The following is a 57,072-nucleotide window of genomic DNA, read 5'->3' on the forward strand; positions in this document are numbered from 1 at the left end:
ACGATACATTGAAGCTGGTGCTGGTGAAGGGGCTTGCGTCGTCGGTGTCCTGGCCCTTGATCAGCAGCGAGGCCGCGTCGGTCTTCACCTCGTTGGCCTGGAACTGGATGTAGGCGCTGGTGATGATCGCGCCTTGCGGGATGTCAATACCGGTGAAGCGGAGGCCGACCGTCTGGCGGGTGCTGCTTTCAAAACCCAACTCCAGATCGTTGATGTTGGTCGAAATCGTACCGGAGCCTTTCTCCTCGACGTCGTCGCCGGCGCTCGCCAGCCTCGTTTTGAACACCGGGTCGGCCCCGAGGGCACTGGTGACGGTAAACTCGGACGCCGTCGCGGTGCCGGCGTTGGATGCGATACCGGCACTGGTCGCTTCCTCGGTGGTGTCTGGTAGGCCCGCACGGTGCCAGAAGCCCGAGGTATAGCCTGTTACGCTGTCAGGAAGAGTGCCGTCGAGATGAATGCCAATTCTGGCTGCAGCTTCGGTAAGGCCGTTCAGGCCGGCATTGATCCCGCCTGTCGAGGTGTGGCCGGCAATGAGGGTATCGATCGCGGTCGCGCCTTGATGCGTGCCATCGCTGTTAACGCTTTTGTCGCTTCCGGCAGCAAGACTGCCGGAGCCGGGAGCTTCCCCAATCGCCGAGGCCCTTGACGTGCTGTCATGGTTCTGCTTGCCCGCATTCGGAGCGCCAGTACTAGCTGTTGGGACGGGCCCGTCATCGATCGTTTGAAGGCCTTCGAGGGAGGACCAGGAGCCGAACCACGTCATGCAGGCGCCAAGGCTCCCGCTAATCCCAGGTGTCCAGAGTCGTTCCGACAAACCATGTCTTCCTCGCCGTCCATGATAAGGCGCCCAGCCTCGGCCTGGATCGCTGCAGCCTCGAACCGGTCGCATTCACCCGCGCGCTGGCGCTATTTACGATGATCCAAACAGAATGGTGCGGAAGCTAATTTGTAGTATTATTTCAGGCAATTCTGCTACCTCACAACGGCCATCTTGTCAGACGAATGACTTAGAATTGCGCTCATAGTCTAGACAACAAACCGGTGGTTCGGCGCGAGGAGTTTCCGACTTAGGCGCGTGCAGAACTATCCGCGGGGACACTGCTCTTTCGGGGTAGAATCGTCGTCTCAAAGTTTGCGATCTTGAGAAAAACCATCGAGAACACGTCAGCCGTCGTGTCGCTCGCCAAGTCGAAGCTGGATGTTTTGCGCACGAACGGCTCCGGCCTCCATATGAAACGGTAATTGGAAAGAGGCAGCTCAGTGGCGCCCCGTGTGGGTAGTCACTGGGGATCAACAAGGTTGAACGCGCGAACATGATCGTCCGTTCAATCGGCACAATGTCTGCACGTACGACCACCGGGAGTTACGCCGCGGGACGCACATCTGAGTCACGGCGAAAGGAACCAGTTCGGCTGCTGTGCGCCGCATCTCGGCCGCAACGATGTTGACTGCAGTTGCCTATAAGCCGACATCTGATTGGGGGTCGCGCTAGACAATCCACGGTGGCGCCATTACGTGCAAGGATCATGAGACCATACTCGGTAGGCCTGCGACTTGGACGATATCTGCCGCAGCCCGATTAAGGCAGGCGCTCGCCATTTCGCGACGCGGCGAAGCTTCTGGTCCGCGATACCCTCCGATCCAGCTATTCGTACCGACCGTTTTCGCCGGAACAACGTTGTTCGAAACATATGCGGAAATCACGTCTGCCATGAGTTCCAAAATTGCATCTTTCGAGGCGTCGTCGGTCATTTCTCTCTGCTCTGATTGACCGTGCATCTTGTTCACTGCGCCACGGCTCTTGACGCGAAGCGTGGCCCAGTCGTGACATCGATGATCTCTGGTGTCGTGCTGTCGACGACGCCGTCCCAGCCGCCGCCGAGCGCCTTGTTCAATGCTATATAGTCGGTGGCGATCGACACTCGGCTTTGGAGCAGAGTGTCGTCGGCTGAGTAGGCCGATCGCTCGGCATCCAGCACATCGAGAAGGCTCGTCTCGCCCGCCTTGTAGAGCGTCCTTTCCAGCCTCGCGGCTTCGCCATAGGATTTCGCGGAAGAGGCGAGCCTGCCGTTTCTGATGCGCTCCTGCGATAGTGAAACCGTTGAGTTCTCCACGTCTTCCAGCGCGGTCAGCACGGCGGCCTTGTATGCAATGAAGTACTGGTCGCGCTGGGCTTTGGCGACGTCGACGGCCGCCCGCAACTGGCCGCCGTTAAACAGCGGCACGCTGAGCGCCGGACCGAACGACCAGCCGATGGTGGAGTTCCTGCCGAGATCGCCGAGCTTGAGGGATGTGGTGCTGATGTCGCCGGTCAGGCTGACGCTCGGATAGCGCGCCGCCTCGGCCTGGCCGATCTTGGCGGTGGACTGCGCATACTGCCGCTCAGCCATGCGCACGTCCGGACGGGTGAGCAGGATGTCGGCCGGGATGCCGGTCGGGATCGGCAGGCGGGGCGCTGGGATCGGCTTGGTGCGCTTCAGCCGCTCGGTAAGGGCCGCCGGCGGCCGGCCAGTCAGCACCGAAAGCCGGTGCACGGCTTCGGCGTAGCTTGCTTCCAGCGTCGGAATCTCCGCTTCCGTGCTGCTTGCCTGTCCCATGGCCTTGGCGACATCTGCCGCCGTCGCGGTGCCGGCCAGGGCCATCGTGCTGGTAAGCTCGGCGGTCTGCCTTTGTGACGCAGCCGAGCGCCGGGCCAGCGCGACGCGGGTCTGATAGCCGCGCGCCTGGATATAGTTGGAGGCGACATCACCGACCAAGGTCAGAAGGGTCGATCGCAGGTGTTCCTCGGAAGCGTCGACGCCATAGCTGGCGGCCTCGACGCCGCGGCGGTTCGCGCCAAAGAGGTCGAGTTCCCAGCTGGCATCGAAGCCTGCCTGGTACTGGTCATAGGTTGTGCTGGTTGCCGTGCCCGAGTTGGTTGCTGCGGTCCTATTGCGGGTAGCCGAGGCCGAACCCTCGGCGGATGGTAGCAACTTGCCCACCGACTGGCGGTAGCTTGCCCGCGCCTCGCGGATTTTGGCCTTGGCGCTCGCGACATCGAGATTGCCGGCGACCGCTTCCTCCACGAGCGCGTTCAACTCGGGATCGCGCAGGCGCTGCCACCATTGCGACAGCTGCACCGGCTTAGCCGGCTTCACCGCCTTCTGCCCGCTCCAACTCGCTGGCATTGCCAGAAGAGACTTCTGGTAATCCGGACCGACGACGCATCCCGAGAGCAGGGCAGCGGCAAACGCGGGCAAAAGAAGCCCCTTCGCGGTCGCGAGACCGCGTTCAAAACCTGGCATGGAAAGAAACCTCTATTCTTGAGTGGCTGTGGCTGGGGTCCCGTCCGTATCCTGCTTGGTCGCCTTGCCCTTGAAGATGCGGCGCACCCTGACGAAGAGAAGCGGCACCAGGAAGACGCCGATCACGGTCGCCGCGATCATGCCGCCCATCACGCCGAGGCCGACCGAGTTCTGCGCGCCCGAGCCCGCGCCGCTGGCGATCGCCAGAGGTGTGACGCCGAGAATGAAGGCCAGCGACGTCATCAGGATGGGCCTCAGGCGCTGTCGCGCCGCTTCGAGCGTTGCTTCGACCAGGCCCATGCCTGCCGCCTGCCGCTCGATGGCGAACTCGACGATGAGGATGGCGTTCTTCGAGGCAAGGCCGATCGTGGTGAGCAGGCCGACCTTGAAATAGACGTCGTTGGTCTGGCCAAAGAGGGTGGCCGCCGCCAGCGCACCGAAGATGCCGATCGGCACCGACAGCATCACCGCGAAGGGGATCGACCAGCTTTCGTAAAGCGCGGCAAGGCACAGGAACACGACCAGCGCCGAAATCGCGTAGAGCGACATCGCCTGGTTGCCGGAAAGCTTCTCCTGATGCGACAGGCCGGTCCATTCATGCGAATATCCGGCGGGCAGTTGCGCGGCCAGCCTGTCGATCTCGTCCATCGCCGCGCCTGAGCTTTGGCCGGCGGCCGCGGCGCCCTGGATCTCGACCGCCGCCGAGCCGTTGTAGCGTTCGAGGCGGGGCGATCCGTAGGTCCAGTGGCTGGAGGCGAAGGCCGAGAACGGCACCATGGCGCCGCTGGAGTTGCGGACCTGCCATTTGTCGAGATCTTCCGGTTGCATACGGAAATCCGCGTCCGACTGCAGATAGACCGGCTTGACCCGTCCCCGATCGATAAAGTCGTTGACGTAGTCGCTGCCCCAGGCGCTCGACAGCGTGTTGTTGATGTCGGCGAGGCTGATGCCCAGCGCGCTGGCCTTTTCCTGGTCGATATCGACCGAAAATTGCGGCTGGTCCTCCTGGCCGTTGGGGCGTGTGTTGGCGAGCAGCGTGCTCTTCCCGGCCAAGCCGAGCAGCTGGTTGCGCGTCTGGATCAACGCCTCATGGCCGGCGCCATTGACATCCTGGAGGTAGAACTCGAAGCCGTTGGTGTTGCCGAAACCCTGGATTGCCGGTGGGGCGAGGGCGAAGACTTGGGCATCCCTGATCTTGGAGAAGGCGGCCATGGCGCGGCCGGCGACCGCAGACACGGAAAGAGCCTTGGTCTTGCGCTGGTCGAAATCCTTCATCCGCACGAAGGCGATGCCGACATTCTGCCCGGAGCCGCCGAAGCCGAAGCCGGAAGCCGTGAACACGCCTTCGACCGCGTCCTTCTCCTCGTTGAGATAGTGGTCGGTCACCTGAGCCAGCACGCGCTGGGTGCGGTCCTGCGTCGCGCCGGCCGGCAGTGAAGCGCTGGTGATCAGGATGCCCTGATCCTCATCCGGCAGGAACGAGCTCGGCAGACGGGCGAACATCCAGCCCATGGCAACGACGATGACGAGGAACACGGCAAGGAAGCGCCAGGAACGGTTGATGATGCCGTGCGAGCCGTCGCGGTAGGCGATGGTGCTGCGATCGAACATGCGGTTGAACCAGCCGAACGGACCCCTTTGCGTCGCATGGTCCTTGGCCGGGCGCAGGATGGTGGCGCAGAGCGCCGGCGTCAGCACCAGTGCCACCAGCACCGAGAGCACCATCGCCGAGACGATGGTGACCGAGAACTGCCGGTAGATGATGCCGGTGGATCCGCCGAAGAAGGCCATCGGCACGAACACGGCCGACAGCACGGTGGCGATGCCGATCAGCGCGCCGGTGATCTCGTTCATCGATTTGCGCGTAGCCTCCTTCGGCGGCAGGCCTTCCTCGTGCATGACGCGCTCGACATTCTCGACCACGACGATGGCGTCGTCGACGAGCAGGCCGATGGCCAAAACCATGGCGAACATGGTGAGCGTGTTGATCGAATAGCCGAAGAAGGAGAGCACGCCGAATGTGCCGAGCAGCACCACCGGCACGGCGATCGTCGGAATGATGGTAGCGCGCAGGTTCTGCAGGAAAAGCAACATCACCAGGAACACCAGCACGATCGCTTCGGCGAGCGTCTTCACCACTTCCTCGATCGAAAGCCGCACGAAGGGTGAAGTGTCATACGGGTAGACGACCTCGACGCCTTGCGGGAAGGTCGAGCTCAGGCGATTGATCGTCGTGCGTACAGCTTCCGCCGTGCTGATCGCGTTCGCGCCGGTCGCCAGGCTGATGGCGACGCCGGCGGCCGGCTTGCCGTTGTAATGGGCTTGGGTGGTGTAGCTTTCGGCGCCGATCTCGACCTTGGCAACATCGTTCAGCCGCACCAGCGAGCCGTCGGTATTGCTCTTCAGGATGATGTTGCGGAACTGCTCGGCGGTCTGCAGCCGGCTCTTCGCCGTCACCGTGGCGTTGAGCTGTTGGCCCTTGCGCGCCGGGAGCCCGCCGAGCTGGCCGGCCGAGACCTGCGTGTTCTGCGCCTCGACGGCCGTGGCGACATCGCTCGGCATCAGCGCGTATTGCGCTAGTTTGTCCGGGTCGAGCCAGATGCGCATGGCATAGCCGGAGCCGAAAAGCTGCGTCGAGCCGACGCCTTCGACACGCTTCAGCGTGTCGTTGACGGTTGAGTCGACATAGTCCGCGAGGTCGGTCGAGTTCATCTTGCCGTCGCTGGAGACGAAGCCGATGACCATCAGGAAGCCGGTCGAGGATTTGGAGACGGTGATGCCGTTGTTCTGGACGACCTGCGGCAGCTGCGACTGTACCAGCTGCAGCTTGTTCTGCGTCTGCACCTGGGCGGTGTCCGCGTTGGCGCCGCTGGTGAAGGTCAGCGTGATCGAGGCCTGTCCGGTCGAGGTCGACGTCGCCGTCATATAGTCGAGATTGTCGATACCGGTCATGCTCTGTTCGATGACCTTGGTCACCGAGTTCTCGACGGTCTGGGCGTCGGCGCCGGGGTAGGTGGCGCTGATGTTGACGGTGGTGGGAGCGATCTGCGGGTATTGCGAGATCGGCAGCGACTGCAGCGCCAAGAGGCCGCCCAGCATGATCACGATGGCGATCACCCAGGCGAAGATCGGCCGGTTGATGAAGAATCCCGACATCGCTTCAGTTCCCGGTTGCGCCAGAGGCCGGCTGCTTGGCGGCACCGGCGGCATTGCCGCCGGTGGCGGTCGCCGAGGCGGAGCTCTGCTGGCGGTCCTTGATCTCGCCGGTCGTTTCGTCGATCGTCACTTCGACCGCTGTCGCGTCGCCTCCGGCGCGCACCAGCTGCAGGCCCTCGACGATGACGCGGTCGCCGTCGCCGACGCCCGAATCCACCAGCCAGTTGTTGCCGACGCCGTTGCGCACGCTGAGCACGCGCTGCTCGACCTTGCCCTGGGCATTGACGACCATGGCCGTCGCCTGGCCCTTGGGGTCGCGGGTGACGCCCCGCTGCGGCACCAGGAAGCTGTTTTGGGCGACGCCTTCCTCAACGATGGCGCGCACATACATGCCAGGCAGCAGCAGGCGGTCGGGATTGGGGAACTGGGCTCTGAGCGCAAAGGTGCCGGTCGACTGGTCGACATTGGCGCCGGCGAACTCCAGCTTGCCGTTCTGCGCGTAGATGGTGCCGTTGTCGAGCTTCAGCTTGACGCTGACATTGGTCCCGCTGAATTTCAGCCGGCCTTCGTTGATCGCCTGGCGCAGATTGAGCAGGTTGGTGCTGGACTGCGTGACGTCGACATTGATCGGATCGAGCGAGCGAATGGTGGTCAGCACCGTTTCCTGGTTGGCGGTGACCAGCGCGCCCGGCGTCAGCGAGGATTTGTCGATGCGCCCGGCGATCGGCGCGGTGATCGAGGTGCGATCGAGGCTGATCTTTGCGGTTTCGACGCTGGCCTTGGCGGCTGCGACGTCGGCCTGCGCCTGCGCCAGCGTCGCGGCGGCATCATCGTAATCCTGCTTCGAGACGACGTTCTGCTTCAGCAGCCCGGCATAGCGGTCGAACTTGGCCTGGGCGGTGGGCACCGCGGCTTCAGCCTTCTGCTGCGTAGCGACGGCGCTGTCATAGGCGGCCTGATAGCTCGCCGGGTCGATGAGGTAGAGCGGCTGCCCCGCCACCACCTCGGCGCCTTCCTGGAACAGCCGCTGCCGGATGATGCCGTCGACCTGCGGGCGTACCTCGGCCACGAGCGAGGCAGCGGTCCGGCCCGGCAGCTCGGCGGTGATCGCGACCGATTGCGGATGCAGGGTGACGACGCCGACCTCAGGCCTGCCGGCGCCTCCCATGCCGGCGGGCACCTGGCTCTTCTCCTGCGAGCAGGCTGCAAGCAACAGCGCGGCACAAAGCGTGCCTGCCCAGGCAGACAGGCGGCGCGGCCGCGCCAGCGAAAGAGAACGATTAGGCTGGATATGCATTGACAGTTTCTTTCACTGGGGTTGCGGCGCTTGCCTGATCGGTAGCGCCGGGCGCTTCGACCAACAGCTTGCGGAGGTGACGGGCGAGGAAACGCTGGATGTCACCCATCAAGGTGTAGACCACCGGCACGTAGACGAGGCTGAGCACGGTCGAGGAGATGAGCCCGCCGATCACGGCGATCGCCATCGGCGCACGCGTCTCGGCGTCGGCGCCGATGCCGAGCGCGATCGGCAGCATGCCGGCGCCCATGGCGATCGATGTCATGACGATGGGCCGGGCCCGCTTGCGGGCAGCATCGAGCAGTGCCTCGAAGCGGCTCATGCCGTGCTCCTTCTCGGCGACCAGAACATATTCGACGAGCAGGATCGAGTTCTTGGCCGCGATGCCCATCAGCATCAGTATGCCGATCAAGGGCGAGACGCCAAGCGCCTTGCCGGTGATGAGGAGGAAACCAAGCGCGCCGCCGACCGAGAGCGGCAAGGCGACCAGGATGGTCACCGGTTGCACGAAGCTGCGGAAGAGCAGCACCAGCGTCAGGTACATCAGGATAATGCCGGCGGCGATTGCCGTCGCGAAACCAGAAAACAGCTCCTGCATGCGTTGGGCATCGCCGCGCGCCAGCTCATGCACGCCCTGCGGCAGGCTTTTCATCGCGGGCAGGGCGCGGATGGCTTCGGCCGCCTGACCGAGCGTCAGGCCGGAAAGATCCGCCTCGACCGTGGCGCTGCGGCTTCTGTCGACACGCGTGATGCTGTTCGGGCCGGCGTTGAAGCCGATATCGGCGACGGCGCCAAGCGGCACCGTGCCCATGCTGCCGATCAGCGGCAGCATGGCGAGCTTTGCCGGATCGTCGATGGCACCGTCGGGCAAGGTGACGACGATCGACACTTGGCGGTCGCCGAGATTGTATTTCGCCAGGCTGGTGTCGGCGTCGCCGATGGTGGCGATCTTCACCGTCGCGGCGATCTCGGTCGGCGTGACGCCAAGCTCGGCCGCCTTGGCGCTGTCGGGCCGCACGATCAGCTCAGGCTTGGTGGTGGCCGCGGTCGAGGTCGGATTGATTAGCCCGCGAACCGATTTCATGCCGTCGACCAGCGCGTTGCTCGCCCTCTCGAGGGCCGCGCCATCGTCGCCGACCAGCGTGATCGATACCTTGGCGCCGGCGAAGCCGTCGGCGCCGAACTGGACGCGGGCGCCGGGAATGCCGTTTAGCTTCGGCGAGGCCTCGGCCTCGAATTGCTGCTGGCTCATCGTCCGCTCGGCGCGCGGCTTCAGGTTGACCGTGACGGTCGCCGTCCGCACTTCGGCTGAGCTCGAGCTTTGGTTGGGTCCGCCGCCCGAAGACGCAGCCGTGCCAATGGTGGCAAATATGCTGTTGACGGCCGGCTCCTTCTGCAGCCGTCTGGTGATGTCCTGCACCACCGCCGTGGTCTGCTCGATGGTCGAGCCGGGCTGCAACTCGACCGAGATCATCGAGCGGCCGCGGTCGGCCGCCGCCATGAACTCGGTCGGCAGCCGGGTCGCCAGCAGCATCGAACCGGCGAAGAAGGCAATACCGGCCAGCAATGTGATCCAGCGGTAATCGAGCGCGTTGCGCAGCAGCCACAGATACGTCGGCACCCAGGCAGGCAAATCATCCTCGTCATGGCCGCCGGCGCGCACCAGATAGGCGCCCATCAGCGGGGTGAGCATGCGCGCCACCAAGAGCGAAAACAGCACCGAAACGCAGACGGCGACGGCGAAGGAGAAGAAGAACTTGCCGGGAATGCCGGGCATGAAGGCAACGGGCAGGAACACGGCGACGATGGTCGCGGTGGTCGCCACAACGGCGAGGCCGATCTCGTCGGCCGCTTCGATTGCCGCCTGGTAGGCGCTGATGCCAGTCTGGCGCATATGGCGCACGATGTTCTCGATCTCGACTATGGCATCATCGACAAGGATGCCGACGACCAGCGAAAGCGCCAGCAGCGTGATGTTGTTGAGCGAGATGTCGAAGGCCGCCATCACCGCGAAGGTCGGGATCAGCGACAGAGGCATCGCCACCGCCGAGACCAGCGTTGCCCTGATGTCGCGCAGGAACAGCCAGACCACGCCGACAGCGAGCAGCGCGCCCAGCCATAGAGCTTCGAAGGCGGCGTCGTAGCTTTCCTGGACGAAGCCGGACGAGGAGGTGACTTCGGTGAACTTCGCGACGCTGGTCTTGGCGGCCATTTCGGCGATCGCGGCGCGGGCGGCCTTGACCACGTCGATCTCGCTCGAGCCGACCGATCTGTAGACATTGAAGGCGACGACCTGCCTGCCGTCGAGATAGGCGGCCTGGCGCGGCTTTTCCCAGCTGTCGACGACAGTGCCGAGGTCGGAGAGCTTGACATCGCCGGCGCCGCTCAGCGCGATGCGTGTGTCGGCCAGCGCCTCCACGGTCGTTGCGCTGGCGAGCGTGCGCACCGACTGCTCCTGGCCGCCGATATTGGCGCGGCCGCCCGGCTGGTTGACGTTGTTGGAGGCGAGCGTCTGGCTGACATCGCCGGCGCTGATGCCGAGAGCCGCAAGCCGGTCGGGATCGAGCTCGACGCGGATGACGCGATCGACGCCGCCGGAACGGGTGATCTTGGAGACGCCGTCGACGCCGAGCAGGACCTTGGCGACGTCATTGTCGATGTACCAGCTCAGCGCGTCGGGCGACATGGTCGGCGCCTCGACGACGAAGGTGAGCACCGAATTGCCGGTTGCGTTGACCTTCGCCACGACCGGCGTCTGGGCCGCGGCCGGCAGGCTGGACTGCACGCCGGAGACGGCGTTGCGGACATCGTTGGTCGCGGTCTCGGGGTCGGTGCCGAGGGTGAATTCGATGGTGGTGACGGAAGAGCCCTCGCTGATCGAGGTCGAGACATCGTCGACTGCTTCGAGAGTCGCGACCGCGTTCTCGATGACACGCGCGACCTGGACTTCCATTTCGCTCGGCGCTGCGCCCGGCTGCGCCACCGTGACGGTGACGGTCGGCAGGTCGATGTCGGGCATATTGTTGGTGCGCAGCTGCATGAAGCCGTAAACGCCGGCAACGCTGAGCGACAGGAACAGCACGATGGTCGGAACCGGATTGCGGATCGACCAGGAGGAGATGGCGTTCATTGCGCGGGCTCCGCCGTGCTCGCAGCATCGGCCGCTTTCGTCTCGTCGGCGGCGACACGCACGAGGTTGCCGTCGTTGAGGAAGCCGGCCCCGGCGACGACGACGAAAACGCCTTCCGACAAGCCGCTTTCGATGGCGACGCGGCCGCTCTGGCGCGTGCCGGTGGCGACTGGACGCGCGCTGACCTTGCCGTCATCGCCAACGACGAACACCGCAGGTTTGCCGTCATGCCAGACCAAGGCCCTTTCGGCGACGGTCAGCTGCCGGGACGACGCTGTCTCGATCGTGACCCGAGCGAACATGCCCGGCCTAAGGCCCGAGCCTTCGCCGACGGCGACATAGACGGTGGCGAGGCGCGTGGTCGCGTTGACCGTCTCGGCTACCTGGGAAACGCTGCCCGAAAAGGCGCGGCCGGATGCATCGACGATGTTCGCCGGCTGACCGGCCGAGATTGCCGTCAGGACCTTTTCAGGGACAAGGACGCCGACCTCCAGCCTGCCGTCGCGGACGATCTTCATCAGCTCGGTACCGGCCTGGACCATGGAGCCTGTCACAGCCGGCCTGCTGGAGACGATGCCGTCGAACGGGGCACGGATCGTCGTCCTATCGAGTTGGGCCTGCAGCCGTTCGGTGGCGGCTGCCGCCTGATCGACCCCGGCCTTGCCGGTCTTGACGGCGGTCGCCTTGTCCTCGGCGGTTTCAGCGCTGACGGCGTTGCTGGCGAGCAGCTTGTTGGCGCGGGCCGCGGCCGACAGCGCGGAATCGAGGGTTGCCTGGGCTTGCGCGACGGCTGCCTTCTGCTCGGCGAGCTGGGCTTTAAGCAGCGAGTCATCCAACCTTGCCACGACATCGCCGGCCTTCACATGATCGCCCTCGGCCACCAGGACTTCGGTCAGGCGCAGGCCGCTTTCTTCGGCGCCGATCGTCGCTTCCTGCCATGCAGCCACCGTGCCGGTTGCGCTGACCGACGATGTCACCGTCTGGGGGACCACCTTCTCCACCGAAACGGTGAGCGTCGCTGCCGGCGCAGGCGTCTGCGCCGCCGGCTCGGGCGTGGCGCGGCCATAAGCCTTGAGCGCTGCGACGGCGGCCAGCGCGGCCAGCAAGGCCGCCAGAAGAAGATGTCTTTTACGCAATTTTGCGGTCATGATTTTCAGTGCTTGAAGACGAGATCGGAAGCGGCAGGCGGTAGGCGGCGAAGCTCAACCGGATCGCCCCTTTCAGCGCCTGCTTCGACAGGATCTTTTGCCTGGCACCGGCGCCGGAGCGTATCGGCAAGGGCGAGCCCAGCGAGGTAAGCAGCCGCAGCATCATCAGGGCTTCCCACATCATCATGCGCTCCATGCTTGACGGCGGTCGCGCGGACGCGTCCGCCAATTCGCAAGAGAACCGGCCGGCCCGTGAACGGGTGGATCAGCGGACCGGCCGGCGCAGACGGTCAGAGTTGCTCGCCATTCCGGGGTAGGGGTGGCTGAAGCTGTCCGTGCGGACCTCCGGGGCCGGCTGCGTCGTCCGGCGGATTGCCCCAGGGACCAGGGCGCGGGCCGTGCGGCCGATCCGCCGAAGCGAGGATTTCGAGCTGTTCGGGCGTCAGCTTGGTGCGCAGCACGGCGATCGCATCCTTCAGCTTGGCGGCCGAAGCCGCGCGTTTGGTGACCTCGTCGGCCAGGCGCTCCTGAAAGGCGAAGGGATCGCGTTGCGCCTGGCCGGGGCCACCGGGGGAACCCGGCCCGCCCGCCTCGGGACCGCCGGGAGCGCCGGGGCCACGGTCGAACCGCGGAGGCGCCAGCACCGCCTGCAGCGCGCTGGTATAGTTGCGCCAGGCATCGAGCTGCTCAGACCGGATGCCGATGCGGGTCTCGAGGGCCGAGAGCCGGGCGGCAAGCATTTCCGGCGGCGACGGTCCCATGCGGCGGAAGCCGAAGCCTTCCGGCGCTTGCGGCCCGTGCCGCATCGGCCCAGGCGGGCGAGGCCAGGGCATCGGCCCCGGGCCCGTGTCGTCCTTCTGATTGATGGCCGGCGGCTCGTCGCCCGGTGCGGCGCCGGGATCGGGCTGAGCGGCCAGCACGGGATGGATGGCCGCGACCGAAAACAGGCCGAGCGCCAAGAGTTTGCTTCGCATGACGTGATCCTTTGCTTGCATGCTTCGGATGGCTGGAGGATAGGAGGCGTCTTTTGCCGCTTCGCGTCGCGGCATTGCCGAAGGTTTCCGGAAAAAGGAGATTTGTTTCCGAATGTTTCCAACGGCTTTGCGGAAACGTTCCGTTGCAATTTTCCGTGCCGCTTGGCGGCGTCGCTCCCTATAATCAGGGACGAAAAGGCAAGCGGGCGAAGAATGCAGACAAAATCCCACATCCTCGTCGTCGACGACGACCGCGAGATCAGGACGCTGCTCGGGCGCTATCTCGACGGACAGGGATTTCGTGTCTCAGTGGCGGCGGACCGGCGCGAATGCGAGCACAAGCTTGGCTCCGGCCAGTTCGACCTCATCGTGCTCGACGTCATGCTGCCTGACGGCTCCGGTCTCGACATCTGCCGGAGCCTGCGGGACCGCAAGCCGCATATCCCGGTCATCCTGCTGACCGCGCTGAAGGAAGATGTCGACCGCATCATCGGGCTGGAGCTCGGCGCCGACGACTACCTCGGCAAGCCGTTCAATCCGCGCGAGCTTACGGCTCGCATCCGGGCGGTGCTCAGGCGCTCGGCGCCGGACGAAGTCGCCCCACCCAAGGTTCGCGTCTATCATTTCGCCGGTTACCGGCTGGAGCCGGACACGCGCAGTGTGATGAACGCCGACGGAGCCCTGATCGATCTTACCGGCGCCGAGTTCGACCTGCTGCAGGTCTTTCTCGACCGGCCGGGGAGGCTTTTGTCGCGCGACCAGCTGCTCGATCTGACGCAAGGGCGCGAGCGCGAGCCGCTCGACCGGTCCGTCGACGTGCTGATGAGCCGGCTGCGCCGGAAGTTCGCGGAGGCGGGCGAGGAGAACCTGTTCAAGACCGTGCGCAATGGTGGCTATCAACTGACCGCGCGCGTCGAAACGGCGGAGACCGGGGCATGACCTCGCTGCGCCGGCGGCTGATCATCCTTCTGGTCGTTTCGATCCTGGGCGTGGTCGGGCTTGCCACCTTCGTCGCCGTCAAGGTCCTCGGTGGGCCGTCGCCGGAGCTGACCATGGGGCCGCTGGCGCAACAGATACAGTACATGGTGCAGCTGGTTCCCGGCCATGTGCCGGGCAGCGGCGATGCACCGGTGACGATCAGCGATCGTCCGGCGCCGGGTTTCGAGGACCGCAAGCACACGCGAGTGCTGAACGACATGCTGCGCCAGAACGGCCTCGATGTTTCGGCCGTCGTCAGCCGCAATGCCGGGCAACCTGGGATGGTCGCCTCTGTCGCGTTGCCCGATCATCGCTTTATGATCGTCACGGTCCCCGACTTGGGCCCGCCGCGCGATGTCTGGTATGTTTTCGCCGGCTGGATGGCGCTGATCGTGCTCGGCGCGACGCCGGTGTCGATCTATTTCACCGGCGTGCTGGTGCGGCCGCTCGAAATGCTCGAAGCCGCCGTCAGCAAGATCGGCTCGGACGGGGTGCTGGCGACCTTGCCGGAAAAAGGCTCGGTCGAGGTGAGGGCCACCGCCCATGCGCTCAACGAACTGTCGGCAAGATTGAGAACGGCGATGGAAAGCCGCATGCGGCTGGTGGCCGCCGCCGGCCATGATCTCAGGACGCCGATGACGAGGATGCGGCTCAGGGCGGAATTCCTGGACGAGGATCGCGAGAAATGGCTGAGCGACCTCGATGAGCTCGACCGCATCGCCGACAGCGCCATCCGCCTGGTGCGCGAGGAGGTCAATCAGGACGCGGTCGAGCCGGTGGAACTGGACAGGCTGCTCCGCGATATCGAGGTCGAGATGATCTCGCTCGGCCATGCGGTGACGATCGACCATCTCGACCACGTGTCGGTCAAAGCCGGCGCGCTTGGCTTGCGCCGGGCGCTGCGCAACCTGATCGTCAACGCCGCCACGCATGGCAAGAGCTGCACGGTCTCGCTATCCGGGCAAGGCAACGGAGCGGTTCTCACCATCGCCGACCGCGGCCCCGGCATTCCGCCGGACCTCTTGAACAAAGCCTTCGAGCCGTTCTTCCGGGTCGACCCGGCGCGCATGCAGTTCATTCCCGGCGCCGGGCTGGGGCTGGCGATCGCCAAGGAGATCATCGAGCGTTATGGCGGATCGATAAGGCTTGAGAACAGGCAGGGGGGTGGGCTGGTGCAGACAATCATCTTTTCCCGGGAGTAGAACACGAGCCAACGATACCATCGGCTCCCTCGATAAACATATGATGTCGCGTCATCCCGGGCTCGATCTGTCGACAGGCAAAAGGCGCGACTTACGCGCCACGTTCCAGCCCGGTCTCGCGCGCGCCGGCGGTGGCAGAGCTGGCGCGCCTATCTGTGCAAGAACGTGGGGCTCTGCTCGTCTCGGAAGCGAAGTCTTCGCTGAAGCCGCAATTTGCCCGCAGTATTTCTCCGCCCATGCGCCCTTTCCAGACATTTTGTGTAGCAGTCGTATCGCGAGAAGAAGGCGAAGGTCTTTGAAACGCTCTCCTATTTCGACTGCGTCAACTTCGCCCGGCAGTGCAAGGCAGCGGCGCTGTTTTCGGTGGCCCTGATGGACGAAGTCTGCCCGCCCTCTACCGTTTATGGCGCGTTCAATGCCTACGATGGCGAAAAGACCATCGTACAGTACGAATTCAACAACCATGAAGGCGGGCAGGGCTATCAGGAGCGCGAACAGATGGCGTGGCTGAGCGGGCTGTTCGGTGTCGGCTGACGCGAGCGGCCCAGCACTAAGCGTTTCGCCTCGCAGCGCGCCTCTGCTTGGCCGCGCAATCTAAGCTCCAACGGCTATCAGCCGCCCCTGTTGCTCTACGCGCTTCCATTCTGCAGCAGCACCCGGGCATACGCTTCGAGGGCCTACCCAACCTAGCCGCTCAACGATGCTGAAGCAGCTTTAACAGCCGCCCTGGCCGAGCCCGCGTGGGTTTGGATGGCATCGGCTCCCCTGCTCGGTGTCAGCTTACTCAGTCCTCTGCCCGAGGACCGGACAGGCAGCAAGCGGTCCCCCCAATCCCATCCGAGTCAGTATCTCGCGTTGCTCCCGTGGCCAATCATGGCCGAAGGAGAAACCAAATGGGACATTCTCACTATGACCTCACCGCTCCCGATCGCCGCGCGTGGAACGCGGGCAAGAAGGTCGGAACGAAACGGCCGTTGAAACCTCGACAGATATGGGCGATCCGGTTCTTTCTCGACCGAGAGCGGCGATTGCGCGATCGAGCCCTCTTCGATCTGGCAATCGACAGCAAGTTGCGCGGCTGCGACCTGGTGAAGATCAAGATCGGCACCTTGGTTCTCGGGTCGGAAATTCGTACCCGCGCGATGGTCGTGCAAAAGAAGACAGGCCGACCGGTTCAGTTCGAGTTGATGAGCGATGCACGCTCCAGTCTTCTCGGATGGTTAGAACGGCGCGGCGGCACGGTCGACGATTATGCGTTCCCGAGCAGGATCGACCCAAAGCGTCACATGAGCACGAGGCAGTATGCCCGCCTCGTGGACGAATGGGTTGTGGCGATCGGACTTCGACCTCAGGAATACGGAACGCATTCGCTGCGGCGTACCAAAGCGTCGATCATTTACAAGACGACAGGTAACCTCCGCGCTGTTCAGATTCTGCTGGGCCACACCAAAATCGAGAACACAGTCCGGTATCTCGGCGTCGATGTAGAAGATGCCCTAACTCGCCGAGGCCACGGAAGTCTAACCAGAAGCGGCTCCATTTCCGAGTGAAGCCGCGGATGCTAAGCGCCCGATACCTGCCGTTAAAGCTAAGGTTGCTCGGCCTTACAAGCGGACATCGGATGATCCGCCGTAAGGGGGATTTAAAGTAGCGTTTCGCTTCGCCTCGGAAGGCGAGAGAAAGCGTACGATCATTCGTCGGACCGGCTGACGACCAGATGAGAGTCGATTTTCCGCTCTCCCCTTGTCATTCGGAAAATCGTTCCTGTCTTATTCTATAAGCTAAGTAGATTTTGAGCCGACGCTCTGGATGGAGCGGGCAATCGAGGGGTGAACCCTCCGCTCAAAGGATCGATCTCATGCGAAAACTGATTTCCGCCGCCCTGGTCGCGCTCGCAGCGGTGGCCACTTCTGGAATGGCTCATGCCGACCAGAAGAAGGTCGTCATTGCTTACCAAACCGGGGCTAATCCCTATAACCTTGGTATCGCCAACGGCGACCTTGCCAGGAAGACCGGGTGGAACATCGAATTCCGCCGTTTCAATTCCGGTGCCGACATTTTCGCAGCCATCGCATCCGGCGACGTCCAGCTCGGCGATGTCGGATCGAGCCCGTTCTCGGCTGCCGTCAGCAAGGGCCTCGACGTGAAGGCGTTCTACATCTCGTCCGTCTCGCGCGACGGCGAGGCGCTGGTGGTGCGGCCAGAAATCAAGTCGCCGGCGGACCTGCGCGGCAAGAAGCTCGCTGCGGCGCCGGTCTCGACTGACCATTACCAGCTTCTGGCCGTGCTCAAGCAGGAAGGCATCTCCGAGAAGGAAACCCAGGTTATCGCCATTCCGCAGCCCGAGATCGTCGCGGCCTGGAAGCGCGGCGACATCGACGGCGGCTTCGTCTGGGATCCGGCACTTTCTGAGCTGAAGAAGAACGGCAAGGTCCTGCTCACTGCCGGCCAAGTCGCTGATCGCGGCGCGCCCACCTTCAGCGCGCTGGTCGTCACCGGCGCATTCGCCAAGGCCAATCCGGAGTTCCTCGGCCAGTATGTCAGGCTGATCGACGGCTACAACCAGGCCTATCTGAGCAACCCGGCCGCCTGGGGGCCGGACTCCGAGAGCGCCAAGCTCATCGCGAAATTGCAGGGCGGCACGGCGGCCGAGAACTCGGAGCAGTTGAAGACGACGGTCGTGCCGCCGCTCGACGAACAGGTCTCAGACAAATGGCTGGGCGGCGGCGAGAAGAGCGCGGTCGCGAAAATCCTCAAGGACACTGCGAGCTTCCTGAAGGACCAGCACAAGATCACCTCGATCAAGGACAGCTACGCGGCCTTCGCCGATCCGCAATATGCGGCAGTGGCCAAGGCCTCGAACTAGCAATCCCGGAAGGAAACGCCGATCTGGCTGGTACGCCAGCCAGATCGCCTGGAGGCCACCATGCTTCGAATCCGCGATGCCAGCATCACCTTTCTGGGTTCCGACGGCCAGCACGTACACGCGCTCGATCACGTCTCGCTCGATATCGCTCCTGCCTCCATCGTTGTCGCGGTCGGAGCTTCCGGGTGCGGCAAGTCGACATTGCTGAACGCGATCGCCGGCTTCCTGCCGCTCACCGAAGGCACGATCACACTGGATGGACGCGAAATCGCGGCGCCGGGCGGCGATCGAGGCGTTGTGTTCCAGAAAGACACCCTGCTGCCATGGGCCAATGTGCTGGACAACGTCGCGCTCGGCCTGAAGTACCGGGGCGTGTCGCGCATCGAACGCTATGAGCGGTCGAGGCACCTTCTTGAACTGGTCGGGCTCGCCGATTTCGCCGAAAAGCCGCCCTACGAACTGTCGGGCGGCATGCGCCAGCGCGTCGGCATCGCCCGGGCGCTGGCCACCGATCCGAAAATCCTTTTGATGGACGAGCCATTCGGCGCCCTCGACAGCCTGACCCGCGAGACGATGCAGCAGCTTCTGGCTTCGGTCTGGGCCAAAACCGGCAAGCAGATCCTGTTCATCACCCATTCGATCGAGGAAGCCCTCACACTCGGCACGACGATCGTCGTGATGTCACCCCGGCCGGGCCGCATCGTCGCGCGCTTCGATGCCGATTTCGTGCGCGATTTCGCCGAGAGCGGCGATATCGGGCCGATCCAGTCCCACCCGCGCTTCATCGAGCTGCGGCAGGAAATCCGCTCGCTCATCCACCAGCCGGAAGGCGCCCGCAGAGGAACCTTGCAATGACGCTCGCCGCCAATTCCCAAACCCCGTTTCCTCCCGCCACGGCTCAGCGGAGGCCGTCTCCCCCGCCGCGCGGCTCAGCATCGGCAAGGACGTTCGGCATCAGCCTGGTGACGTTGGCGGCGCTGATCGCATTGTGGGTACTCGCCGCGCAATTCGGCTGGGCATCGCCGCTGTTCCTGCCGTCGCCGGCCGACGTGCTGACCCAGTTCAACGCCGTTGCGGCCGATGGCTATGCCAATGGCACGCTGCTCGACCACACGCTGGCAAGCCTCGGCCGCATTGCCGCGGCCCTCGGCGTCGGCATTTTCGTCGGCATTCCGCTTGGCCTGCTCATGGGGCTCAATCGTTGGGTCAAGGGCATCTTCAGCGTGCCGATCGATCTCTACTGGGGCTTGCCGCCGCTGGCCTACCTGCCGCTGCTGATCATATGGCTCGGTATCGGCGAAACCTCCAAGATTGTTCTCCTGTCGCTGTCGACCTTCGCCCCGATCTGCTTTGCGGCACAGGCGGGCGTGCGATCGGTGCCCGTCGAACGTATCAACGCCGCGCTGTCCCTCGGCGCCAACCGGCTGCAACTCTTCACCAGCATCATCCTGCCGTCCGCTTTGCCGGAGATCTTGACCGGCCTCAAGATCGCCATCGGCGCAGGATTGTCGACTCTGGTCGCGGCCGAGCTGATCGCAGCCCAGTCCGGGCTCGGCTACATGATCATGTCGGCGGCCAATTTCCTCGCGACCGACGTCGTGTTCGTCGGCCTCATCGTCATTGCCGTGCTCGCCTTCGCCTTCACCAGCGGCATGTGTTGGCTGGAACATCGCCTCATCCCCTGGAAAGGCAAGCTCTGAGGCTTGCTCCCATAGATTCTGCAGTCATTGAAGGAAACAATCCGATGTCCGGCAACAGCACCCGCCCGCTCGATATCTACTGGTACCTGCCGACCCATGGCGACGGCCCCTATCTCGGCACCGACGAGCGGCACCGGCCGGCAACCTTCGGCTATCTCAAGGAAATTGCGCAAGCCACCGATCGGCTTGGCTTCAAGGGCGTGCTCCTGCCAACCGGAACACGGTGTGAGGACGCTTGGATCGTGGCCGCCGGGCTGATCCCTCTGACCGAACGGCTGAAATTCCTGGTGGCGCTGCGGCCGGGCAGCGGGACGCCGGCACTGTTCGCGCGCCATGCGGCCACGCTGGACCGCATTTCCGGCGGCCGGGTGCTGCTCAACGTTGTCACCGGCGCTGATCCGGCCGACCTTGCCGGCGACGGCAACAAGCTCGGTCATGACGCGCGCTATGCCCAGACTGATGAATTCCTCACGATCTGGCGCCGTATCCTGTCCGGAGAGCCGGCGGACTTCGAGGGCAAGTATCTATCTGCTCACGGCACCGACATTTCTTTCCCGCCGGTCCAGCAACCCTATCCGCCACTTTGGTTCGGCGGGTCTTCGGAGGCGGGCATCGAGGTCGCTGCCAAACACACCGACGTCTATCTGAGTTGGGGTGAACCCCTCGAGCAGGTGAAGGAGAAGTTCGATCGAGTCAGGGCACGAGCGGCGGCTCAAGGTCGCAAAATCCGCTTCGGATTGCGCATAAACCTGATCGTGCGTGAAACGGAGGAGGAGGCCTGGGCGGCGGCGGATCGACTGATCAGCCGCGTCACTGACGACGTGATCGCTGAAGCCCAGCATCAATTCACCAAGGTTTCGGAGTCGGTCGGGCAAAAGCGCATCTCCGCTCTGCACCAGGGACGCCGCGACAAGCTGGTTATAGCTCCCAATCTATGGGCCGGATTGGGTCTCGTCCGAGGGGGTGCCGGCACCGCGCTTGTCGGGAGTGCGGAAAGCGTTGCCGCCCGCATTCGCGAATATCAAGAAATAGGGGTGGAGACGGTTATTGCCTCCGCCTATCCGCATCTGGAAGAAGCTTTCAATGTTGCCGAACTGCTGTTTCCGCAGCTCGGACTGCAAGGTGAATTGCCCCTCAAAGAACGCGGCTGGGATCTGGAGTTTGGGCGCGCCCGGGGCGCCGGTGTCCGAGTAGCGGCGTCTTAGGCAGGTCGATTTCTTGCCTAGAGGAGAGAAGTGGTCCACGCAGCATCGCCGCTGTCGTGCCAGGCCCGCTTACGTCTGAGTTTGACCATCGGAGTTCGGCTTATGTCAAATCCATCAATCGTCGGTTTTTCGGGGAACTTCAGTCGACCCTCGAAGACCCGCGCTTTCGTCGACCTCGTCGTTCAGAACATCGCCAGCCGCCACCACCTTTCCCATCGAACCTATGATGTCGAGGATGTCGGTTCCTCGCTGGGGGCCGCCAAATGGCAGCGCGACCTCGACGCGCAAGCCCAAATCGTAGTTGCAGATGTTGTCGCCGCGGACGTGCTCGTCGTCGGGTCTCCGACATACAAGGGTAGCTATACCGGGCTGTTCAAGCATTTTTTCGACTTGCTTGATCCAACGGCCTTGAGAGGTAAGCCCGTGCTTCTCACGGCCACCGGGGGCGGCGAGCGCCATGCCCTTGTCGTTGAGCATCAACTCAGGCCGCTATTTGGCTTCTTCGAGGCTTTCGCGCTGCCCACAGCCGTGTACGCGACCGACAAAGACTTCACCGATGGTGTGCTTCGGTCCGAACTGATCCTGAAGCGAGCGGCGCAGGCGGTTGATGAAATCGCGGTTCTGCTAGCCACCAAATCCGGTCTCAGAATAGCCGCCGAATAAATCCATGCCGCGGCGCTTCAGCGGGAAGTGTAGCGTCTCGCCTTCCGGGTCGCGGCAAGCGGGCGTGAAGGCAGTCCTTTGCCGATCAGCCGAAAAGCGGAATGTCTGCTGGCGGCCCCATTTCGGTCATTCACCAGGAGGAAGTGGCTGGCTACTTAGGGCTCCATCGTCGATATCTCGAAGCCAGTAACTATTCTCGTCCATCGTCTTTCGGTTCGCCAGACCATACGAGAGAATACGAGGGAAACGGGTAGGCGAACCACCCGCTAACATATTGATTTCCTGTCGAAAACGACGACCCTCCGGGCCCACCATTACCTTTGATTTTGTTAATGAAAATTGAGCGAGGCCAGAACTTCCGGGCCTGTTGACGGGCTGGGCAAAAGGCGATCCCCGCGTTTGCTCCCGTCAAGTTGGAGGCGCAGCACCATCGAGCGACTAACCACCATTGCCCGGACGACACAAGCCTACACTGCCGCTGCATGCCCATGCTGGAGGCCAAACTCGGGCCGCCACTTGTGACCGTTCGCTTCCGGCCGCTGCTCCAGATTGTTGGGGCAGCATCTTATGAAGCGAGGTGAGTAGCAGACGGTAACGAGTTGATGCCATTGACCTCCAAGGTTTATTAGATCGCCGGCTCGGACCTGGAGGGCATGCGCCTCCGACCACCTGGGAATCGGTCAAGATGCGCATTGCGCTCGTCCGTTTAACTCGTCGCGTCCCCACGAAGGAGTTGGAGAACATAGCGCTTGGCGTGCTGTACCGCCGCCTCCAACGGCAGACCTTGAGCTAACGATGCGGCGATGGCGCTGGACAGCACGCAGCCGGTGCCACGCATCCCCCCATGGACGCGAGGCGCTTCGACCCGAACGGCGCGACGGTCCGGCTGCATGAGAACGTCATTCGCTTGATGTCCGTGCGCGTGCCCGCCCTTGACGAGCACGGCGGTCCGCACCGTCGCCAACAGGTCCTCGCCTTGAACGCACGCGCCTTCTTCGTCCTTCGCAGGGTCTGCTCCCACCAACGTTGCCAGCTCAATCAGGTTGGGGGTCACGAGCCGGCAGAGCGGCATCAGATCACGGCGCAACACGTCGACGGCATCGTCCTGCAGCAACACGCGTCCCGAGGTCGAGCCAAGCACAGGGTCGAGGACCACCGGCACCTTCGGATGGGCCGCCAGGACAGAGCCGACCGCCTCAATGGCTGCCGCCGTCCCCAGCATGCCGATCTTGACGGCTGCGACCGGATTGGCAGCAAAGGCAGCGCGCATTTGGGCGGCGATAAGCTGCGGCGGCATCTGCTCGATGTGTTCGACGGCCGAGTGCGTCTGGACGGTCACGGCCGTGACGGCGAGGCAACTGCGCAGCCCAAAGGCGGATACGGTCTCGACGTCTCGGGCTGTTCCGGCGCCGCCACTTGAATCGCAGCCGGCGACGATCAGCACATGCGGCGTCAACGCCATTGGGCTGTCGCCGCCAGCCATTCAGCCGTCCGCGCCTCGGGGTGCGTGTTGCGGGTGATGTCGGTGACGACCGCCGCACTTTGGGCGCCGTGCGCGAAGACAGCGGCAACGCGCTCGACGGTGAGCCCGCCGATGGCCACAAGCGGAAGTTCGCCGACGCGCTGCTTCCAGGCGGCGATGCGGTCCAGCCCCTGCGGATCCCATTTCATCGCCTTGAGAATGGTCGGGTAGATCGGTCCGAGCGCGACATAGTCCGGCTCGGCTTGGAGCGCTGTTTCGAGTTCGGCGCCGTCGTGGGTGCTGAGGCCCAGCCTCACGCCCGCCCTGCGGATCGCCTTCACATCAGCCTCCGCCAGATCTTCCTGGCCAAGGTGAACGAAATCGCAATTTTCCTCGATCGCAACACGCCAGTAATCGTTGACGATGAGCTGGCAGCCGTGGCGGTCACAGACTGCCTTCGAGGCGCGAATTTCCCGGCGCAGCAAAGCTTCGTCCTGGTCCTTGATGCGCAGCTGCACCAGCCTCAGGCCGAGCGGCACCAGACGTTCGATCCAGGCGGCGGAATCGACGATCAGGTAGAACGGATCGAGCTTCATGAGAATGCTGCCATGCCGATGACGGGGGTGGAGGGAACGGCCATGTCGCGCGGCTCGAGCAGGCCGGCGCAATAGGCCTCGCGGCCGGCCTCGACCGCCGTGCCAAAGGCCGCGGCCATGGCAACAGGATCGCCTGCCTTGGCGACAGCGGTGTTGAGCAGCACCGCGTCGTAGCCGAGCTCCATCACGGCCGCGGCATGCGAGGGCCGGCCGATGCCGGCATCGACGATCAGCGGAATGCCGGGGAAATGGCCGCGCAGGCTTCGCAGCGCATCGGGGTTCTGCGGCCCGCGTGCGGAGCCGATCGGCGCGCACCAGGGCATCAAGAGCCTGCAGCCGGCGTCGAGCAGGCGCTCGGCGACGATGAGGTCGTCGGTCGTGTAGGGAAACACCTCGAATCCTTCAGAGGCAAGGATCCTTGCGGCCTCGACCAATCCGAAGACGTCGGGCTGGAGCGTATCGTGGTTGCCGATCACTTCGAGCTTGATCCAGTCAGTGCCGAACACCTCGCGCGCCATCCGCGCCGTCGTGACCGCTTCGCTCACCGAGTGGCAGCCGGCGGTGTTGGGCAGCACGCGAACGCCGAGCGACTGGACAAGCGACCAGAACTGGCCGCCGGCTTTGCCGCCGGAGGTTTCGCGACGGAGCGACACGGTGACGATCTCCGTGCCGGACGCTTTCACCGCCTCCGCCATGACGGCAGGCGAGGGGTAAAGCGCGGTGCCCAGCAGAAGGCGGGACGCGAGTTTCTGTCCATAGAACTCGAGCATGGATCAGCCTCCTTTCATCGGCGAGAGGATTTCGATGCGGTCGCCATCGGCGAGCCGGCAGCGGTCGCGCTCCCCGGCTGGCACGACGTCACCGTTCAGCGCGGTGGCGAGCCAGCTGCCCTGGAAGTCAAGTTCGCGGAGCAGCGCGGCAAGCGTTTCGGCCGCGACTTCATGGGCTTGGCCGTTAACGGTGAGCTTCAAGGGCAAACTCCTTTGCTCCAGGATTTCCCAGGATGAGGTCGGCTGCCTGCCGCGCCATGGCCGGCGCGAGCAGGAAGCCGTGGCGGTAGAGGCCGTTGATGCGAATATTCCCCCCGTCGCGCTCGACGCGAGGCAAGTTGTCGACGAATGCGGGACGCACGCCAACACCGGTTTCGACCAGCTCGGCTTCGCCGAAGGCCGGATGCAGCGCATAGGCGGCGCCGAGCAGCTCCATGGTCGAGCGCACGGTGATCGGGCCTTCGGCATCGCACTCGATCATCGTCGCGCCGACCATGAACAGGTTTTCCGCGCGGGGCACGACATAGACGGAGACGCGCGGATGCAGCAGCCGCACCGGGCGGGCCAGCGAGATCTCGTGCGTTCGCAGGATCAGCATCTCGCCGCGCACGCCGCGCAGTTCCGGTCGCCTGTCACCGCTGCCGGTGCAGTCCACCTCGATATCCTGAGATGCCGGCGCCGAGCTGCGGCCGAACTCGACGCGCGCGCCCATCCCGCGCAGCTTGTCGCGCAGGAAAAGCAGCGCCTTGCGTGGGTCGAGATGCGCTTCCTCAGCGAAGAACAGCCCGCGCCCAAACCGGCTCTCGAGCGCCGGCTCGAGTGCCGCGATTTGGCTGGCGTCCAAATGCCTGAAGCCGGACGTTCGGCGGCCGAAGCGGTCGAGTTCGCCGGCATCGCGGGCAGACGCCAGCACCAGCGTGCCGCGGCGCGCGACATGACCGGGCAAGGCGGCGTCCCACCAGTCGGCTGCGCCGCGTCCGAGCGTCAGCACGGTCTCTTCGGCGTTCTCGCGCTCGCACCAGGGCGCGAGCATGCCGCCGGCCTGCCAGGAGGCATTGCCGGCGATCTCTAGCCGGTTCTCGACCACGGTCACCTCGGCGCCGCGCGTTGCCAGCTCGTGCGCGAGTGTCAATCCGGCAACGCCAGCGCCGCGAACGAGCACCTTCATGGCGTGTCCGTGCGCTCGGAGGTGCTGTCGACCGGCATATAGAGATCGCCGCCGTCGCGGTACTTCGCCGCCATGGCCGCGAGCCCTTCCTTCTGCGCTTCCGCGCGGATGTCATGCGAGATCCGCATCGAGCAGAATTTGGGACCGCACATGGAGCAGAAATGCGCCACCTTGTGCGCTTCCTTCGGCAGGGTTTCGTCGTGGAAGGCGCGCGCCGTCTCGGGATCGAGCGACAGGTTGAACTGGTCCTCCCACCGGAATTCGAAGCGCGCCCGCGACAGCGCGTCGTCCCTAATTTTGGCGGCTGGATGGCCCTTGGCCAGGTCGGCGGCGTGAGCGGCGATCTTGTAGGTGATGACGCCAGTCTTGACGTCGTCGCGGTCGGGCAGGCCGAGATGCTCCTTGGGCGTGACGTAGCAGAGCATCGCCGTTCCGAACCAGCCGATCATCGCCGCGCCGATGCCCGATGTGATGTGGTCATAGCCCGGCGCGATGTCGGTGGTGAGCGGCCCGAGCGTGTAGAACGGCGCTTCGCCACAGACCGCGAGCTGCTTGTCCATGTTCTGCTTGATCTTGTGCATCGGCACGTGGCCGGGCCCTTCGATCATCACCTGGCAGTCCTTGGCCCAGGCGATCTTGGTGAGTTCGCCTAGCGTTTCCAGTTCGGCGAACTGGGCCGCGTCATTGGCGTCGGCGATCGAGCCGGGGCGAAGGCCGTCGCCGAGCGAGAACGCCACGTCATAGGACCGGGCGATGTCGCAGATATCCTCGAAATGCTCGTAGAGAAAACTCTCCTTGTGGTGATGCAGGCACCACTTGGCCATGATCGAGCCGCCGCGCGACACGATGCCGGTGACGCGGTCGACGGTGAGCGGGATATAGGGCAGGCGCACGCCGGCATGGATCGTGAAATAGTCCACGCCCTGCTCGGCCTGCTCGATGAGGGTGTCGCGGAACACCTCCCAGGTCAGTTCCTCGGCGACGCCGCCGACCTTCTCCAGCGCCTGGTAGATCGGCACCGTGCCGATCGGCACCGGCGAATTGCGCACGATCCATTCGCGGATGTTGTGGATGTTGCGTCCGGTCGAGAGGTCCATCACCGTGTCGGCGCCCCAGCGGATCGCCCACACCATCTTCTCGACCTCCTCGGCCATCGACGAGGTGACGGCGGAGTTGCCGATATTGGCGTTGATCTTGACCAGGAAATTGCGGCCGATGATCATCGGCTCGCTTTCCGGGTGGTTGATGTTGGACGGGATGATGGCGCGGCCGCGCGCCACCTCGTCGCGCACGAATTCCGGGGTGACGAAATCGGGGATCGCGGCGCCGAAGCTCTCGCCATCGCGCTGGAGTTTCGAACGCAACTGCTCCCGGCCGAGGTTCTCGCGGATGGCGACGAACTCCATCTCAGGCGTGATGATGCCGGCGCGCGCATAGGCGAGCTGGGTGACGGCGCGGCCGCCGGCCGCGCGCAACGGTCTGTTGCGAACCGGGAATTCCGGCGTCAGGCGATCGGCTGAGACGAAGCCGTTGTCTTCCGGCTTGATCGTGCGGCCCTCGTAGCGCCCCACGTCTCCGCGCGCCTCGATCCATGCCTCGCGCAGCCGTGGCAAGCCACGCTCGATGTCGGTTTTCACCGTGGCGTCCGTGTAGGGGCCGGACGAGTCGTAGACAGTGACCGGCGGCTCGCCGGCGCTCGGGTGGACCGAGATCTCGCGCATCGGCACCCGCAGCTCCGGGTGAAGCTGACCGGGTTTGTGGACCTTCTTCGAAGCTGGGAGTTCGCCGACGGTGACGGTCGGGCTGTGGGCATTCATGAGTGAGCCTCCTTGCTCGAGTGCAACGGAGACCCAGTCCACGCGATGAGGAGGAAGTGACGCTTCGCTTAGAATGCGGGCACTGCCCGAATGCCGAAGCCGGATTGCCGACCCGCGAAGCCTCGCACCGTCCCTACGCCAGTATGAACTGGATCAGGTTCAACGGGTCACTGCGCGCGATAGCAGTATCTCAGCCCCTTGCCGGGACTCCCCTGGTGAGGCGCCTAGGTTGGACGATGCGACGCTATCCTGTCAACTCGACTTCATGACTTCTCCAGCCTCGAACAAGCGACGAGAAGCGGCGCAGCCACGCAGCTTTGATCGAGCATCTCTTACATCGACGCCCATTGAGCCACGACCTTGCGCGCGTCGAGCTGGCAGTCGGGGCCCACTTGTCATCCGCCAAGGAAACGCTTTTGCGATCCCTTGTGGCGGCGGATTGAAGAACGCATTTTTCGCCTCGAAGAGCATCTGTTCGGCGTCTACGGACGCTGGTTCGATTTGTTCAGGACCGAATTATTGCGCAGCCGTAAGGGTCGAGTTGCAGCGTTCCCAAAACGGCTGCAAGGGCCTTGCCGGGAGCCTGTTCGCGAATGATGTGGTTGTTCTCGTCCCGCGTCCCGCTCAATGCCGACAGGATCAGCGTACCGCCATTGCGACCTTTGGCGACTATCTGTTCGGGCCAATGCGCGATGCATTGAAGCGTTATGCCATGTGGAACCCGCCGCCGATTACACAGATTGGGCAGACGATTCCTGGGCGCGTGGCGCCGCGGCGCTTGCGACCCAAAGGCTCTTCGACTTCGAAAGCAGCCCCGGAGAAATCGCCGGCACCGGGCTGCAACGATCAACGGTCAAGTAGCTGCAGGACCAAAGCGGCGTCCTCGTCCCGATTTCGGGCCTTCGTCTCCGTCTCTGCGCGCCTTTCCGTAGCCAACTGTTTGGAAAAGCGATGCTTGGCCGATGGATGAGGTTCGTGCAAACGACGCCGGCCGAATGGAAAAAGACCGGCGCGAAGGTGCCGGTCTTGATGTCGTAACGAGCAGAGGAGGTCGGCGACCTCCGGTCTCGGATTGCCTGAGCAGTCAAGCGGCCTTGAGGTTCTTCAAGGCCTTTTCGAAGGCATCCTTGATCGGCATGGATACGTCTTCGGTGGCTCTCAACATCACCGCGTGCAGGGTCTTGGCCTGCTCGACGGAAGTGTCGATCTGTTTGTTCACGAGAGCGGCCTGCAGCTCGAAGAACTCGGATGGCGACTTGACGGCAACCAGTGCTTCGAGGTGAGCGAAGCCGGCTTCGGCATTGGCTCGCAGAGCTGCGATCGTCTTCAGCGACACCTCGTTGCGGGTGGTCTTGGCCACCTCAAGGGTCGACTCAAGAGCCTTTTGAGTCGTCTCGGCGTTCGATTCCAATTTGGAAAATGCTTCCTTCGCCTGCTCAACGCCCTGTTCGGCGACAGCGCGAACCTGCTCGGTAACCTTGTACGGCTCGTAAGTAGCGGATTCCGCGTTTTCGATCGTTTCGGTCTTGCCGGGGATCTTGGACATTTTCCATCCTTTTCCAGAGAGTGGCATTACACAAAGCCCCCTGTTTCATCTACGAAATCGACACTACGGATTTATGAAGGGGCGACTTGTCGCTCGAGGGCACCACTGCGCCGGCCGGCGCGCTGCTACAAACTTGGAGAGGCAAAGGCCTGAACTGCCCGTTCGCGTGCGGGCCGGAGGCAGCCTTCAGGCCGAGCGCGATCGGCAGGTCGTATTGGCTGTCGTCATTCGGCAGGTCCGCCGGCCGAAATTGAGCATCACCTTCTTAGGAGCGGCCTCTTCGGAATCCATCGCTGCCATTCGACCCTGGCGCGACCTTCTCAGTTATCCTTGGACAGCCAAGACCCCGTCACTCCTCATGCCAAAACGGCCAAGGCGTCGGCGAAGAAACGGTCGCCGCCGAAATTGCCTGACTTCAGAGCAAGCAGCAGCTCGCCGTGCGGGCTGCCGAGTGCACGCAGCGCGGGGACACCCGCGGCGATTTCGGGGCCCAACTCGAAGGCGGGAATGGCAAGCTGGTCCACGACGGCGCCGGACGTCTCGCCGCCTGCCACGACCAACCTGCGCACGCCGAGTTCGACCAGACCTTCGGCGATCGTCGCCAGCGACTGCTCGATCGCATGACCGGCAGCCTCACGTCCATGCCGCGCCTGCAGCGCCGAAACCACCTCGGGCGATCCACTGCTGGCGATGAGCACGGGGCCATCGGCCAAGCGGGCGGCCGCCCATGCGAGCGCACGGTGCGTCTCCGCCGCTCCGCTCATCAGCCTTTCCGGATCGAGCCTCAGCACCGGCATCGCCTCTTCGGCGCGGGCAATCTGCGTCAGGGTCGCCCGCGAACAGCTGCCGGCCAAGCACGCCGCGGGCCCCTTGGCCGGCCGATCCCGCAGCACCGTCCGTTGATGGCGCTGCGCGGTGCCGGCGGCGACCAGGCCGCGGGCGAGACCCAATCCCAGGCCGGACGCTCCGACCGACAGGCGTTGTGCCAAGGCTGCGGCGCCGATCGCTTCAAGATCGCTCTCGAAGACGGCGTCGGTGATCGCCGCTCCGGCCCCATCCTGGGAAATCGCCGCGTTGCGCGCGAGGATCGCATCCGCGCCGCGCGCGACCGTCGCGAGGTCGATCGACCCGACCGCTGCCATGCTCTGCCGGGCGAGTACGCGCACCAGATTGGCATCGCGCATGGGATTGAGCGGGTGATCCTTGAGCGGACTCTCGTTGAGCGGCACCGCGCCGACGAAAAGATTCCCCTGGTAGACGGTTCGGCCGGTTTCCGGAAAGGCCGGCGTCACCAAAACCGATTTCTCGTTCACGTCGTGACGCAAGGCGTCCAGCACCGGGCCGATATTGCCAGCATCGGTGGAATCGAAGGTCGAGCAGATCTTGTACATCACATGCGCTGCCCCGCGGGCGCGCAGCCATTGGTCGGCCGCGCGGGCGCGCTCCACCGCCTGCGCTGCCGCAACCGAACGGATCTTGAGCGAGACGACAACCGCGTCGACCTCGGGAAGATCGAGACCTGCGGCCGGAACGCCGATGGTTTGAACCGTGCGCAGGCCTTCCTTGGCGAGCGTGTTGGCCAGGTCGGACGCGCCTGTGTAGTCGTCCGCAATTGCGCCGAGGGCGAGGCTCATGGCGAAACTCCGATGCCAGCCTGGGGGAGGGGCTCGCCGGCAAAGGGGGCGAACCAGCCGAGCCCCTCAAGTGTCGTGCCGCTGGGCCGATATTCGCAACCGACGAAACCATCATAGCCCAGCCCGTCCAGTTCCGCGAAGATGAACCGGTCGTTGAGCTCTTCCGAAGTCGGCTCATGGCGGGAGGGTACGCTTGCGATCTGGACATGGCCAATGATCGGCAGCAGCCGGCGCAACGCCATGACGACATCGCCGTGCAGGATCTGGCGGTGATAGACATCGAACTGCAGCTTGAGATTGGGCAGGGCCAGTTCGCCGATGAGCTGCTCGGCAAAGTCGAAGTCATTGAGGAAATAGCCCGGCATGTCGCGGCCATTGATCGGTTCGATCACCAGGTCGATGCCGCGATCGGCAAGCTTGCCGGCGGTCCAGATGATCGCTTTGCGATAGGTATCCACGGCCGCCCTGTCCTCGCGAGCGGCGAGCCCCGACATCAAATGCAGACGCTTCACGCCCGTGGCCTCCGCGTAGGGAAGGGCAAATGCCACGGCGGCCTGGAGCTCGGCAAATCGATCGGGCAAGGCGGCCAATCCTCGCTCGCCGGCGGCCCAATCGCCAGGCGGCAAATTGAACAGAGCCTGGGTCAAACCGTATCTGCGAAGGCGCTCGCCGATCGCCTCGGGCGTGTGCTCGTAAGGAAACAGGAATTCGACCGCACGGAAGCCGGCATCGGCGGCCGCCTGGAACCGATCCAGGAACGGCCACTCGCTGAACATCATTGTCAGGTTGGCGGCAAAGCGGGGCATGGGCGATCCAGTCTTCCTCAGGCCGATGTCAGGCCGGTTTGGCCAGGTTTGCGGGTGGTAGGCAGTTCGGTGCCGGTGATCTTTGCGTAGAGCCGGGCCACGGATGCGTCGTCGTCGCGGCCCATTCCAGCCGCCGAGGTCGCCAGGAACATCTGTAGCGCGGCTGCGGCCACCGGCACCGGGAATTTGGCGCTGCGGGCCATATCCTGAATGATGCCGAGGTCCTTGACGAAGATGTCGACCGCGCTGCGCGGCGTGTAGTCGCCGTCCAGCACGTGCGGCACCCGGTTCTCGAACATCCACGAATTGCCTGCGGAGGCAGTTATCACCTCGTAGACCTTGCGGATGTCCAGCCCTTGCCGGGCGGCAAATGCGATGGCTTCGCTGGCCGCCGCGATATGCACGCCAGCAAGCAACTGGTTGATCATCTTGAAGGCTGCACCAACGCCCGGCTCGTCACCGAGTTCATAGACGTTGGCGGCTATTGCATCCAGTGCCGGCCGCGCTCTGGCGAAGGCGGCAGGGCTGCCGGAGGCCAGAATGGTGAGCGCACCCTCGGCGGCGCGCGCTGACCCGCCGCTGATCGGCGCGTCGAGATAGAGCCGTCCCGTCGCTTCGAGCGGCGTGGCAAGGCGGCGCACCGCATCGGGATCGATCGTGGCCGAGGAGACGAAAACCGCGCCCTCGGCCATGGTTTCGGCGACGCCGTTCGTACCGAACAGGATGGCCTCCGTTTGCGCGGCGTTGACGACCACCGACACGACGACGTCGGCACCTTCAGCGGCCTCGGCGGGGCTTGCCGCGCCTCGGCCGCCCGCGTCGACGAGCCGGGCGACGGCCGCGGCGTCCACGTCGAAGCCAGCCACTTCAAACCCGGCCCGCCTGAGCGACATGGCCATGCCAAGTCCCATGGAACCGATGCCGATCAGGGCGGCCCGATTCGTCCTTGCCCCGGCGGGGTTTTCCTTGCTTCGATCATAAACGGTCATCACGGAGATCCTTGTTGGAAACGCAGTCCGGTTTAGCGATTGACCAGCTTGGGTGGCGTCGTCAGCACCAGGACCGCGCCGAGCACCAGGATTGCGGCGAGCGCATACATGCCCACCTGCGTTGCGCCGGTCAAATCCTTCAGGTAGCCGACGAGATACGGGCTAACAAAGCCGGCCAGATTGCCGACCGAATTGATGAGCGCAATGCCTGCCGCGGCACCTGTCCCGGCGAGAAATGACGTCGGCAGCGACCAGAACAGCGGCGCACAGGTGATCGCTCCGGCCGCTGCAACGGACAGGAAGGCGATGGCGATCGTCAGATTCGAGCTGGCGGCCGCGACGACGAAACCGACGGCGCCGAGCAGTGCCGGAACGACCAGGTGCCAACGGCGCTCGCGATGCCTGTCAGCGCTGCGTCCGAACAGATTCATGACCACGACGGCACAGATGAAGGGGATCGCGCTGATCAGTCCGATATTGAAGTTTCCGGTGATGCCGGTCGCCTTGACCAGGGTCGGCATCCAGAAAGTCAGCCCGTACTGGCCCATCACGAAGGTGAAGTAGATCAGGCACATCAGCCAAACTCGGCGATCGCGGAAGATACCGGCTACCGAATGCCCACTCTCCTTGTGACGCTCCTCGCGTGCGATCTCCCCTTCCAGGGCCTGCTTTTCCGTTTCGCTCAGCCACTTGGCCTGACGAATGCCGTTGTCGAGGAAGAACAAGACAGCGATGCCGAGAAGGACGGCTGGAACCGCCTCGATAAGAAACATCCATTGCCATCCGGCGAGGCCGTGGGCGCCATCGAACGAATCCATGATCCAGCCGGAAAGAGGATTGCCCAATATGCCCGAGACCGGGATCGCGGACATGAACACCGCGATGATCTTGGCCCGGCGATGCGAGGGATACCAGTAGGTGAGGAAAAGGATGATCCCCGGGTAGAACCCGGCTTCGGCGACGCCCAGCAGAAAGCGCAACAGGTAGAATGTCGGCGCGGACGTGACGAACATGAAGCCAGCTGAGATCAAACCCCAGGTGATCATGATGCGCGCGATCCACATGCGCGCGCCGACCTTGTGAAGAATGACGTTGCTTGGCACCTCAAACAGGAAATAGCCGATGAAGAAGATGCCGGCGCCGAGGCCGTAGACGGTCTCGCTGAAGCCGAGGTCGGCCGACATCTGCAGCTTGGCGAAGCCGATGTTGACGCGGTCGAGATAGGCAACGACGTAGCACAGCATCAGGAACGGCACGATGCGCCAGAAGACCTTGCTGTAGGCGGTTCTCCTCGTTTCGATTTCAGCTGCGGCTTGCGCCGGTAGCGCAGGTGTAAGCACGGTCATTGGTTCCTCCCTTGACTGTGAATGGGGTGTCAGCGCGCCCCGCCGGCGGCGGTTTTGGCAGCGCTTGCGTAACTGGGTAACATGGGATTGGCAGCGCTGCCAACGAAAAAGTGGCAGCGCTGCCAACAATTGTTTGAAAAGGTTGCCGCGACATGGCAAAAGAGGATGGACGGAGGCGAGGACGGTCCAGTGCGACGTCGCGCTCCAGCGGGGAGATCGAAAGTGGCCGACGAGCTGGCCGACGGCACGCCGACGGGGACGACGACCCTTACCGATGTCGCACGCGCGGCCGGCGTCGGCGAGAGCACCGCCTCGCGCGTGTTGCGCGGGCACGGTTCATTTTCGGCCAAGACACGCGAGAGCGTCCTCAATGCCGCGAGAAGCCTCGGCTATGTGCCGAATCGCATCGCCGGCACGCTGGCCTCGACCGGCTCCAAGCTGGTCGGGATCGTGATACCGTCGCTCAGTAACATCGTCTTTCCGGACATGCTGCGCGGCGCCAACACGGTGCTGGTGGGCGCCGGATTCCAGCCTGTCGTCGCGGTGACGGACTACGAACAGGGCCGCGAGGAAACCCTCGTCGAGTCGCTGCTTAGCTGGCGTCCGGCGGGCATGATGGTGGCCGGACTCGAACACAGCGAGCGTACCGTGGCCATGCTCAGGCACGCCCGCATCAGGGTCGCCGAACTGCTCGATTCGGATGGCGATGGCATCGACATCGTCGTCGGTTATTCCAACCGCGAGGCGGGAGGCGCGAGCGCGCGTCACCTGGTCTCGCGCGGCTATCGGCGCATCGGCTATGTGGGCCACGATCTCAGCCGCGATCTGCGCGTCGCCAAACGCTTCGCCGGATTTCGCTCGGCGCTCGCAGAGGCAGGCCTTGAAGTCGCCGCGGAAGAAATCATTCCCTCATCTTCGTCGATCGAGGCCGGGCGCGACGGTCTCGGCCGGCTGCTCGGGCGCGCCCCCGATCTCGATGCCGTCTATTTCTCTAACGACGACATGGCGATTGGCGGTTATTTCCATTGCCTTGCCCGCGGCATCGCCATTCCCGGCCGGTTGGCGATTTTCGGCTATAACGGCCTGGACGTCGCACGCGCGGCGCCACAACCGCTTTCCACCATCCGGACGCCACGCGTCGCGGTCGGAGAGACCGGTGCTCGGCTGGTCTGCTCCGACGGGCCGCCGACGAAGATCGATCTCGGGTTCGAACTGATCGAGGGAGCCACAACATGAGCGAGGCCAAACTTCGCGAAGAGATATGCCGCTTCGGCCGTTCCCTATTCGAGCGCGGGCTGACACCGGGATCATCGGGCAATATCAGTCTGCGGCTCGATGACGGCGGCTGGCTTGTGACGCCGACGAACGCATCGTTGGGCTTTCTCGATCCGGCTCGCCTTGCCAGGCTCGACGCGCAAGGGCAACTCGTCGCGGGCGATGCGCCGACCAAGGAAATCCCCCTGCATACCGCCCTCTACGAGACGCGGGCAGCAGCGGGTGCGATTGTGCACCTGCACTCCACCCATGCGGTGGCCGTCACCATGCTTCCCGAGATCGATCCCAAGTCGGTGCTGCCGCCAATGACGCCGTACTATCTCATGCGCGCCGGACAGACGGCTTTGGTGCCATATTTCCGTCCCGGAGACCCTGCGGTAGCCGATGCAATAAAAGGCCTCGCCGGACGCTACTCTTCGGTGCTGCTCGCCAACCATGGTCCCGTTGTCGCGGGCGAGACGCTTGAGGCGGCGGTATTCGCTACCGAAGAGCTGGAGGAAACGGCAAAGCTCTATCTGCTTCTGCGCGGCCTCAACCCCCGCTATCTGTCACCGGAGCAGGTCAGCGACCTGGTGCGGACTTTTGGGCTTTCGCTGCAGGAGCATGGTGCGCACGACCACTGAGACCCGATTTCGACCTTCGTGAGGCGCTCCTGGATTGCATAGGTTGGGGGGTATTACCTGAGCATGTTGCTAAGTTTCAAAAGCTGCAGCTCAGCAGAATTCCTGCCGTCGAGATAGAAATCGGCAGCGTTCCCAAATGGGTCACCACGACGATGCCCACGCCAGCCTGAATGCCCGCTCTTGAAACATTCGCATCCCGAAGATCTCCCACTTCCCAAGTCCAAAGCATCCCTTACCAGTGCGACAAGGTCGTGGCGGGCGCCTCGCGTGTCTGCGGCCACGCCAGTTCAACCCAAGCGCGCTTGAATGCTTAGCCGGACTGCGCGATTGTTGCCCCAGGAAAAGGGGGGATGCGCAATGAAAAAGGCATCGCCTTTTGTGCCAGCCGAAATCCATGTCCACACGGTTGCCGATGAGGGGGGCAATCTTGGCATCCTTTCGATCCGCACGACGGAAGGCATCCTGGATATTGCCTTGGACTGCCACGCCGCCGATGCCATCGTAAGCGCAATCGGCTCCATCCGACCGAAGCTGGATGCAAGCGAAAAAGAAAGCCCGGCGGGAAACCGGGTCAGGAGGCCTTCTGGGGGACGATCGGATCAACGTATTCGGTTGTCCTAATGTGAAGCATGAGCATGACGGCTCGATGAACCCACGGCAGCTGATGTCTGCCATGCGCTGAGCATCAGCGGCAACCTTGGCCCAATAGCGTGTCAGCTCGGTTGAAGATCGCTATTGGTCCAGTCGCGTCCGCTCACCCTCGTTGCGCTGCGACAGCAACCACGCTTCATGCAATGCGGGCCGTTCGACCGCGCCGCGCCAGGAGATTGGCGATCACCAGAAGCACGATTGAAAGCGCCATCATCAGCGTCGCCGCGGCGGTGATCGCCGGGCTCAATTTTTCTCGCAAGCCGATGAACATTTCGAGCGGCATGGTGCGCTGGCCGGCGCTGGCCAGGAACTGCACGACGACAACTTCGTCGAAGGACGTGACGAAGGCGAAGGCCGCGCCCGAAAGCACCCCGGGCAGGATCAGCGGCAGCATGACGCGGAAGAACGATGTCAGGGGTTTTGCGCCGGAGATCGCCGCGGCCCGCATCAGATTGCGGTCGAAACCGGTGAGGCTGGCGCCCACCGTCACCACCACGAAGGGGCTGGCCAGAGCGGTGTGGGCCAGGATGATGCCGGCATAGGTGCTGGCCAGACCGACCCGCGCGTAAAACAGGTACGAGCCGACGGCAGTAATCACCACCGGCACGATCAGCGGCGACAGCAGCAGCGGCATGATGATGCGCCGGCCGGGGAACTTCTCGTCGGAGAGTGCGATCGCCGTCAGCGTGCCGAGCGTCGTCGCGATCACCGTCGTGCCCAAGGCGACGATCAGGCTGTTGCCGATCGCCGCCTGCCAGCGCTGCGTGCCAAGCACCACCTCGTACCAGCGCGTCGAAAGGCCTTCGAGCGGGAAGATGAAGAAGGAGCCGCTGTTGAAGGACAGCGGCACCGGGATCAGGATAGGCACCAGCAGGAACAGGATCACCAGCCCGCACCACAGCCAGAGCAGGGCGACGCGGATGCGTTCGCCGGTCGTGGGGTAGGGGGACAAAAGCATGGCTACACCAGCTTCAGGCGGTCGAGGCCGAGGACACGGGCAAAGATGCCGAACAGCGCCAGCGTGAAGACGAGAAGGATGAAGGACAGCGCCGCCGCCATCTCCCAATTCAGTTCGACATTGACGTAGTTGGCTATGAAATTGCTGATCAGCTGATCGCTCGCCCCGCCGATCAGCGCCGGAGTTATGTAATAGCCGAGGCACAGGATAAAGGTGAGCATGCATCCGGCCATCACGCCCGGGAACACCTGCGGAATGTAGATGCGGCGGAAGGCGGTGAATGGCCTGGCGCCCAGCGAATAGGCGGCCTTCATCTGCGACGGCGGGATGGTGCGCATGACGCTGTAGATCGGCAGCAACGTGAACGGCAGCTGGATATGGGTCATGGCGATGATCAGGCCGATGCGGCTGTACATCAGGTCGAGCCGGTCGCTGATGACGCCGATAAAGAGAAGGAAATCATTGGCAAGCCCGAATTTCTGCAACAGCACCGTCCAGGCTGCGGTGCGCACCAGGATCGAGGTCCAGAAAGGCAGAAGCACGGCGACGATCAGGATGGCCGCCAATCCCTTCGGCGCGTTGGCGATGAGATAGGCGAGCGGAAAGCCGAGGATCAGCGTTGCCAGCGTCACCGACGCCGCGACGAAGAAGGTGCGCAGGAACACCTGGATGAAGATCGCCTGCTCCGGCGGCACCCGTTCGATGCCGCCAGCGGCGTTCCAACGCAGGTCGAGCGCGCTGAGCAGATAGAATGAAGTGAGGCTGTTTGTGCCGCTCCGGATCGTCGGCCATGTCGACGGTGCCGACCAGAACGGCACCGATTTCATGGCCTCGAGCGCGGCCTGGCCGTCGGCGCTTTCGAGCTTGCGCACCGTCTTCAGCACCTGGCTGCGCGCGCCAGGCAAGCGGGCGTTCAGGCTCTTGGCAAGCTCATAGGCCGTGCCCTTGGCCTGGTTGTCCTTGAGGTCCGCCGCGAGCGCCGCGAACGCATCGTCGCCCGGAAGGCCCTGGCCGCTCCAGCCGGCCAGGGCCACGGTCGTCTTGGGCAAGGCATCCGCGATTGTCGGATCATAGACGGCGCGTGACAGCAGCAGCAGGATCGGGATGCCGAAGCTCAGCGCCAGAAGGACGAGCAGCGGCGTGGCCAGCAGCAGCGAACGCATCCGGTCGCCGAATTCGGCGCGCCGGAGCGCCGCCGACACGGATTTGAGATCCGCGTCGGCGGCTGACCGGTCGCGGGCCAGCGTCGGCCGGTCGAGTTCGCTGGGCTGGAGCGCCGACATCTCGCCTTCCTACTGGGCCAGCCAGGCGTTGAAGCGCTTGACGAGGTCCTCGCCATAGTCGCCCCAGAACTCGGTGTCGGCGACCAGATAGGCGCCTGCTAGATGGTCGGGAGCGTTGGGCAGTTTGGGCAAGGCGTCAGCCGCTACGAAGGATGCCGCGTCGGTGCGCACCGGCCCGTAGGTGATGTAGCTGGCGAGCTTGGCGTTGTTCTCGGGCTGGCTGATGTAGGCGAGATATTTATAAGCGAGCTCCGGATTGCGCGCGCCCTTCGGAATGGCGATCATGTCATATTCGAGGATCTGGTTGTTCCAGACGATCTTGAATGGCTTCTTGTCGGTGTCGATGGCGTTCTGGATACGGCCGTTCCAGGCGGTGGTCATCACCACTTCCTTGGAGGCGAGAAGCTGCGCCGGCTGCGCGCCGGCATCCCACCAGACGATGTCCTTCTTGATCGTGTCGAGCTTCTTGAAGGCGCGGTCGACGCCTTCCGGCGTTGCCAGCACCTTGTAGACGTCTGCCGGCGCCACGCCGTCGGCCATCAGCGCCCATTCGAGGTTCTGCGCCGGGAACTTGCGCATGGCGCGCTTGCCCGGGAATTTCTTCGTGTCAAAGAGGTCGAGAACCGAGGTCGGCGCTTCCTTGAGCACGGTCGGGTCATAGGCGAGGATGTCGCCGTAAGCGTCGAGACCGACACCGCAATCCAGCGCCGAGCCCTCGATGAACTTGTCGCGCGGCCCGATCTTGGCATAGTCGAGCCGTTCGAGGATGCCGGCGTCGCAACCCTGCAGCACGGTCGCCGTTTCCACCGTCACCAGGTCGATCGGCACGTTGCCGGTCTCCACCATGGCTTTGACCTTGCCGAGATCGCCGAGATATTCCTGCTCGAGGATCTTGGCGCCGGTTTCCTTGGCGAAGGGCTCAAACCAGGCCTTGCGCTGAGCGTCCTGCCAGGCGCCGCCGCTCGCCATAATCGAGAGCTCCTCGGCGAAGGCGGCGCCGGCGATGGTCATGCACGCCGTGGCGGCCGCGAGGGCGATCAGACGTGTTCTCAGATGTTTCATGTCGTTTTCCCCTGTTTTGGAATGGCACCACCCGTTCCGGCATCGGCCGGAAAGGCGCGGCAATCGTTGGGCGCGCAGGAGACCGTCACGGTCTCACCATTCGCCATCGTTGCTTCGGGGCCGAGCTTGACGGTCAGCACCTGGTCATTGGCGAGCCTGGCCAGAAGCCGCAGGTGGTCGCCGAGATAGATGCGCCCGTCGACAGTTGCCGCCAGTGCGTTGCCGCCATCGGCGGCGGCCGACAGGTTGAGCCGCTCGGGCCGGACGGCGACATGGCAGGGACTGCCTTGCGTCACGCCGACCGCCAGCGCGGCGATCTCGCCGCCGCCGTTCAACTGGACGCGGCATTGCTCCCCCGAAACGCGGTCGACCACGCCTTCCAGCGTGTTGTTCTCGCCAATGAAGCTCGCCACAAATGAGCTTTGCGGGGTGTTGTAGAGATCGTCAGGCGAGCCGAGCTGGGCGATGCCGCCCTGATTGAAGACCGCGACGCGGTCGGACATCGTCAGCGCCTCGCTCTGGTCGTGCGTAACATAGACGATGGTGACGCCGAGCATGGTATGGATCTGCTTGATCTCGAGCTGCATGTGCTCGCGCAACTTCTTGTCGAGGGCGCCCAGCGGCTCGTCCATCAGCACCAGGCTCGGCTGGAACACCAGCGCCCGGGCAAGCGCCACGCGCTGCTGCTGGCCGCCGGAAAGCTGCGCCGGGCGGCGGTCGCCGAATTGCTTCAGCCGCACCATGTCGAGCACGCGGCCGACGCGGGCCGCGATGTCCGCCTTGCTCACCTGGCGGACGGACAGCGGAAAGCCGACATTCTCCTCGACCGTCATATGCGGGAACAGCGCATAGTTCTGGAACACCATGCCGATGTTGCGCTGATAGGGCGGCAATCGGTCGACCGGCTGGCCCTCCAGCGTGATCGTGCCATGCGTCGGCCGCTCGAAGCCGGCGAGCATATTGAGCGTCGTCGTCTTGCCGGAACCGGAGGGCCCGAGCAGCGTCAAGAACTCGCCGCGCGCAACGCTGAGGTTCATCCGCGTCACCGCGAAGGTCCGCCCGTCATAGGATTTCTCGACCTCGGCGAATTCGACGAAGCCTGGCCCGGCGCTCGCCAGCACGGGACGCGCAGTGGCAGCTCCGTGGGCCGGCGCAGCGGCTTGGCTGGCGCTCATCGCCCTCAACCCCGGCTGCCAGCGTGCGATTTATCAAATGGCTTGCGATCCATGCCTCGTCCTCCCGGTACCGGCCGCGAACTACGCGCGCCGTCCGACTTGTATGATCACACAATTAGGCTGGAACCGACCATAGATGCGGACAAGTTTGCCCGTCAAGCCGTAAAACGCGGCATTGTGTGATAATTTTCCCGAAGTTGAGTGTAGGACAATTTCTATTGTCGGGATCGTTGTCTTATGCTAAATGCCCGACAACTCAGTACCAGCCGCAGTTCGAAATCCGCATGCTCGAAAATCTTCGCCTCACCGAGGACGAAAGCCCTGTCTATCGCCGCCTTGCCGACGCGATCGCCGAACGCATCGCAGCCGGCACGCTTGCCGTCGGCGACCGGCTGCCGCCGCAGCGCGAGATCGCGCGCGCCCTGGGCATCAATGTCACGACCGTGACGCGGGCGTTGTCCACCCTGCAGGAGCAAGGCCTTCTTGAGGCGCGTCCCGGACGCGGCACCACGGTTGCCGCCCGCGACATCGTCGAGCGGCCGGGCTTCGTGTCAGCGCCGAGCGACCAGAGCGGCGTCATCGACCTCTCGGTCAACCGGCCGCCTACGTCAGCCTATCTCGACGCCGTTGCGACGCTGATGCCGCGTCTTTCCAAGGATCGCCACTACGCTTCGTTGCAGGATTATCATCCGCCGGAGGGACCGCTTTGGGGTCGTGTCGCGGTCGCCGATTGGTTCAAAACCGTCGCCGGTGAAGGGGACCCGGGCCGCGTCGTGCTCGCCGCCGGCGCCCAGCATGGCCTGGACTGCGTTCTTGGCGCCGTCACCCGGCAGGGCGAGGTGGTGCTGGCCGACGAGGTGACCTACCAGGGCATCAATGCCCTCTGCCGCGTGCACGGGCTTGATCTCAGGGGCGTTGCCATGGATCGCGGTGGGATGCGGCCGGACGCCTTCGAGGCGGCTTGCGCGCAGCTTCGCCCGCGCGCGGTATTCCTCGTGCCGACGCTGCACAATCCGACGACAATCACGTTGAGCCAGGAGCGTCGGCGCGAACTCGCCTCGGTCGCCCGGCGCCACAACGTGCTGATCATCGAGGACGACGTCTACCGGCCGCTGGCCGACGATCCGCCGCCGTCCTTCGCCAGCCTCGAGCCGGAGCTGACGATCCATCTCGGCGCGCTGTCAAAATGCGTCGCGCCCGGCCTGCGCCTCGGCTTCGTCATCGCCCCGCGCCCGATCGCCGGCCAGGTCGCCGCGGCGCTGCGCATCAACTGCTGGAGCATCAGCCCGCTGACCGCACTGATCGGAGCCAGGCTGCTCGAGGAGGGCGCCGCCGCCCGCATCATCGACATCCAGAAACAGGAACTGCGCCAGCGTCAGGCTATCCTGAGCGACATCCTCGGCCGCTTCGACATCCAGAGCCAGCCGACCTCGACCCATGCCTGGCTGCGCCTGCCCGAGCCGTGGCGCGGCGCGGGCTTTGCCCGCACCTGCCTGGAGCGCGGCGTCGCCGTCCTGCCAGGTGATGCCTTCGCCGTCGGCCGCGAGCCGGTCCAGCACGGCGTGCGCATCAATGTCGGCGCGGCGCGATCGCAAGAGGATCTGCGCTCGGCGCTCACCACCATGGCCGAGCTGCTCGCCGCCGGCCATTTGCAACTGCCTGGCTTTGTCTGAGACCATGGCCTCCTCGCCGAAATCAGTCGAGATCGCCATCATCGGCGCCGGCGTCATCGGGCTGGCGACCGCTTTGCGCCTTGCCGGCGAGGGTCGCGAGGTCCTGCTCATCGACCCGCACGAGCCCGGCTCGGGCGCTTCGTTCGGGAATGCCGGCACGATTGCCGAATATGCCTGCATGCCGGTCGGCAATCCCGGCGTGCTGCACGCGTTGCCGAAGCTGCTGCTCGATCCCGAAAGCCCGTTCTCGCTGCGCTGGGCAGCGCTTTTCCAGCTCGCGCCATGGCTCATCCGCTTTGTCCGCCAGTCGCTGCCGGCGGCAACCCGCGCCAATGCACTGGCGCTTGCCGGCTTGCTCGCCGAAGCGCTGCCGGCCTGGGGCGAAATGGTGCAGGAGGCCGGACTTCAGGATCTTATGCGCCGCAATGGCTGCCTCTATGTCTATCGCCGCAACAGCGATTTTGCCGCCTCCGAGAGTGGACGGGCTTTGCGCGCCGAGCTCGGCGTTCATCAGCAGGTTCTGACCGCCGATCAGGTGGGCGCGCTGGAGCCGCGGCTGGCGGCGTTCGAGACCCAGGGGCTCTATTTCCCGGATTCGATCAATGTCAGCGATCCCAAGGCGGTGATGGCGCGGCTGGCGGCAGCCGCTACCGCCAGGGGTGCTCAACTCATGCGCGCGAGCGTCACCGGCCTCGCAACGGGGGCAGGCGGCGTGCGGCTGAGCGGCCCGGGCCTCGCCGTCACGGCGCAAAAAGTAGTGATTGCGGCGGGCGCGCGGTCGCGGCCGCTCGCTGCCCGGGCCGGCGACCGGATCCCGTTGGAGACCGAGCGCGGCTATCATCTCGAGTTTCCGACCACGACACCTTTGCTCAACCGCCCGGTCTGCCCGGTCGATCTCGGTTTCTACATGACGCCGATGGACGGCAGGCTGAGAGTTGCCGGCACCGTCGAGCTGGGTAGGCTCGAAGCAGGGGCCAATCCGCGCCGGCTGGCGCTGCTCGATCGCGGTGTGCGGCAGTTCTTCCCCGATCTCGGCCAGCCATCGTCGCAATGGCTAGGCTTCCGGCCGTCCCTGCCGGACTCGCGCCCTGTGATCGGACCCTCGAGGAAATCGCCGGACGTGATCTACGCCTTCGGCCACGGTCACCTCGGACTCACCCTCGCACCAATTACTGCCCGACTAGTCGCCGACGTGATTCACGGAAAGGACAGCACATTGCTGTCCGCCTTCAGCTCGGCCCGGTTCTGAACAGGCGAATCCCACGTTTGACCGCGACTAGAGGTTCCGGCGGCGGGCGGAAACTCGCCCCGGACCGTCGCCGTCTATCGGTCGCATTGCGGTCAGGCCGGCTTCGATGGATCTGAGAAGCTCAAGCGCGGCATTGAGCTTGCGTGTGTCGCCGCCGGCGGCCTCGGATACGGCAGTTGCCCACTCCTTGCGCACCAGGGCGTAATTGTGGGCTCCCCGCCGGGTGCGGTGGACGCTGACGCCCCGGCGATCTTGCGGGTCGACATGGCGCTCGATCAGCCCCTTGCCTTCCAGGTCGCGCAGCACGGTGGAAACATTGGTGCGCTGCAGCCCGGTCGCCGTCGCGATCTGGCTGGGCGTTGCGGAAGCGTGCGCAACGAGGTGGCGCATCACCATGCCCTCCGATTGCGACAGCGACAGCGCTTTTTCGTCCCGGTAACCGCGAAATTGAATCTCACGGGCAATGATGAGAATCAAGTCGGCCAGGTCCGCCCAGCGAACAGCCGGGGGAGCTTTGCGTGCGGACGATTCCGGGTCGGTTTCCATAGGGCGCAGTTTACAGACTTCGAACGGCTATGTATATGAGCATAATCATTATGACAATATAACTATGATTTCATACACATCTGGAGGTTCGGATGACCAACTCGACAATCGCCGCCGGGCACGCTTGGCACACACCTCGTTCCATGGCCCGCGCCGGCGGGCTGCACGGGATTGGCGTGTACGTTCTGCTCGCCGGCGCCTTCCTGCCGATCGCCGACTTTTTCATCGTCAACGTGGCGCTGCCGACCATCGCCACCTCGCTGCAGGCTACGCCGGCCGCACTTGAGCTGGTGGTTTCAGTCTATGGTGTGGCTTACGCCGCCATGCTCGTTCTCGGCGGCAGGCTGGGCGATCGTTTTGGACGCCATAGCCTGTTCTTGGTCGGGCTCTCCGGGTTTATCCTCGCCTCTCTCGCCTGCGGTCTGGCACCCACCATCGATCTCCTTATCGCCGCCCGCCTGGTCCAGGGCGCAATGGCGGCGATGCTCGTGCCGCAGGTGCTTGCGACCTTCCAGGCCACGCTGGAAGGCGAACGCAAGACCCGGGCCATCGCGCTTTACGGCGCCACCTCGGGCATCGCCGCGGTTGTCGGCCAACTCGCCGGCGGACTGCTGGTCAGCGCCAATCTGTTCGGCACGTCCTGGCGGCCGATCTTCCTGATCAACATCCCGCTCGGCGTCATGGTGTTCTTCGCCTCGCGGGCGGTCGTGCCAGCCAACCGCTCGCCGCACCCCGCGGGCATCGACGTCGCCGGCACTATACTTTTCGCCGCCACGCTGACGGCTCTGCTGGTGCCGCTGACCGAAGGCCATTCGCTCGGCTGGCCGGCATGGACGTGGGCAATGCTGGCTGCAGCCGTCTTGCTTGCCGTCGCGACGGTCACCGTCGAAAGGGCCGCCGAAGCGCGCGGCGAGATGCCGTTGCTGCCGCCGTCGCTGCTCAAGCTGCCCTCGATGTCGCGCGGCCTGGCCATGATCACGCTGTTCAGCGTCGGCTTCGGCGCCTTCATGTTCGTCTTCGCGCTCACCGTCCAGAACGGGCTCGGCGCCAACCCGCTCGAAAGCGGCCTCGCCATCCTGCCGATGGCGGCGATGTTCTTCATCGGTTCAGTGGTCAGCCCGCGCATCATCGGCCGTTTCGGTCGTGGGGCGCTCGCGGCCGGGGGTCTCCTGCAGGCGCTTGGACTGGTCACGTTGATCGCAATCACCGTGTCCAGTTGGCCAAGGGTGAGCCTCCTCGAATTTGCCGTGCCGCTGGTCGTGATCGGGGCCGGACAATCGATGTTGTTTTCGGGCTTGTTCCGGGCCGTGCTCGCCGATGTCCCCAAGCATCTGGCGGGCGTCGGCAGCGGCGTCCTCATCACCCTACAGCAGTCGGGCCTGGCGCTCGGGGTCGCAACCTTGGGCACGCTCTACCTGGCACTGGAGCCGGCGAGCATTTCGCACGCCTTCGGCACGGTCATCGCATGTCAGTTCGTCATTGTCGTCATGCTGGTCCTGTGCACCGGGCTGCTGCCGCGGTTCAACAAGGATCAGACCGACGCCCAGCCCGTGGAGATGTGATTTCAAATGCCGGAACAGCGTGGAAATCACGGATCTGAGTTGCCGGGGCTGAAGGAACAGGCCGATAGCTGGCTTTAGGTGGGCGATGGTCGTCCGCGCATTCGTCATTCAACTGGGTGATGATGCTGACGGCGAACTCTGAATTGGACGGCGTAACCCATCTCGGGAACGCTATGCACGCAAAACCGGCCTCGGCGCAGGTGGGTCGCGGCCTCGACGAAAAGCACATGGAGCTCTGGGATGACCGCCCCTCGCAAGATTCTCGATCACCTGTTCGACGCCACCGGAGGTGCCGAGCCCCGGCTGACCAGCGGCGACATCGTCAATCCGAGCCGCCGCGCATTTTTGGCCGCCGGCTGCTTTTGTCTGGCCTGCGGCCTGGCGACGCCGTTGTTCGCTGGCGCGCCCATGGCCAAAAGCCAGGCACCTGGGTTCCATCGTTTGACGCTCGGCGATTTTGAGATAACGGCGCTGTCCGATGGCAGCAATATGCTGCCCGCGACGAAGTTGCTGCAGGGCGACCCGGCGCGGATCGAGGAAGCACTCAAACGCAACTATCTCACCGAGGTCGTCGAGACGTCGCACAATTCCTTTCTCGTCAATACCGGAGCCAGGCTGGCGCTGATCGACGCTGGTGCCGGGTCTCTGTTAGGCCCTGGCACCGGCCACCTGCTGAGCAATCTCAGCGCATCAGGCTATCGGCCGGAGCAGATCGATGAGATCTACCTCACGCACCTGCACACCGACCACGTCGGCGGTCTCATGGTCGACGGCCAGAGAGCCTTCCCCAACGCCGTCGTGCGTGTCGAAAAGCGCGACACCGACTATTGGCTGAGCGAGGCAAACATGCACGCGGCTCCCGCTGAAGCGAAGCGGTTCTTTCAGGCCGCCATGGCATCGATCGGGCCATATCTGCAAGCGGGCAAGCTCGCCGTTTTCGATGGCAACACCGATCTGGTGCCCGGCGTGCGTGCACAAACCGCCTATGGCCACACACCTGGACATACAATGTATGTGGTCGAGAGCAAAGGCGAGAAGATCGTCCTGTGGGGCGACGTCGTGCATGTCGCCGCGGTACAATTCAAGGACCCGTCCATCACGATCCAGTATGACGCCGACGCATCGGAAGCCGAGCGCGTGCACGAGCGCGCGTTCGCCGATGCGGCTGACAGCGGCTATATCGTAGGCGGCGCCCACATATCGTTTCCTGGGCTTGGCCGTGTCCGGCGCGACGCCGCGAACGTCTACTCATATGTGCCCCTGAACGGTTAGAACTGGTGCCGCGAGGAAGCCGGATCCATCTGCGCCAGTGACATCCTGGATGTCGCTTCCGCCGTAAGATCATGTCGTTCCCACGAGCGGCGCTTCTCCAACCAGCTAGCCATCGAAGGACGAACCGCAGGCGTCCGTCACGAGCGCGCGAAACCATTGGTGGGCGGGGTGCTGCTGCAATCGTTCGTGCCAGATCAGCTTGTAGAGCAGTTTCTCGGTTTCGAACGGCAACTCGCACACCACCAAGTCACGTCCATCCGCAATGGTTCGCCATGGTCCATTGAAGAAGCCGAGCGGCACGCAGGTGATGAGGTCGCTACGCGAGACAATCTTCAGCGCGTCGGCAAAGTGATTGACCACAACGGCGATCGTCCTTGTCCGTCCCGTCAGGCTGAGCCAGCCATCCACCAAGCCGCGTTCCAGACCGGACGGGGTCGCCAAGACGTGCGCCGCGGCGGTGAATCGATCGAGCGTCAGGCAATCGGCCAGGTCATGTCCGCCGCGCATGACGCAAACGTAGCGATCTGTCCGCAGGCTCCGCACATGCATTTCTCTTGGCAGCGAGGCAAACATGCCCACGGCGCAGTCAAGGGTGCCGCGATCGATTCCTTCCAGGGAGCCTTCATGGGTATGCACCGCGAAGGAAACGCGGGCGCGCGGCGCCGCGGCCTGCAATTTCAGCGTAATTTCGCTGACGCCTTCCATCGCGAGACTGTCGGTGACGGCAATGCGAAAACTGGTCGCATCCGACGCGGGATCGAACTCGTCGGGCGCGAAAGAAGCGCGAATTGCCGTGAGCGAGCGATGAAGGTCGGGCCACATCGCGACCATGCGAGCGGTGGGCTGGACCCCCGTTGCCGTCTTGAGGAAAAGTTGATCTTTAGTGAGGCGGCGGGCTCGACGCAACGCATTGCTGACCGCCGGCTGGCTCATCGCCAGGCTCGAGGCCGCACGTGTCACATTCCTCTCCAGCATGATGGTCTCAAGGACCGCAATCAGGTTCAGATCAAGGCGCACGTTATTCACCCAGCAAATGATGCATTGGTCGATTCTAAATTGGACGCATTGATGGCGGCAAGCCATCCTGATGCCGCTGATCGGAGGATAAGGCATGAATGATACAGCTCTCGCGGATGTGCTGCCGAAGCTCACCGGCAAGATCAGTCGCGACCGCATTCGACTGATGCGGGTACCGCGCCCGCCGAAGGATCTGATCGACGGCTTCAAGCGGATCGGCGACGCCACCAGCGTCATCTCGGACATCATGGATGAGCTCGGTATCACCGGCGCGGTTGGCGCATCGGTTCTGAAGCCGACCCTGCCTTCGGTGTCGATCGTCGGTCCGGCGCTTACGGTGCGCAACATCCTGCAACGCGAGCATGTCTACGAAACGGCGAAAAACCACGTCAACCGGATGGCGGAGTTCGAGGCCCACAACCTGGCGCTGCCGGGCGACGTTGTGGTGATCGAGGGCGTTGCCGGCGTTTCGAACATGGGCGGAATTTCGGCCCAGACCGGAAAACGGCAGGGCGAGGCCGGAGCAATCGTGGACGGAGGCGTTCGCGACCTTGGGCATTCGCGGCGGGTCGGATATCCGCTTTGGGCCAGCGAGATAACGCCTGTCACAGGCAAATGGCGCATCGAGACCGTGGAGATCAACGGCGAAATCCAAGTCGCCGGCGTGCGCGTTGCTCCAGGCGATATCGTCGTTGCAGACGAAACCGGCGTCTGCTTCATCCCGATTGCCCGGGCCGCCGAAGTTCTGGCAAAGGCGCTGAGGAAGTCGGCGCTTGAAGAGGCCAAGTGCGAAGCAATCGACGCCGGTACCTCCGTTGCGGATCTGCCGGGCAATGCATGAGGCGATAGGTCAGGTCACCCCGTGAGAAAGCTTCGCGTCGCCATCATCAACGACTACCAGGACGTGGTCCGCACGCTGGACTGCTTCTCCAGGCTGGACGGCCACGACGTCACGATCTGGACCGATATCGTCGAGGATGTCGACATTCTGGCAGATCGCCTGGCGGAGGCGGACGTCCTGGTGCTGATGCGCGAGCGCACCAAGATCGACGAAGCTTTGCTGAGCCGCCTTCCCAAGCTGAAGCTCATAAGCCAGAACGGCCACATTCCCCACATCGATCTGGCGGCCTGCGACAGGCACGGTGTCGTCGTTTCGTCCGCTCTGACGTCGCGTCCGTCCTATTCGACGGTCGAACTCACCTGGGGGCTGATTCTTGCGGCGATGCGCAACATTCCTTTCGAGAGCGCGTCGCTGCGGCAAGGCCATTGGCAGACCACCATAGGCCTCGGCCTGCGCGGCCGCGTCCTCGGCATCTATGGTTTCGGCCGCTTGGGCTCGATGGTGGCGCGGATCGGCAAGGCCTTCGGCATGGAAGTGCTGGTCTGGGGACGCCAAGGTTCGTTGGATCGCGCTAAGGCCGAGGGTTTCAGCGTGGCACAAGACAAGCCGTCCCTGTTCAGGCTGTCGGATGTTCTCAGCTTGCATCTGCGGCTGAATGCCGAGACCACCGGCGCGATTGGGCCTGACGACCTGGCCTTGATGAAGCCGACGGCTTTGCTTGTGAACACCAGCCGTGCCGAGCTGATCCAGCCGGGCGCTTTGGTGGCGGCGCTGAAGAGCGGTCGCCCCGGCAAGGCGGCAGTCGACGTGTTCGAACGCGAGCCGCTCACCAATCCGGACGACGCCCTGCTCAGGCTTCCAAACGCCCTGTGCACGCCGCATCTCGGCTATGTCGAGCGCGACAACTATGAGTTCGCGTACGGCAATGCGTTCGACCAGATCGTAGCCTTCGCGGGCGGAACCCCGATCAATGTCCACTCCGCTGGCGGCCAGAAACAGGATCACTGAAATGAACCTCGAGCTCGACGGGAAAATTGTCCTCATAACCGGGGGCAGCAAGGGAATAGGGCTGGCCTGCGCACGCGCCTTTGCCAGGGAAGGGGCCCGCGTGGTGATTGTGTCACGCAGCCAGGAGAACCTCGACAACGCCAAGAAAAAGCTGGCCGCCGAGGGGCTGTCGGCAACGAGTTTCGCCGCCGATCTGTCGGACGGGCTTGCGGCAAAGCAAATGGTCGCCGCGCTCGAGGAGCAGGTGGGGCCGATCGCGTCCCTGGTCAATTCGGCCGGCGGCGCCAGGAGAGTTGCCCCCGACGAACTGACGCCGGACAAATGGCGTGTCGCGATGGACGCGAAGTTCTTCACCTACATGAACGTCACCGACTACGTCCTGCCGCTGATGGTGGCGCGGGGCGCCGGCACGATCGTCAACATAGTCGGCACCGGCGGGAAGATCGCGTCACCCATGCATTTGCCGGGAGGCGCCGCCAACGCGGCGCTGATGCTCGCCTCGGCGGGGCTGGCAGCGGCGTGGGGGCATGCAGGCGTAAGGGTGAACGTGATCAATCCGGCCGCCACCATGACCGAACGCCTGCAATTGTCGCTTGAAGTCGAATCCAGGGTGACTGGCAAGACGCCGGAAGAACTGCTGCGGCTGAACGAGCAGCGAATTCCGCTGCGGCGCTACGCAAATCCTGAAGAGGTGGCCGATGCCGCGCTTTTCCTCGCCAGCGCAAGATCCTCCTACGTGACGGGCGCTTCGCTGACCATGGACGGAGGACTTACGCCACTGGTTGTCTAGCCAGCGTCGCATCGACAAAACGGGAGGAAAAGATGTTCACTTGGTACAGGGAGTTGACGTCGCGCGAGCGGAACACCTTCTGGGGCTGTTTCGCCGGCTGGGCCGTCGATGCGATGGATGCGCAGCTCTTCAGCTTCGTGCTGCCGATCCTCATCGCGGCCTGGGGAATGACGACGGCGCAGGCCGGCTATCTGGCCACCGCGACGCTGCTCTCCGCGGCGATCGGAGGGTGGCTCTGCGGCTATCTCGCCGACCGTTTCGGCCGTGCCCGCATCATGCAGTTCACGATCCTTTGGTTCTGCGCCTTCACTTTCCTTGCCGGGTTCGCCCAGGACTTCCAGCAACTGATGGTCTTGCGCATCATGCAGGGGCTGGGCTTCGGCGGCGAGTGGGCGGCCGGTGCGGTCCTGATGGGCGAGATCATCCGCGCCGAACATCGCGGCAAGGCCGTAGGCACCGTCCAGAGCGGATTCGGCATCGGCTGGAGCGCCGCCGCCATATTGGCTGGCGTGGTCCTGGCGCATTTGCCCCAGGATTACGGATGGCGCGTGCTGCTGATGATCGGTGTGCTCCCCGGCGTGCTGGTGCTCTATCTGCGCCGCAAGATCGAGGAGCCGGAGATCTTCGTCAAAACGCGCGAGCTCGTCGAGAAGAGCGGCGTTCGGCCCGGGCTGGGTGCGATATTTCAGCCTGACGCCCTGCGCGTGACGATCCTTTCTTCATTGCTGGCATTCGGCGTGATCGGAGTCGGCGGTGCGATCGTCAACTGGCTGCCGACCTTCATGAAGACGGTGCGCGAACTGTCGCCGAGCGCATCTGGATATTACCTGTTCGTGGTGACCGGCGGCTCGTTTTTCGGATTTCTGGCCAGCGCATACCTGGCCGATCGTCTCGGGCGGCGGCGGACGTTTCAGCTTTTTCTGGTATGTTCATGGCTGATCACCATCGCCTATATGTTCTTGCCGCTCTCCGGCTGGTCGCTGATTATCCTGGGTGCGCCGTTCGGCTTCTTCACCATCGGAAACTATGCCGCGCTCGGCCCGTTCTTCACCGAGCTTTTCCCCTCCGCCATCCGCGCCAGCGGTCAGAGCTTCGCCTACAATTTCGGTAAGGCGGCCGGTGCGGCCGCCGTATCCAGCATCGGAATACTGGCGCAGCATATCAGCCTGGCTGAGGCGATCGGCCTTGTCGCGCTGTTGGGCTACAGCATCGCATTCGCCGCGACCCTGATGCTGCCCGAGACGCGGGGAATTCAGCTGACGTCCGGCTATGAACCGCCCGCGCCGCGTCCCGACACCGGCGCTTCCTCGCCACCCGCGCAAGCCTCGGTTTTGCGCGCGAGACGATAGGTCCTTCCAGCCGCACTCGTCGCCAGGCATTCAGACCAGCCGTTCACGAGTTTCCCGCTACAGATCGCGAAGGATCAGCAGAACCATGCGCAAAAGTATTTCGGTGAAAGGACTGAGCCACAGGCATCCAGTTCCCAATGCCTGCCGGATCGGCAACATGGTGTTCTCGGGGGCGATTCATGGCGTCAGTCCGACGACGCAGGAATTGCCGGCCGGAATGGCGGCTCAGTCGGCCAATGTGTTCGCCAACATGCGCGCCGTCATCGAGGCCGCCGGCGGCAGCGCGGAGGACATCATCAAGGTGGATATCTATCTCCGCGACAGCAGCGACAGGGTCGCCGTCAATGAAGAATGGCTGCGGATGTTTCCAGATTCCGAGTCGCGTCCGGCCAGGCACATTAGGCCGTTGACACCGGACAGCGCTTCCCTGGTGCAATGCGAATTCGTCGCAGTTGTCGAGCTCTAGATTTGCATCTGCTGTACTCAGCGCTCGCAATTTCTGCGTGAGATCAGTTCAGGTCGATGCATGCCGGCGCCTGCGGGTGAAGTGGTCACCTAAGACGCCGATCCACACAGCTTTCAATCGTGCGTGCGCTGCTGCCAGAAGGTGACGGCAAGCTGCTCGAGATGCGTGCGCATGGCCTGCTCAGCGCGATCGGGATCACGGGCCGCGATGCCGTCATAGATCGCCTTGTGCGCCTCGAACGCCGTCTTTTCCTGCCCCTTTGCCGCAAGGGTCACCGTGCGCTGTTCCTTCAGCCACTCCGAGATCTGGTCGTGCAGCGCGATGAAGACTGGATTGCGCGCCATCTTCGCCAGTTCGAAGTGGAAGGCGATGTCGGTTGAGGTGAAGCGCTCGCGGTCGCCGATCGCTTTCCGGTTGGCTTCGAGCGCAGTCGCCAGCGCCTCGAGGTCCGTGGCCGTCGCGTGCCGGGCGGCCTCGCGCGCCAGCCCAACTTCGAAGAACAGGCGCGCGCCCTGGAAGTAGCGATGTCCCTCCTCGGTCGAAAGCATCTGGCGCACGGCCGGAGCCATGCCAGTGAAGATGTGCGAGGCGGTCGGCATCAGCACCTTGGCCCGCGCGCCGTTGGTGAGTTCGACCAGCCCGGCCTTCTGCAGCGAGATCAGCGCCTCGCGGATGGCGGGCCGGCCGACGCCGAAGCGCGTCTGCAGGTCGCGCTCGGGCGGCAACTGGTCTCCGGGCTTCAGCTTGCCGGACAGGATCTGCGCCTCGAGATGCGAAGCCACGTGCTCGAAGAGCTTCTTGCGTTCTATAACGAGAGGATCGACCATAGACCTTTCATACCATCATACTTGACAACCATGCAACTGCTTGCAAGGATGACCGGCAACATAACCAGACAAGGCCGGATCGGCTAGCGGCTTCGCTCGCCGAAAGCGCGTTTCCACAAGATCCCGGAAACGGCGCCCCGGCTTTGCCGAAAACAACCCGTCGTGGGACAGGGAGCGAAAGACATGCGGATCGCCATTCTGGGCGGCGGCGGTGCCATGGGCGGCATTTTCGGCGGCTATCTTGCCCGAGCAGGCAATGACGTGACGCTGATCGACGTCTCGAAGCCGGCGGTGCAAGCGATCAACGACAACGGCCTCACGATCGAGGAGAAGGACGGCTCCCGGCCGGTTATCCGCGTTCTGGCAACAACGGAGCCGTCGAAGGTCGGACCGGTCGACCTGATCATCAACTTCGTCAAATGCTATCACACCGATGCTGCGGTCCACGCGGCGGCCCCGATGATCGCGGGGGAAACGGCGGTGCTCAGCCTGCAGAACGGCTGGGGTAACGCGCCGCGCATCGCCGGCATTGTGGGCGAAGACAAGGTTCTGGTCGGTCTGACTTACCACGGCGGCACGTTGCTCGGCCCCGGCAGGGTGAAGCATCCCGGCGTCGGGATGACCTATATCGGCGAACTGAGCGGCAAGGCGACACCTCGCCTGGACAAGGTGGTCGAGACCTTCCGTGCCGCGCAGATCGAAACCACCAGGTCCGAGCGCATCCTGGACGAGGTATGGAAGAAGCTGGCGCTGAACGCCTGCACGCTGCCGGTCGCCGGCCTATTGCATCTCATGTCGCACGAACTGGTCGCCTTCGACGGCGCCAAGTCGCTGATGGCGGCAATCCTGAAGGAAGTCGTGGCGGTTGCCAAAGCGCAGGGCATTTCGCTCGATTATGACGAGCGCTGGGCCGCCATAACGGGGTTGCTGGAGAAGGCCGTGGGCGGCAAGGCCTCCATGCTCCAGGACGTCGAGGCGCGGCGCCAGACGGAGATCGAGGTCATCAACGGCGCCATCGTCGACGCCGGCAAGCGCACCGGCGTGGCCACGCCGGTGAATGAAACCATGGTCTGGATGATCCAGGCCAAGCAAGCTCACTACCTTCAGGCCAAGGCATAGCCATGCCGGCCGCACTTGTCAGCGCTTGAGGTCGACATGGCACCGCGCCTGCAGATCTCGCAGCTTTGCAAGACGTTCCCCGGCGTTCGGGCACTCGACGACGTGTCGATATCGGTCGAGCCCGGTGAAATCCGGGCACTGCTTGGCGAGAACGGCGCCGGCAAGTCCACGCTGGGAAAGATCGTTGCCGGCGTCTACAGCCGCACCAGCGGCGAGGTGCGGCTCGATGCCGCCGTACTCGGCGACCTCGACGAGAAGGCCGCGGGCGAGCTGGGCATCGGCATCGTCCATCAGGAAGGCTCGCTGGTGCCGCAGCTGTCGGTCGCGGAAAACATCTTTGCCGGCCGTCAGCCGACAAAATGGTTCGGCCAGGTCGATATCCGGCTGATGCGCGAAAGAGCGCACGCTCTCATCGCCCAGCTCGGCGTCGCCATCGATCCGGCAATGAAAGTGGCATTCCTGTCGCCAGCCCAGGCGCAGATCGTCGAGATCGCCAAGGCATTGTCGCGCGAACTGAGGCTGCTGATCCTCGACGAGCCGACGGCGGCGCTGACGCTGACCGAAACCGAAAAGCTCTTCGAGATCGTGCGCCGGCTGGCCAGGGACGGCGTTTCGGTCATCTATGTCTCCCACCGCCTGGCCGAGATCTTCGCGCTCTGCGATTCCGTCACGGTGCTCAAGGACGGGCGGCTCGCCGGTACGCGCAAGGTCGCCGAGACGACGACGGACGAGTTGATACGGCTGATGGTCGGGCGCGAGGTTCATCTCACCCGCGAGGCTTCGGCGCGGCAAGCGGGACCGATCGTTTTTGAAGCCGACGGGGTCTCCGCGCCGCCGCTTGTGCGCTCGGCTTCGATCACCGTGCGCGCCGGTGAGGTTGTTTGTCTTGCCGGATTGATCGGTTCCGGGCGGAGCGAATTCTGCGAGGCCATTTTTGGCGCCAGGCGCCGCACGGCCGGCGACATCCGGATCGGAGGCGCACCGGTCGACCCTCACGGCCCGTGGGACGCCAAGCACGCCGGCATCGGCATGGTTCCGGAGGATCGCAAGACGTCGGGTCTCTTCCTCGGGATGGACCTCGTCAACAACATCGCCGCCACTGTGCTTTCGAAGGTCTCGTCCGGCGCCAACTTCTCCAACAGCAAGGCCGAACGGCTCGCAGGCGGTTTCGTCAAAGAGCTGCGCATCGCCACCCCCAGCGTGCGCAAGATCGTCGGCGAGCTTTCGGGGGGCAACCAGCAGAAGGTCCTGCTCGCGAAATGGCTGGCCATGGAGCCGCGCCTGCTCATCGTCGACGAGCCGACGCGCGGCGTCGATGTCGGCGCTCGTTCCGAAATTTATCGCCTGCTGCGCGGACTGGCGGAGAAGGGCGTGGCGCTGCTCGTCGTCTCGTCCGAGCTGCCCGAGGTGCTGGCGCTTGCGGACCGGATCGTCGTGATGGCCGAGGGCCGCACGGTCGGGGAACTGCCGGGCGAGGGGGCGACCGAAGAGCAGGTGTTGCGGCTGGCGACCCGGTTCACGTCGTCGGTCGCGAACGTACGCGAGGAAGCGGTTGGAGCATGAGCGTGGCACAGATATCCGAGAACGAAGCGCAGGCCCCGGTCGAACAGCGCGAGGCCCTGCCGCTGCGCATTGTGCGCCGCCTGGCCAACTCGCGTGAGCTGACATTGTTCGTGCTCGTCGTGCTGCTCGCGCTGGCGATGACCATCGTCTATCCGCACAACTTTCCTACTGGGCCCAACATGCGCGCCGTGCTGCTCAATCTGGCACCCGTCGGCATTCTCGTCTGCGGCATGATGCTGCTGATGATCGCCGGCACATTCGACCTGTCCGTCGGATCGACGCTCGCGCTTTCCGGGGTCTGGGCAGGTGTAGTTGCCGGCTGGTGGGGCTGGCCGGCAGAGGCAGCTCTTCTCGTCGGCGTTCTGGTTGGTGCGGTTGCCGGCTTGATCAACGGGCTGATCGTCACGCGCATCGGCATCAACGCGCTGATCGCGACGCTCGGCACGCTCACCATCTATCGCAGCCTGACCTATGTGACGGCCGGAACGGGCGTCACGCCGATCTCCGACAGCTTCGCCGAATATGGCCGCGCCGCCGATCCGATCCTGCGCATCCAGTCGCCGTTCTGGGCGATGCTGATCCTCGTGCTGGTCGGCGGCTGGCTGGTCGCACGCACCCGCTTCTTCCGCCAGTTCTATTTCGTCGGCGGCAACCCGCGCGCGGCCCAACTGTCCGGCATCCGCGTCGACAGGCTGATCCTCATCGGCTTCATCATAATGGGTGCGCTGGCAGGCATCGCCGGTGTGCTCGGGGCGGCGCGGCTCAACAGCGCTGTTGTCAATGCCGGCGTCGGCATCGAACTCAAGGTCATCACCGCAACGGTCCTTGGCGGCGCCAGCCTCAAGGGCGGCGAGGGCACCGTTCTGGGCGGCATTCTCGGCGTGCTTTTCATCGCGCTGATCGAGAACGCCATGATCATCAACGCGGTTGGCGTTTTCTGGCAGGGACTGGTCGTGGGGCTTGTCCTGCTGTTCGCCGTTTCGCTCGACCGCTTCAAGACCGCGGGCCGCGGCTAGGCCGGCG

49 protein-coding genes, 3 pseudogenes and 1 riboswitch are annotated in these 57,072 nt (G+C 64.2%); of the genes and pseudogenes, 25 read left to right on the plus strand and 27 right to left on the minus strand.

All coding sequences use genetic code 11. The features are described from left to right. From CK224_RS26780 to CK224_RS26815, 9 genes and pseudogenes are all read right to left on the minus strand, one after another. Positions 1–766: pseudogene (locus CK224_RS26780) on the minus strand (hypothetical protein); the annotation flags it as partial. A 761-nt stretch (positions 767–1,527) separates the two neighbouring features. Beyond that, positions 1,528–1,755 carry a hypothetical protein gene (locus CK224_RS31540; protein WP_176478034.1) on the minus strand — a complete coding sequence of 76 codons (228 nt, stop codon included), beginning with the start codon at positions 1,753–1,755 and terminating at the stop codon, positions 1,528–1,530. 32 nt (positions 1,756–1,787) lie between these two features. Next, complete coding sequence (locus tag CK224_RS26785) at positions 1,788–3,287, minus strand: efflux transporter outer membrane subunit (RefSeq protein ID WP_095783866.1); 1,500 nt, start codon at positions 3,285–3,287, stop codon at positions 1,788–1,790. 12 nt (positions 3,288–3,299) lie between these two features. After that, positions 3,300–6,443: an efflux RND transporter permease subunit gene (locus CK224_RS26790; protein ID WP_095783867.1), complete on the minus strand. Its 3,144-nt coding sequence runs from the start codon at positions 6,441–6,443 to the stop codon at positions 3,300–3,302. A 4-nt stretch (positions 6,444–6,447) separates the two neighbouring features. Beyond that, positions 6,448–7,740, minus strand: coding sequence for an efflux RND transporter periplasmic adaptor subunit (locus tag CK224_RS26795; RefSeq protein WP_095783868.1), 1,293 nt, complete (start codon positions 7,738–7,740; stop codon positions 6,448–6,450). Beyond that, positions 7,724–10,870 carry an efflux RND transporter permease subunit gene (locus CK224_RS26800; RefSeq protein WP_210199679.1) on the minus strand — a complete coding sequence of 1,049 codons (3,147 nt, stop codon included), beginning with the start codon at positions 10,868–10,870 and terminating at the stop codon, positions 7,724–7,726. The genes CK224_RS26795 and CK224_RS26800 overlap by 17 nt, the downstream gene beginning before the upstream one ends. Next, positions 10,867–12,006: an efflux RND transporter periplasmic adaptor subunit gene (locus tag CK224_RS26805; protein WP_210199680.1), complete on the minus strand. Its 1,140-nt coding sequence runs from the start codon at positions 12,004–12,006 to the stop codon at positions 10,867–10,869. Before CK224_RS26805 ends, CK224_RS26800 begins: the two co-directional genes overlap by 4 nt. Next, positions 11,999–12,202: a hypothetical protein gene (locus CK224_RS26810; RefSeq protein ID WP_245426243.1), complete on the minus strand. Its 204-nt coding sequence runs from the start codon at positions 12,200–12,202 to the stop codon at positions 11,999–12,001. The genes CK224_RS26805 and CK224_RS26810 overlap by 8 nt, the downstream gene beginning before the upstream one ends. A gap of 106 nt (positions 12,203–12,308) precedes the next feature. Continuing rightward, complete coding sequence (locus CK224_RS26815) at positions 12,309–12,992, minus strand: hypothetical protein (protein ID WP_095783959.1); 684 nt, start codon at positions 12,990–12,992, stop codon at positions 12,309–12,311. 213 nt (positions 12,993–13,205) lie between these two features. On the opposite strand from CK224_RS26815, the gene CK224_RS26820 reads away from it, so the two are divergent. The 9 genes and pseudogenes from CK224_RS26820 (at position 13,206) to msuE (ending at position 21,606) form a co-directional block, all read left to right on the plus strand. Next, positions 13,206–13,931, plus strand: a complete 726-nt coding sequence (locus CK224_RS26820; RefSeq protein WP_095783870.1) for a response regulator — start codon at positions 13,206–13,208, stop codon at positions 13,929–13,931. Then, positions 13,928–15,172, plus strand: a complete 1,245-nt coding sequence (locus CK224_RS26825) for an ATP-binding protein (protein ID WP_095783871.1) — start codon at positions 13,928–13,930, stop codon at positions 15,170–15,172. The genes CK224_RS26820 and CK224_RS26825 overlap by 4 nt, the downstream gene beginning before the upstream one ends. A 282-nt stretch (positions 15,173–15,454) precedes the next feature. Then, positions 15,455–15,706 (plus strand): annotated as a pseudogene (locus CK224_RS26830) (acetylxylan esterase); the annotation flags it as partial. A gap of 359 nt (positions 15,707–16,065) precedes the next feature. Then, complete coding sequence (locus CK224_RS26835; RefSeq protein WP_095783872.1) at positions 16,066–16,722, plus strand: tyrosine-type recombinase/integrase; 657 nt, start codon at positions 16,066–16,068, stop codon at positions 16,720–16,722. Positions 16,723–17,030: 308 nt separating this feature from the next. Further along, entirely contained in the window at positions 17,031–18,038 is a 1,008-nt protein-coding gene (locus CK224_RS26840; RefSeq protein WP_095780141.1) for an ABC transporter substrate-binding protein, read from the plus strand. A gap of 60 nt (positions 18,039–18,098) precedes the next feature. Further along, positions 18,099–18,893 carry an ABC transporter ATP-binding protein gene (locus CK224_RS26845; protein ID WP_095783873.1) on the plus strand — a complete coding sequence of 265 codons (795 nt, stop codon included), beginning with the start codon at positions 18,099–18,101 and terminating at the stop codon, positions 18,891–18,893. Continuing rightward, complete coding sequence (locus tag CK224_RS26850) at positions 18,890–19,738, plus strand: ABC transporter permease subunit (RefSeq protein ID WP_095780139.1); 849 nt, start codon at positions 18,890–18,892, stop codon at positions 19,736–19,738. Before CK224_RS26845 ends, CK224_RS26850 begins: the two co-directional genes overlap by 4 nt. A 44-nt stretch (positions 19,739–19,782) precedes the next feature. Then, on the plus strand, positions 19,783–20,943 hold the full coding sequence (ssuD, locus tag CK224_RS26855) for an FMNH2-dependent alkanesulfonate monooxygenase (RefSeq protein ID WP_095780138.1): 1,161 nt from the start codon (positions 19,783–19,785) through the stop codon (positions 20,941–20,943). A gap of 102 nt (positions 20,944–21,045) precedes the next feature. Beyond that, positions 21,046–21,606: an FMN reductase gene (msuE, locus tag CK224_RS26860; RefSeq protein ID WP_095783874.1), complete on the plus strand. Its 561-nt coding sequence runs from the start codon at positions 21,046–21,048 to the stop codon at positions 21,604–21,606. Between the two features lie 706 nt (positions 21,607–22,312). On the opposite strand, the gene CK224_RS26865 is transcribed toward msuE, so the two are convergent. The 6 genes from CK224_RS26865 to thiC are packed head-to-tail and all read right to left on the minus strand — an operon-like array spanning position 22,313 to position 27,419. After that, a complete protein-coding gene (locus tag CK224_RS26865; protein WP_095783875.1) occupies positions 22,313–23,068 on the minus strand; it encodes a hydroxymethylpyrimidine/phosphomethylpyrimidine kinase in 756 nt (251 codons plus the stop codon). Then, positions 23,059–23,664: a thiamine phosphate synthase gene (locus CK224_RS26870; protein ID WP_095783876.1), complete on the minus strand. Its 606-nt coding sequence runs from the start codon at positions 23,662–23,664 to the stop codon at positions 23,059–23,061. The genes CK224_RS26865 and CK224_RS26870 overlap by 10 nt, the downstream gene beginning before the upstream one ends. Continuing rightward, positions 23,661–24,434: a thiazole synthase gene (locus CK224_RS26875; RefSeq protein WP_095783877.1), complete on the minus strand. Its 774-nt coding sequence runs from the start codon at positions 24,432–24,434 to the stop codon at positions 23,661–23,663. Before CK224_RS26875 ends, CK224_RS26870 begins: the two co-directional genes overlap by 4 nt. Positions 24,435–24,437: 3 nt before the next feature. Beyond that, positions 24,438–24,635, minus strand: coding sequence for a sulfur carrier protein ThiS (gene thiS, locus CK224_RS26880; protein ID WP_066994668.1), 198 nt, complete (start codon positions 24,633–24,635; stop codon positions 24,438–24,440). Further along, positions 24,619–25,602, minus strand: a complete 984-nt coding sequence (gene thiO / locus CK224_RS26885; RefSeq protein ID WP_095783878.1) for a glycine oxidase ThiO — start codon at positions 25,600–25,602, stop codon at positions 24,619–24,621. The genes thiS and thiO overlap by 17 nt, the downstream gene beginning before the upstream one ends. After that, positions 25,599–27,419 (minus strand): phosphomethylpyrimidine synthase ThiC, encoded by a 1,821-nt coding sequence (gene thiC, locus CK224_RS26890; protein ID WP_095783879.1) that lies wholly within the window; start codon positions 27,417–27,419, stop codon positions 25,599–25,601. Before thiC ends, thiO begins: the two co-directional genes overlap by 4 nt. 112 nt (positions 27,420–27,531) lie before the next feature. Next, a riboswitch (TPP riboswitch) is annotated at positions 27,532–27,643 on the minus strand. Between the two features lie 500 nt (positions 27,644–28,143). Here thiC and CK224_RS32135 point away from each other — a divergent pair. Beyond that, positions 28,144–28,280, plus strand: a pseudogene (locus tag CK224_RS32135) (sugar kinase); the annotation flags it as partial. Between the two features lie 223 nt (positions 28,281–28,503). Here the strand turns inward: CK224_RS32135 and CK224_RS26895 are convergent. The 5 genes from CK224_RS26895 to CK224_RS26915 all read right to left on the minus strand — a co-directional run bounded on the left by CK224_RS26895 (position 28,504) and on the right by CK224_RS26915 (position 33,740). Then, positions 28,504–28,965, minus strand: coding sequence for a phasin (locus CK224_RS26895; protein WP_095783880.1), 462 nt, complete (start codon positions 28,963–28,965; stop codon positions 28,504–28,506). Between the two features lie 356 nt (positions 28,966–29,321). Continuing rightward, positions 29,322–30,599 (minus strand): 3-oxo-tetronate kinase, encoded by a 1,278-nt coding sequence (gene otnK, locus CK224_RS26900; RefSeq protein ID WP_095783881.1) that lies wholly within the window; start codon positions 30,597–30,599, stop codon positions 29,322–29,324. Beyond that, a complete protein-coding gene (gene otnI / locus CK224_RS26905) occupies positions 30,596–31,405 on the minus strand; it encodes a 2-oxo-tetronate isomerase (RefSeq protein WP_095783882.1) in 810 nt (269 codons plus the stop codon). The genes otnK and otnI overlap by 4 nt, the downstream gene beginning before the upstream one ends. 17 nt (positions 31,406–31,422) lie before the next feature. Then, positions 31,423–32,394, minus strand: coding sequence for an L-threonate dehydrogenase (gene ltnD / locus CK224_RS26910; protein ID WP_095783883.1), 972 nt, complete (start codon positions 32,392–32,394; stop codon positions 31,423–31,425). 32 nt (positions 32,395–32,426) lie between these two features. Beyond that, positions 32,427–33,740 carry an MFS transporter gene (locus tag CK224_RS26915; protein WP_095783884.1) on the minus strand — a complete coding sequence of 438 codons (1,314 nt, stop codon included), beginning with the start codon at positions 33,738–33,740 and terminating at the stop codon, positions 32,427–32,429. A 222-nt stretch (positions 33,741–33,962) separates the two neighbouring features. On the opposite strand from CK224_RS26915, the gene CK224_RS26920 reads away from it, so the two are divergent. The 3 genes from CK224_RS26920 to CK224_RS26930 all read left to right on the plus strand — a co-directional run bounded on the left by CK224_RS26920 (position 33,963) and on the right by CK224_RS26930 (position 36,259). Next, the gene (locus CK224_RS26920) at positions 33,963–34,976 is read left to right on the plus strand and encodes a LacI family DNA-binding transcriptional regulator (RefSeq protein ID WP_245426247.1); all 1,014 of its coding nucleotides are present in this window, start codon (positions 33,963–33,965) and stop codon (positions 34,974–34,976) included. Next, positions 34,973–35,638, plus strand: coding sequence for an aldolase (locus tag CK224_RS26925; RefSeq protein WP_066994698.1), 666 nt, complete (start codon positions 34,973–34,975; stop codon positions 35,636–35,638). Before CK224_RS26920 ends, CK224_RS26925 begins: the two co-directional genes overlap by 4 nt. Positions 35,639–35,995: 357 nt before the next feature. Beyond that, the gene (locus tag CK224_RS26930; protein ID WP_245426249.1) at positions 35,996–36,259 is read left to right on the plus strand and encodes a hypothetical protein; all 264 of its coding nucleotides are present in this window, start codon (positions 35,996–35,998) and stop codon (positions 36,257–36,259) included. 166 nt (positions 36,260–36,425) lie between these two features. Here CK224_RS26930 and CK224_RS26935 read toward each other — a convergent pair whose 3' ends face one another. Genes CK224_RS26935 through CK224_RS26950 form a run of 4 tightly spaced genes read right to left on the minus strand, consistent with a single transcriptional unit; the run spans position 36,426 to position 40,767 of the window. After that, complete coding sequence (locus CK224_RS26935; protein ID WP_095783886.1) at positions 36,426–37,247, minus strand: ABC transporter permease; 822 nt, start codon at positions 37,245–37,247, stop codon at positions 36,426–36,428. Positions 37,248–37,249: 2 nt separating this feature from the next. Then, positions 37,250–38,530 (minus strand): ABC transporter permease, encoded by a 1,281-nt coding sequence (locus CK224_RS26940; protein WP_095783887.1) that lies wholly within the window; start codon positions 38,528–38,530, stop codon positions 37,250–37,252. A 9-nt stretch (positions 38,531–38,539) separates the two neighbouring features. After that, the gene (locus tag CK224_RS26945; RefSeq protein ID WP_066994707.1) at positions 38,540–39,592 is read right to left on the minus strand and encodes an ABC transporter substrate-binding protein; all 1,053 of its coding nucleotides are present in this window, start codon (positions 39,590–39,592) and stop codon (positions 38,540–38,542) included. Next, the gene (locus tag CK224_RS26950; RefSeq protein WP_082980453.1) at positions 39,589–40,767 is read right to left on the minus strand and encodes an ABC transporter ATP-binding protein; all 1,179 of its coding nucleotides are present in this window, start codon (positions 40,765–40,767) and stop codon (positions 39,589–39,591) included. The genes CK224_RS26945 and CK224_RS26950 overlap by 4 nt, the downstream gene beginning before the upstream one ends. A gap of 284 nt (positions 40,768–41,051) precedes the next feature. Here CK224_RS26950 and CK224_RS26955 point away from each other — a divergent pair, with 284 nt between their 5' ends. Beyond that, on the plus strand, positions 41,052–42,440 hold the full coding sequence (locus CK224_RS26955; protein WP_095783888.1) for a PLP-dependent aminotransferase family protein: 1,389 nt from the start codon (positions 41,052–41,054) through the stop codon (positions 42,438–42,440). A 4-nt stretch (positions 42,441–42,444) separates the two neighbouring features. Then, entirely contained in the window at positions 42,445–43,689 is a 1,245-nt protein-coding gene (locus CK224_RS26960; protein WP_095783889.1) for an FAD-dependent oxidoreductase, read from the plus strand. Positions 43,690–43,716: 27 nt separating this feature from the next. Here the strand turns inward: CK224_RS26960 and CK224_RS26965 are convergent, their stop codons facing one another. Then, entirely contained in the window at positions 43,717–44,235 is a 519-nt protein-coding gene (locus CK224_RS26965) for a MarR family transcriptional regulator (RefSeq protein WP_095783890.1), read from the minus strand. A 92-nt stretch (positions 44,236–44,327) separates the two neighbouring features. On the opposite strand from CK224_RS26965, the gene CK224_RS26970 reads away from it, so the two are divergent. Both CK224_RS26970 and CK224_RS26975 read left to right on the plus strand, forming a co-directional pair. Beyond that, the gene (locus CK224_RS26970; RefSeq protein WP_245426251.1) at positions 44,328–45,797 is read left to right on the plus strand and encodes an MFS transporter; all 1,470 of its coding nucleotides are present in this window, start codon (positions 44,328–44,330) and stop codon (positions 45,795–45,797) included. A gap of 240 nt (positions 45,798–46,037) precedes the next feature. Further along, complete coding sequence (locus CK224_RS26975) at positions 46,038–47,069, plus strand: MBL fold metallo-hydrolase (RefSeq protein ID WP_082980455.1); 1,032 nt, start codon at positions 46,038–46,040, stop codon at positions 47,067–47,069. A gap of 105 nt (positions 47,070–47,174) precedes the next feature. Here the strand turns inward: CK224_RS26975 and CK224_RS26980 are convergent, their stop codons facing one another. Beyond that, on the minus strand, positions 47,175–48,086 hold the full coding sequence (locus tag CK224_RS26980; protein WP_245426253.1) for a LysR family transcriptional regulator: 912 nt from the start codon (positions 48,084–48,086) through the stop codon (positions 47,175–47,177). Positions 48,087–48,180: 94 nt separating this feature from the next. On the opposite strand from CK224_RS26980, the gene CK224_RS26985 reads away from it, so the two are divergent. The 5 genes from CK224_RS26985 to CK224_RS27005 all read left to right on the plus strand — a co-directional run bounded on the left by CK224_RS26985 (position 48,181) and on the right by CK224_RS27005 (position 52,540). Continuing rightward, positions 48,181–48,927, plus strand: coding sequence for an RraA family protein (locus CK224_RS26985; RefSeq protein WP_095783892.1), 747 nt, complete (start codon positions 48,181–48,183; stop codon positions 48,925–48,927). A gap of 21 nt (positions 48,928–48,948) precedes the next feature. Then, on the plus strand, positions 48,949–49,935 hold the full coding sequence (locus CK224_RS26990; RefSeq protein WP_095783893.1) for a D-2-hydroxyacid dehydrogenase family protein: 987 nt from the start codon (positions 48,949–48,951) through the stop codon (positions 49,933–49,935). A gap of 1 nt (position 49,936) precedes the next feature. After that, entirely contained in the window at positions 49,937–50,725 is a 789-nt protein-coding gene (locus tag CK224_RS26995) for an SDR family oxidoreductase (RefSeq protein WP_095779527.1), read from the plus strand. A 32-nt stretch (positions 50,726–50,757) separates the two neighbouring features. Further along, positions 50,758–52,074 (plus strand): MFS transporter, encoded by a 1,317-nt coding sequence (locus tag CK224_RS27000; protein WP_095783894.1) that lies wholly within the window; start codon positions 50,758–50,760, stop codon positions 52,072–52,074. A gap of 85 nt (positions 52,075–52,159) precedes the next feature. Next, positions 52,160–52,540 (plus strand): RidA family protein, encoded by a 381-nt coding sequence (locus CK224_RS27005; protein WP_095779525.1) that lies wholly within the window; start codon positions 52,160–52,162, stop codon positions 52,538–52,540. 113 nt (positions 52,541–52,653) lie between these two features. Here CK224_RS27005 and nanR read toward each other — a convergent pair whose 3' ends face one another. Then, the gene (nanR, locus tag CK224_RS27010; protein ID WP_095779524.1) at positions 52,654–53,367 is read right to left on the minus strand and encodes a transcriptional regulator NanR; all 714 of its coding nucleotides are present in this window, start codon (positions 53,365–53,367) and stop codon (positions 52,654–52,656) included. A 183-nt stretch (positions 53,368–53,550) separates the two neighbouring features. On the opposite strand from nanR, the gene CK224_RS27015 reads away from it, so the two are divergent. From CK224_RS27015 to CK224_RS27025, 3 genes are read left to right on the plus strand one after another with little or no spacing between them, the layout of a single operon-like run. Then, on the plus strand, positions 53,551–54,486 hold the full coding sequence (locus CK224_RS27015; protein WP_095783895.1) for a 2-dehydropantoate 2-reductase: 936 nt from the start codon (positions 53,551–53,553) through the stop codon (positions 54,484–54,486). 36 nt (positions 54,487–54,522) lie between these two features. Beyond that, positions 54,523–56,049, plus strand: coding sequence for a sugar ABC transporter ATP-binding protein (locus CK224_RS27020; RefSeq protein WP_095783896.1), 1,527 nt, complete (start codon positions 54,523–54,525; stop codon positions 56,047–56,049). A gap of 2 nt (positions 56,050–56,051) precedes the next feature. Continuing rightward, positions 56,052–57,065 carry an ABC transporter permease gene (locus CK224_RS27025; RefSeq protein ID WP_245426256.1) on the plus strand — a complete coding sequence of 338 codons (1,014 nt, stop codon included), beginning with the start codon at positions 56,052–56,054 and terminating at the stop codon, positions 57,063–57,065. The last annotated feature ends 7 nt before the right edge of the window (positions 57,066–57,072 follow it).

Origin of the sequence: Mesorhizobium sp. WSM3862, assembly GCF_002294985.1 — a bacterium.
Classification (GTDB): domain Bacteria; phylum Pseudomonadota; class Alphaproteobacteria; order Rhizobiales; family Rhizobiaceae; genus Mesorhizobium.

What these genes read in the sequence shown, in the direction of transcription:
- CK224_RS31540 (WP_176478034.1), bottom strand. Translation starts at nt 1,755, where the DNA reads ATGACCGACGACGCCTCGAAAGATGCAATTTTGGAACTCATGGCAGAC.
- CK224_RS26785 (WP_095783866.1), bottom strand. Translation starts at nt 3,287, where the DNA reads ATGCCAGGTTTTGAACGCGGTCTCGCGACCGCGAAGGGGCTTCTTTTG.
- CK224_RS26790 (WP_095783867.1), bottom strand. Translation starts at nt 6,443, where the DNA reads ATGTCGGGATTCTTCATCAACCGGCCGATCTTCGCCTGGGTGATCGCC.
- CK224_RS26795 (WP_095783868.1), bottom strand. Translation starts at nt 7,740, where the DNA reads ATGCATATCCAGCCTAATCGTTCTCTTTCGCTGGCGCGGCCGCGCCGC.
- CK224_RS26800 (WP_210199679.1), bottom strand. Translation starts at nt 10,870, where the DNA reads ATGAACGCCATCTCCTCCTGGTCGATCCGCAATCCGGTTCCGACCATC.
- CK224_RS26810 (WP_245426243.1), bottom strand. Translation starts at nt 12,202, where the DNA reads ATGATGTGGGAAGCCCTGATGATGCTGCGGCTGCTTACCTCGCTGGGC.
- CK224_RS26815 (WP_095783959.1), bottom strand. Translation starts at nt 12,992, where the DNA reads ATGCGAAGCAAACTCTTGGCGCTCGGCCTGTTTTCGGTCGCGGCCATC.
- CK224_RS26820 (WP_095783870.1), top strand. Translation starts at nt 13,206, where the DNA reads ATGCAGACAAAATCCCACATCCTCGTCGTCGACGACGACCGCGAGATC.
- CK224_RS26825 (WP_095783871.1), top strand. Translation starts at nt 13,928, where the DNA reads ATGACCTCGCTGCGCCGGCGGCTGATCATCCTTCTGGTCGTTTCGATC.
- CK224_RS26835 (WP_095783872.1), top strand. Translation starts at nt 16,066, where the DNA reads ATGGGACATTCTCACTATGACCTCACCGCTCCCGATCGCCGCGCGTGG.
- CK224_RS26840 (WP_095780141.1), top strand. Translation starts at nt 17,031, where the DNA reads ATGCGAAAACTGATTTCCGCCGCCCTGGTCGCGCTCGCAGCGGTGGCC.
- CK224_RS26845 (WP_095783873.1), top strand. Translation starts at nt 18,099, where the DNA reads ATGCTTCGAATCCGCGATGCCAGCATCACCTTTCTGGGTTCCGACGGC.
- CK224_RS26850 (WP_095780139.1), top strand. Translation starts at nt 18,890, where the DNA reads ATGACGCTCGCCGCCAATTCCCAAACCCCGTTTCCTCCCGCCACGGCT.
- ssuD (WP_095780138.1), top strand. Translation starts at nt 19,783, where the DNA reads ATGTCCGGCAACAGCACCCGCCCGCTCGATATCTACTGGTACCTGCCG.
- msuE (WP_095783874.1), top strand. Translation starts at nt 21,046, where the DNA reads ATGTCAAATCCATCAATCGTCGGTTTTTCGGGGAACTTCAGTCGACCC.
- CK224_RS26865 (WP_095783875.1), bottom strand. Translation starts at nt 23,068, where the DNA reads ATGGCGTTGACGCCGCATGTGCTGATCGTCGCCGGCTGCGATTCAAGT.
- CK224_RS26870 (WP_095783876.1), bottom strand. Translation starts at nt 23,664, where the DNA reads ATGAAGCTCGATCCGTTCTACCTGATCGTCGATTCCGCCGCCTGGATC.
- CK224_RS26875 (WP_095783877.1), bottom strand. Translation starts at nt 24,434, where the DNA reads ATGCTCGAGTTCTATGGACAGAAACTCGCGTCCCGCCTTCTGCTGGGC.
- thiO (WP_095783878.1), bottom strand. Translation starts at nt 25,602, where the DNA reads ATGAAGGTGCTCGTTCGCGGCGCTGGCGTTGCCGGATTGACACTCGCG.
- thiC (WP_095783879.1), bottom strand. Translation starts at nt 27,419, where the DNA reads ATGAATGCCCACAGCCCGACCGTCACCGTCGGCGAACTCCCAGCTTCG.
- CK224_RS26895 (WP_095783880.1), bottom strand. Translation starts at nt 28,965, where the DNA reads ATGTCCAAGATCCCCGGCAAGACCGAAACGATCGAAAACGCGGAATCC.
- otnK (WP_095783881.1), bottom strand. Translation starts at nt 30,599, where the DNA reads ATGAGCCTCGCCCTCGGCGCAATTGCGGACGACTACACAGGCGCGTCC.
- otnI (WP_095783882.1), bottom strand. Translation starts at nt 31,405, where the DNA reads ATGCCCCGCTTTGCCGCCAACCTGACAATGATGTTCAGCGAGTGGCCG.
- ltnD (WP_095783883.1), bottom strand. Translation starts at nt 32,394, where the DNA reads ATGACCGTTTATGATCGAAGCAAGGAAAACCCCGCCGGGGCAAGGACG.
- CK224_RS26915 (WP_095783884.1), bottom strand. Translation starts at nt 33,740, where the DNA reads ATGACCGTGCTTACACCTGCGCTACCGGCGCAAGCCGCAGCTGAAATC.
- CK224_RS26925 (WP_066994698.1), top strand. Translation starts at nt 34,973, where the DNA reads ATGAGCGAGGCCAAACTTCGCGAAGAGATATGCCGCTTCGGCCGTTCC.
- CK224_RS26930 (WP_245426249.1), top strand. Translation starts at nt 35,996, where the DNA reads ATGAAAAAGGCATCGCCTTTTGTGCCAGCCGAAATCCATGTCCACACG.
- CK224_RS26935 (WP_095783886.1), bottom strand. Translation starts at nt 37,247, where the DNA reads ATGCTTTTGTCCCCCTACCCCACGACCGGCGAACGCATCCGCGTCGCC.
- CK224_RS26940 (WP_095783887.1), bottom strand. Translation starts at nt 38,530, where the DNA reads ATGTCGGCGCTCCAGCCCAGCGAACTCGACCGGCCGACGCTGGCCCGC.
- CK224_RS26945 (WP_066994707.1), bottom strand. Translation starts at nt 39,592, where the DNA reads ATGAAACATCTGAGAACACGTCTGATCGCCCTCGCGGCCGCCACGGCG.
- CK224_RS26950 (WP_082980453.1), bottom strand. Translation starts at nt 40,767, where the DNA reads ATGAGCGCCAGCCAAGCCGCTGCGCCGGCCCACGGAGCTGCCACTGCG.
- CK224_RS26955 (WP_095783888.1), top strand. Translation starts at nt 41,052, where the DNA reads ATGCTCGAAAATCTTCGCCTCACCGAGGACGAAAGCCCTGTCTATCGC.
- CK224_RS26960 (WP_095783889.1), top strand. Translation starts at nt 42,445, where the DNA reads ATGGCCTCCTCGCCGAAATCAGTCGAGATCGCCATCATCGGCGCCGGC.
- CK224_RS26965 (WP_095783890.1), bottom strand. Translation starts at nt 44,235, where the DNA reads ATGGAAACCGACCCGGAATCGTCCGCACGCAAAGCTCCCCCGGCTGTT.
- CK224_RS26970 (WP_245426251.1), top strand. Translation starts at nt 44,328, where the DNA reads ATGACCAACTCGACAATCGCCGCCGGGCACGCTTGGCACACACCTCGT.
- CK224_RS26975 (WP_082980455.1), top strand. Translation starts at nt 46,038, where the DNA reads ATGACCGCCCCTCGCAAGATTCTCGATCACCTGTTCGACGCCACCGGA.
- CK224_RS26985 (WP_095783892.1), top strand. Translation starts at nt 48,181, where the DNA reads ATGAATGATACAGCTCTCGCGGATGTGCTGCCGAAGCTCACCGGCAAG.
- CK224_RS26995 (WP_095779527.1), top strand. Translation starts at nt 49,937, where the DNA reads ATGAACCTCGAGCTCGACGGGAAAATTGTCCTCATAACCGGGGGCAGC.
- CK224_RS27000 (WP_095783894.1), top strand. Translation starts at nt 50,758, where the DNA reads ATGTTCACTTGGTACAGGGAGTTGACGTCGCGCGAGCGGAACACCTTC.
- CK224_RS27005 (WP_095779525.1), top strand. Translation starts at nt 52,160, where the DNA reads ATGCGCAAAAGTATTTCGGTGAAAGGACTGAGCCACAGGCATCCAGTT.
- nanR (WP_095779524.1), bottom strand. Translation starts at nt 53,367, where the DNA reads ATGGTCGATCCTCTCGTTATAGAACGCAAGAAGCTCTTCGAGCACGTG.
- CK224_RS27015 (WP_095783895.1), top strand. Translation starts at nt 53,551, where the DNA reads ATGCGGATCGCCATTCTGGGCGGCGGCGGTGCCATGGGCGGCATTTTC.
- CK224_RS27020 (WP_095783896.1), top strand. Translation starts at nt 54,523, where the DNA reads ATGGCACCGCGCCTGCAGATCTCGCAGCTTTGCAAGACGTTCCCCGGC.